The following is a 57,671-nucleotide window of genomic DNA, read 5'->3' on the forward strand; positions in this document are numbered from 1 at the left end:
CTTCGGGCTCGGCCTTGCCGGTCAGACGATCAAGCTGACCGGCGACGCGAGCATGCAGATCGACATCGACGACGATCAGCGCGGCCAGGTATTCGCCCTGCAGGACACCGTCTTCAACATCACCTTCGTGCTCGCGATCGCGGTGACCGCGCTGGTGATCCCGGCCGACGGCCGCTCGATCGGCGTGGTGCTCGCTGGCGCGGCCGTCTACGCCCTCGGGATCCTGGCGATCGCGCTCAATTCTCGTCGAGCCAGGGCGGCCGGCTGAGCGCGGCCGGTTCCTGGGCCAGCACCGCGCGGTGGTCGACCGCGAACAGCGGGATGTCCGGCAGCGGGTCCGCCGCGGGCGCGGCGGGCACCGCGTTCACCACCGTGTCCGCGCGCTCGACCCACGGCAGTGGTTCCTGCTCGGCGCTCTCGGGCGCGCCGGTGACCTGATGCGACCAGGTGCCGTCGCGGGCCGGGTCGGTGAAGAAGTTGTCGAGGACGCCGTCGTCGTCCAGGTCGAGGGCGGCGACGTCGGCGACGCCGTCGCGATCGGAGTCCCACAGGGCGTCGTCGGTGCTGGTGTCACCGTCGAAGTCGAGCCATAGCGCGTCGGCGAAGCCGGTTTCGGCCAGGGCCAGCTCGGCCTGCCCCGACCAGTGGTGCACGATGCCGTCGCCGGTTCCGAAGACGTACTCGATGTCGTTCACATAGGGATTGGACGCGCCGGGACCCGGATCGGTTCCGGTAAATTCAGAACTACATCGGTGGTATTTGTTTGTTCGTTCGGATACCCATTCGAGGGAGCACATGCGCACAACGCTGGTACCGCACGGTTCGACCGCACTCGGCGCCTTGCTGGCCGTCGTGCTCGCAGCCCCCGCGCTCGCGACTCCCTTCCCCTGGGCACCGCCACCCGTGAATATCTGCGGCGAAACGGGATTCGACCCGCTCAACCGGCTGCCCGACCCCGCCGCGCCACCACCGCCGATCATCGCGCCCAGCATCGACATCCCGGTCATCGTGCCGGAGCTGACGCCGGTGCCGCTGCCCGATCCGCCGCACGACAACACCCGCGTCGCGCAGGCGCCGCTGCCGTCGGACCCGTGCCGCAACCCGTGCCCTGAGGTCAGGGACACGCCCGAACCCGACGACGGGATCGACGAGTCCGGCGACGCGTCAACGGGTTCGGGGTCTGGGTCGGGCTCCGGGTCGGCGATCTCGTTGCCGCGCATCCGGATCAAGCCCGAGATCGAGCCCATCCCGATCCCGGTGCCGGGTGGTGAGGGCGAGCCCGCACAGGAACCGCCCGCACCCGTCGTGCGACCGGTCGAACCGGGACCGGCGCAGCCCGCAGTCGCGGCACCGATGGTGGAATCGGTGCGCCTGGTCGAGCAGGTGACCGGGCACGGGTCGAACAACCGGACCGACATGCGCTGGCAGGTCGACGGCACCGACCTCGGCCTGTTCTGGGAGACCGAACCGGGCAGGGTGGCCATGGTGTTCGGCGATACCTTCGGCGAGGGCTGGACCTATGGCGGCGCGGGCGCCGACAGCGCCGACTGGCGTTCCAATGTGCTCGCCTACAGCACCGACCGGAACCTCGACGACGGCCTGGTCATCGATTCGATGGTGCAGGACAGCCCCTGTCACGCCGCCGAACTGCTCGGCAGCCGCAAGATCAGGAACTGGGAGACCACCACCATCCCCACCTCGGGGTTCGCCATCGGCAAGCGCCAGTTCCTGAGCTACATGTCGGTCAACCACTGGTCGCGGGTGCCGGGCATGTGGCTGACGAACTACGGCGGCCTGGCGTATTCCGACGACGGCGGGCAGACCTGGACCAAGGATCAGCACGCACGCTGGGAGAACATGTTCGGCGTCGGCCGGTTCCAGGTGGCCGCGATGGTGCCGCACGGCGACTACGTCTACATGTTCGGCACGCCCAACGGGCGGATCGGCGTGATCGGCCTGGCCAGGGTGCGCAAGGACGACGTCCTCAACAAGACGGCCTATCAGTACTGGGTGGACGGCAATTGGGCGCCCGCCGCGGAGAATTCGGCGACACCGCTGGTGATGGGCATGGCCAGCGAACTGTCGGTGCGGTTCGACGCGGAGAGCGGGCAGTGGCAGATGGTCTACCTGGACCCGGCCGCGAACCAGATCGTGCTGCGCACCGCGGCGCACCCGCAGGGGCGGTGGACCTCGACGGTGCCGCTGGTCTCCACCGCGGACTATCCCAAGGCCTACGGCGGGTTCATCCATCCCTGGTCGACCGCGCGTGACCTGTACTTCACGATGTCGGCGTGGGACAGCTACAACGTGTACCTGATGCACGCCCGGCTGAATCCGCCGCGCTGATCAGCGCGCGGGCACGAACCGTAGTCGCTCGCCGGGTCTGGCCTGGGCCACCCGGTCCACATCCGCGTCGAGCACCACGGCGATGACCGGGTACCCACCGGTGATCGGGTGATCGGCGAGGAAGACGACCGGCTGACCACTCGGCGGCACCTGGACCGAGCCGAGCGCGACGCCCTCCGCGGGTAACTCGCGGGTGATCGAGCGGACCAGCGGCGGGCCGTCGGCGCGATCCAGGCGCGCGCCGATGCGATCGGTATCGGTGGAGACCACCCACGAACCGTGGAACAGCTCACCGGGATCGGCGAACCAGTCCGCGCGCGGGCCGGGCAGCGCCCGCACGGTCAGGACCTCGGGCGGCACCGGCACGGGCGCGAACTCGACGGTCGGCAGGGTGCGCGGGGGCGGGCCGATCGGGAGCTGCGTGCCGACCCGCAGCGGCTCGGGGCCGATGCCGGACATGGTGTCGCGGCTGCGCGACCCGAGCACCTTGGGCACGTCGATGCCGCCGCGCACGGCCACATAGCTGCGCAGGCCGGACAGGGCCAGACCGAGCCGCAGCACCTGGCCCTCCGCCAGTTCGAGCACGCTGGCATGCCCGACCGGCGTGCCGTCGACGGTCGCCGGGGCGACGGCGCCGGTGACCGCGACGGTGAGATGGACGTCGGCGCGCAGGGCCAGGCCGCCGAGCAGCACCTCGATGGCGGCCAGATCCTCCGGATTGCCGACCAGTCGGTTCGCCAGGCGCAGCGAGGCCCGGTCGGCCGCCCCCGCCTGACCCACCCCCGAGTCGAACCAGCCGGGTCGCCCCAGGTCCTGGACCGTCGCGAGCGGCCCCACCCGCTCGATGAAGATCAGCATGCGATCACTCCCCGATTCGCTGTCGAGGCGGCGCATCGTTGAGCAGCCCTGGTAGTTATTCCGCGGTCGCCGTGTCGACGAACCGTACCGCCGTCCCCGCCCGCACCAGCGCGGGCGGATCGCGGTCCACCACCCACATCCGCAGATCGGTACTGCCGATCAACTGCCATCCGCCCGGCGTGCCCCGCGGATACACCGCCGAGTAGCCGCCCGCCAAGGCGACGGCGCCGGGTGGGATCGCGGTGCGGGCCTGGGCCCGGCGTGGCACCGACAGCCTGCCGTCGGGCGAGGTCAGGTAGCCGAAGCCGGGCGCGAAACCGACGAACGCGCACCGCCAGACGGTCCCGGTGTGCGCCGCGATCACCTCGGGCACCGACAGCCCGAGCAGATCGGCGACCTCGGGCAGATCGGCGCCGTCGTAGCGCACCGGAATGTCCACCACATCGTCGGGAATCGCGCTGTCCGGCACTGTTCCACGGGAAACATCGGGCGAATCCGGCTGCGGCGGTTCCTGATCCAGCCGGTCGAGCAGGGCGACCAGCTCGCGCCGCACCTGGACGCCGTAGCTCACCGAATGCATCGTCACCAGCACGGTTTCCGCGGCGGGCAGCACGTCCTGGACACCCGCGATGGCGTGTACGCGCAGGGCCGAGGCGAGGCGCTGCACCGGGCGTGGGTCGTCGAGGGTGATGAGCATCGCACGATCGCCCGCGGGGCGGATGCGCGCGTTCCAGTCGCCAGCCGAGTCCCTCGTTGCCTCGTCCATCCTGCCTCCCACCCTCAGCCGAACGGCTCCACCGGTATTCCGGCGTCGTCGAGCGCCCGTCGAATCCGGCGGGCCATCTCCACGGCGGCGGGGGAATCGCCGTGCACGCACACACTCGCCACGGACACGGCGACCGTACCGGGACCGTCTACGGTACGCGCGGTCCCCGACAGCGCAAGAGAAACCGCCTGCGCCACGGCATCATCGGGCGGCAGCACCGCGCCGGCAACTCCGCGCGGCGCCAGCGTGCCCGTCGCGGTGTAGGCGCGATCGGCGAAGCCCTCACCGACGAACCGCACGCTGACCCGGTCGGCTGCCCGTTCCAGCTCGGTGCCCGCCGGGCCGAGCAGGGCCAGCCCGGCGTCGGCCTCGGCCACCGCCGCCAGCACCGCGTCGGCGAGCAACCGGTCCCGGGCCGCCGCGTGATACAGCGCGCCGTGCGGCTTGACGTAGCGCACCCGGTCACCGGCCGCGCGGGCGAAGGCCGCCAGCGCGCCGATCTGGTACAGGACCTCGTCGCGCAGGTCGGCCGGGGCGATCGCGATGTCACGGCGGCCGAAGCCGGCCAGGTCGCGATAACCGACGTGCGCGCCGATCCGCACGCCCTTGGCGACCGCGAGTTCGCAGGTCCGCCGCATGATCGACGGGTCGCCCGCGTGGAAACCGCAGGCGATGTTGGCGCTGGTGACGATGTCGAGCATCGCGGCGTCGTCGCCCATCCGCCAGGGGCCGAAGCCCTCGCCCAGGTCACTGTTCAGGTCCAGCGGCATGTGCTGCCCTCCGGTCTCCGCGTGTCACTCCCAGGTGGGTGCTTCGGACGGCGTCCGCACCCCGGTGATTCGAGCATGAACGACTCCGTTCCGGCGATCGTCACCGGGGCGAAGTTTCCGCACCGCCCCATTGTGACGCCGCCCCAACACGCCGCGGACCATGGCCGCCGCGCCCGCGGCCAAGTACGCTCGGACCATCATGGCCACGTATTTCGATCCGAAGTCCTGGTCACTGTCGGGCGCTGTCGACATCGGCAAACGCCTCCTCGACCCGTCATGGATCGATCAGTGGCTCGGCTTCACCACCTCCTGGGCCGACCCCGTCGCCGACCTGGGCTCGGGCACCGTGACCGCGCTCATGCCCGACGTGCTGATGACCGTGCTCAGCGAGGGCATCCTCAGCCGATTCGGCGGCCAGGAAGTCAGCGCCACCCTGCTCGGGCACGACCTCACCGCCACCCTCGACGTGTTCAAGGTGCGCAGGCGCGGCGCCCATTTCCAGAGCAAGACGGTGCTGTCGAACCTGGTCTGGGACTCGCATCCGTTCGACACCGTCACCGTCATCGCGCACGGCGTCCGGCTGATTCCCGGTGTGCCGACCAAGATCCGGGTCCAGCAGCTCGACATCGAGGGCACCATCGACCTCGCCGCCCTGGTCGAGTGGGTGGACGCGCAGAACCTCGACTGGCGGGTGCACCTGGACGAACGCGCCCGCATCGTCGCCACCCACCGCACCCGCAAGATGCGCGCCCTGGTCGACGCGCAGGTCTACGACAACCTGCTCACCATCGACATCCGCAAGGCCAGCTGGCACGGCATCCGGCTGCCGAAGCGCGCGGTGCCCGCGCCGGCGCTGCTGCTCGACGACCTGCCCAACCGGGCGAGCATCTCCTACGCGCACCGGCGCGGCGACAAGGTGCGCTTCCGGATCGAACTGCCCGAGACCACCGGTTCGTTCGACCTGGCGCAGATCCGCGCCGCCATCGTCGCCGGGACGACGCTGATCGTCTTCTGATCAGGCGTTCTCGGCGGCCCACCACTCGAGCAGCGCGGCCTCGGCTTCCTCGCGGGTCATCGGGCCCCGGTCCAGCCGCAGGTCCTTGAGGTATTTCCACGCCTTGCCGACCTGCGGGCCCGGCGGCAGGCCGAGCAGCTCCATGATCGAGTTGCCGTCCAGATCGGGCCGCACCCGCGCCAGATCCTCCTGCTCCCTGAGCGTGGCGATGCGCTCCTCCAGCTCGTCGTAGGTGGCGCGCAGGGCCGCGGCGCGGCGCTTGTTGCGGGTGGTGCAGTCGGCGCGGACCAGCTTGTGCAGGCGCTCGAGCAGGTCGTCGGCGTCGGTGACGTAGCGGCGCACGGCCGAGTCGGTCCACTGTCCCTTGCCGTACCCGTGGAAGCGCAGGTGCAGGAACACCAGGCGCGCAACCTCTTCGGTGAACGCCTTCGGATACTTCAAGGCGCGCATGCGCTTGCGCACCATCTTCGCGCCGACCACCTCGTGGTGGTGGAAGCTCACGCCGCCGCCGGGCTCGTTGCGCTTGGTGTCGGGCTTGCCGATGTCGTGCAGCAGCGCGGCCCAGCGCAGCACCAGGTCGGGATCGCCCTCCTCCTGGTCGATCGCCTGCGAGAGCACGGTCAGCGAGTGCTGGTAGACGTCCTTGTGCTGGTGATGCTCGTCGATCTCGAGCTTCATCGCGGGCACCTCGGGCAGCACCCGCTGCGCCAGGCCGGTGTCGCACATGAGGTTGATGCCGTCGATCGGGTGCGCGGCGCCGATCAGCTTGTCGAGCTCGGTGCGCACCCGTTCCGCGGTGATCCGGTCGATCTGCTCGGCCATCTCCACGATCGCGGCGCGCACCCGCGGCGCCACGTCGAAGCCGAGCTGGGCGACGAAACGCGCGGCGCGCAGCATCCGCAGCGGATCGTCGTCGAACGAATCCTGCGGCGCGGCAGGAGTATCGAGCACGCCCTCGAGCAGGGCGTCGAGACCGCCGAGCGGATCGACGAATTCGAGCGAGCCGTCGGCGGCGATCTTCACCGCCATCGCGTTGACCGTGAAATCGCGGCGGACCAGGTCGCCCTCGAGCGAGTCACCGAAGGTGACCTCGGGATTGCGCGAGACCCGGTCGTAGGTGTCGGCGCGGAAGGTGGTGATCTCGAGCTGCTGATCGTCCTTGGCCGCGCTCACCGTGCCGAAGGCCAGACCGCCGGTATCCCACAGATGATCGGCCCAGCCGCGCATCAGCTCCTGGACGACCTCGGGCCTGGCGTCGGTGGTGAAGTCCAGATCGTTGCCGAGCCGCCCGAGCACCGCGTCCCGGACCGAGCCGCCCACCAGATAGAGGGAGTGCCCGCGCTCGGCGAACATCTCGCCCAGCGGCGTCAGCACATCCGATAGCTGTCCCAGTGTCACCGCCGCCGCGGCCAGCAGCCGCGCGCGCCGATCGGCCACAGCATCAGGGACAACGTTGGGGGAAACCACGAAAAGCCAGCCTACTGGGCTCGTCCGCCTCCCCGTCATTCAGCGGGCCGTTCAGGAGCTCGACCGTTGGCAGTCGGGCTTACGTCGAGTGAGCAGCGACTGGGAGGCGGTTGGGGAGTTACCCATGTCCTTGCGTGATCGGTGGGCTGCGGAAAGGCGTCCGGTACTCCAGGCAGAACGACACCTATAAGCTGGCTGGGTGTCTCCTCCGGCCGATCGCGCGAACAGTCGACGCCGCCAGCCGCGGCGGCGCGGTTCGGCGAGCAATGCCGGCAAGCCACGGATGCGCACGGTGCGCGAGACCTCCGCGGGTGGCCTGGTCGTCGACGGGCTCGACGGCCCGCGTGAGCAGCGCTCCGCCGCGCTGATCGGGCGTACCGATCGCCGGGGCAGGCTGCTGTGGTCGCTGCCCAAAGGGCATATCGAAGCGGGCGAGACCTCCGAGCAGACCGCCATCCGCGAGGTCGCCGAGGAGACCGGGATCAACGGTGAAGTGGTCGCCGAACTGGGCAGTATCGATTATTGGTTCGTGACCGAGGGCAGACGGGTACACAAGACCGTGCACCATTTCCTGCTGCGCTCGCTCGGCGGTGAACTGTCCGACGCCGACGTGGAAGTCACCCAGGTTGCGTGGGTTCCGTTGAGCGAGTTGGATTCCCGATTGGCCTACGCCGACGAACGCCGGCTGGCCGAAGTGGCGAATCGAATGATCGACCGGATGGAGACCGGCAAGCGATGACGGGTGGACTGTTCCGGCTGATCACGGCGGTCCTGACCATCTTGGGTTCGGTGACGCTTCTGCCTTCGGTCGCGCACGCGCAGCCGAACGGGTCGGGCACGAGCACACCGAAGTTCCTCAAGCTGACGCTGGACGCCGTCGCGCCGGGCACGGTCACGACGAGCAGCGATCCGATGCTGACGGTGTCGGGCACGGTCACCAATATCGGCGACCGCGTGGTCGACGACGTGAGCGTGCGAATCCAGCGGGCCGCGCCGGTGCAGTCCCCGAGCGGGCTGCGCAGTTCGCTGCGGCTCGATCAGGTGAACTACGAGGTCACCGGGCCGTTCCAGGATGTCGCCGAGCGGTTGAGTCCCGGTCAGCGCAAGCAGTTCTCGGTGCGCATCGCGTTGCGCGCCGGCGGTGAGGGCGCCTCGCTGGGGCTGACCGATCCCGGGGTGTATCCGCTGCTGCTCAATGTCAACGGGGAACCCGCCTACGGCACCCAGGCCCGGCTCGACGACGCCCGCTTCCTGCTGCCCGTGCTCGGCCTGCCCGGCGCGGGCGGCGACGCCACCGGCGCGGCGAGCGAGCCGGTGCCACCGCCCGCGGACGCGTCGCCGGTGGCCACCACGCTGATCTGGCCGCTGGCCGACCGGCCGCGCATGGTCGCGGGCAAACCGGGCTCGGTCAACGGGCAGCCGGAGCTGCTCGACGACGAGCTGGCCGTCTCCGTCGGCAAGGGCGGACGGCTCGAGCAGCTGGTCTCGGCGCTGGAATCGGTCGCGCCCGGTCCCGGCCGGGAGCGCGGCGTCGCCGGCTCGGTGTGCATCGCCATCGACCCGGACCTGGTCTCCACCGTGCAGACGATGACGCACGGCTACCGCGTACTGGCCAGTCCGTCCGATCCGGGCGGCGCAACCAGGGAGGGCACCGGCGCGGCGAGCGCGCAGGCCTGGCTCGACCGGTTGCGCGCGCTGGCCGGGTCGATGTGCACGGTGGCCTTGCCGTTCGCGCAGGTCGACGTGTCGGCGCTGGCCGCCGTCGACGACCCCGGCCTGTCCGCGCGCGCGCTCACCGCGCCCGCCGACGTGGTCGACGCGATCCTGGGCACCCGTTCGCTGCGCGGGGTCAGCCTGCCCGACTCCGGCAGCATCGACGACCCGGCCGGGCAGCTGCTGCGCGGCCACGGCTACGGGACGGCGGTGCTGGCGAGCACGGCGGTCTCGTCCGACGGCGCGGCGAGCGCTACCGAGAACGCGCTGACCTCGGCGCCGGTGACGTTGGAGCCGGGTGTAGTCGTCGGCGGCGAGCAGGCGGCGCCGGATGTCGTGCGGGTGCCGACGGTGAGCGTGGAACCGCCCGCCGGCGCGCCTGCGGGCACCGATCCCGCGCTGCGCGTCACCACCTTCGACATCTGGTCGGCGACCGCGCTGGCCGCCGTCGGCTCGAATCCGCCGACGCCGTCGTTCACCCCGTCGAAGGTGCGCTTCGACGTCACCAACGACTCCCGCGCCGCCCGGTTGCAGGACGCGCTCGGCGCGATCGCGTGGTCGGCGCTGAACCCGTCGCCGGAGCGGCCGCGCTCGCAGCTGCTGATGCCGCCGCAGCAGTGGGGCGCCAACCGGGAAGAGGGCATCGCGCTGCTCAAGCAGGTCGAACTGCTGACCCGCAACAATCTCGCCAGCCCGCGCGGATTCGCCGAGCTGGTCGCCCAGGCGCCCGATCCGCACCCCTACACGCTGGAGTATCTGCCGCGCGCGGCCCAGGACGCGGCGCCGGAGCGGTTCGTGCCGCCGGTCCACGCCCAGGGCGCCCGGATCACCGAGCTGATGCGCGCGCTGGTCGAGCTGCCGGAATCCGAGCTCACCCCGCACGCCTTCCTGACCCCGGCCCGCGAGGACCTGCTGCGCGCGCTCAGCCTGTCCGATCGCAGGGCCGACGACGACACACTGGCCGATCTGCACGCCCAGCGCCGCATCGATCAGGTCACCAAGGAACTCGACACCATGTTCTCCTCGGTGTCGGTGCTGCCGCCGGGTGGGGTGTACACGCTGGCGTCGGAGCAGAGCCCGTTGCTGCTGGTCGCCCGCAACGAACTGCCGGTCGCCATCCGGGTGCAGTTCCGGATCGAGGCGCCGGCCGAGACGAACATCACCGATATCGGCGAACAGCTGCTTCCGCCATCGGGTACCCGGTCGTTCCAGATTCCGACCGAGGTGAGCGACAGCCGTAAGCTGGTGATTCCGATCTCCCTTACCACGCCGGACGGTGTAGCGCTAGGGGAGCCGACGTCGGTCTCGGTACGCTCGAACGCCTACGGGCAGGCCTTGGCCATAATTACGGCATGTGCCGGAATATTGCTGTTGCTGTTGGCCGGGCGCCGGCTCCTGCGCCGGTTCCGCGGGCAGCCCGATCCCGCCGACGAGGGGTTCGAACGGCAGTGAACGCCCGCGCCTGAGACGCGGGCGGGGGAACATGGCAGACAAGGACGAGAGTGGCACGGGTGAGCGAAACGCTCACCGGACCGGCGGGATTCGCGGGTTGCGCCGGGTACAGGAGGCATGATGGGCGACGATGATTCCGCTCATCGGCACGACAACGACGATCGCCGCGACGGACCGGAACGCCCGGCCCCGGTCGCGCCGTGGGAGCGTGGCATGACGGGCGGGGAGCACGAGGGGAACGTCGCCGCGCCGCGTCCCGGGGCGCCGGAAGGACGGCCGTATCGGCCCGCCGACCCCGGCTTCGAACCGCGTCAGCCCGGATATCGTCCCGCCGACCAGCCGCCGCCCGGATTTCGGCCCGTGCCCACCGATCGGGCGGGCGACCCGTCGCGCGCGGCCTACGGCGATCAGCCGGACGGTCCGTCCGGCGAGGGTGTACCCCGGGTTCAGCTGCCCGGACAGCCCGGTGAGTTCCCGCAGCAGCGGCCCGGACCGGGCGGTCGTCCGGGTGGTCCGCCGCAGCGCCCCGGGCCGCCCGCGGGTCGGTCGGGTGAGTTCCCGCAACAGCAGCGACCCGGTCAGCCGCTGCGTCCGGCGGCCGGGCAGTCGGGGGAGTTCCCGCTGCAACAACGGCCGGGTCAGGCGCCGCGCCCCGGGCGCTCTGGAGATTTCCCGCCCGCGCACCCCGGTGCCGACGAGTTCCGGGGACAGCGACCGCTACCCGGCTCGGGTGGTTTGCCGGCTGAGCCCCGCGCGGGCCACCCCGGCGCTCGCGCCGACGAGTTCCGGCCGCAGCGCCCCGGACCGAGTTCGGGAGAGTTCCCGCAGCAGCGCCCCGGTCAACCGCCGCGTCCCGTAGGGGGTCAGTCGGGCGAGTTCCCCCGGCAGCAGCGACCAGGCCAGGCCGCGCGCCCGGGAGCCGGTGCCGATGAGTTCCCGCCACAGCGACCTGGCCAGGGCTCGCGCCCACAGGCGGGTGCCGACGAGTTCCCCCAGCAACGACCCGGCAGGGCTCCGCGCCCCGTAGCCGGTCCCGGCGGACAGTCGGGCGAGTTCCCCCAGCAGCAGCGACCCGGCCAGGCCCCGCGCCCGGAAGCTGGTGCCGACGAGTTCTCGCCACAGCGACTCGGCCAGGGTTCGCGCCCAGCGGCCGGCGCCGACCAGTTCCCGCAGCAGCGTCCGGGCCAACCGCCGCGGCCCGTAGCCGGACCCGGCGGTCAGTCGGGCGAGTTCCCCCGGCAGCAGCGGCCGGGCCAGGCTCCGCGGCCCGAGGCTGGTGCTGATGAGTTCCCGCAGCAGCGACCCGGCCAGGGTTCGCGCCCGGGGGCTGGTGCCGACGACTTCTCCGTGCAGCAACGACCAGGTCGTCCGCAGCGCCCCGGTGAACTCCCGGCTGAGCCGCGTTCGGGTCGCCCTGGCGTGCGATCCGACGACCTCCGGCCGCAGCGGCCCGGGCAGGGGCCGGGCTCGGGAGAGTTCCCGCAGCAGCGGCCCGTGCCGCACGGGTCGGCGTCCGGGGCGATTCCGCGCCAGGCACGTCCCGATCTCGACGCGGGCGCACGTCCCCAGCGGCCGCAGGAGGGTTCGGTGCCGCCCGGTTCGGGTGGGCGCCCTGGTGTTCCGCGCGGGTCGCAGTCCGGGGCGATTCCGCGGCAGGGCAGGCCCGAACAGCCGGGCGGAGACGCCGGGCGACGCAACGCACCGCAGCGCCCCTCCTATCCGGGCATGCCGGGCACCCCGGTCGGCGCGCAGGCCGACGCCGATCGCCGTGGTCGGCGCACGGCCGTCGTCGACGACGCGTCCGCCGCCAAGACCCAGCGGATCGCACGCCCCGCGCGGGTGTCGACCGAGAAGCAGGCGACCCCGCAGAGCGCCAACGCGAAACTGCTCAAGGACTCCGGCTCGATCGCCATCGCGACGCTGGTCAGCCGCGTCACCGGCTTCGCCAAGCAACTGTTGCTGCTGACCGTGCTCGGCCCGGCCATCGCCAGTGCGTTCATCTCGGCGAACCTGATCCCGAACATGGTCGCCGAGCTGGTCCTCGGCGCCGTGCTGACCGCCATCGTCGTGCCGACCCTGGTCCGCGCCGAACACGAGGACGCCGACAACGGCGCCGCGTTCGTCCGCAGACTGGTCACCGCCGCCTTCGCGGTGCTGTTCGCCGCGACCGTGCTGACACTGGCCGCGACCCCGATCCTGGCCAGCCACGTGCTGGTGGCCAGCGACGGCAAGGTGAACACCCACCTCACCACCGCGCTGACCTACCTGCTGGCGCCGGCGATCCTCTTCTACGGCATGTCCGCCCTGTTCACCGCGATCCTCAACACGCGCCAAGCGTTCAAACCGGGCGCGTGGGCGCCGGTGCTCAACAATGTCGTCGTGCTGGCCGTGCTGGCCGTCTACGCGTTGACCCCCGGCGAGATCACCCTCGATCCGGTGCGGATGAGCGACCCGAAACTGTTGGTCCTCGGCATCGGCATCACGGTCGGTGTGGCCACCCAGGCACTGAGCCTGCTGCCCGCGATCCGCAGGCACGGCATCAATCTGCGGCCGCTGTGGGGTGTCGACGCGCGCCTCAAGCAGTTCGGCAAGATGGGCGCGGCGATCATCCTGTACGTGCTGATCAGCCAGATCGGCCTGGTCGTCGCGAACAACATCGCGTCCTCGGCCGACGAGGCCGGTCCCGCGATCTTCGCCAACGCGTGGGCATTGCTCCAGCTGCCGTACGGCGTGCTCGGCGTCACCCTGCTCACCGCGATCATGCCGAGGCTCAGCCGCAACGCCGCCGCCGACGACACCCCCGCCGTGGTCGACGACCTGTCCGTGGCCACCCGCCTCACGATGATCGCGCTGATCCCGGTGGTCACCTTCCTGACCCTCGCGGGTCCGGAGATCGGCCAGGCGCTCTACGGCTACGCCCGCTTCTCCGGCGACGCCGAACGCCTCGGCAGCGCGGTGAGCTGGTCGGCGTTCTCGCTGATCCCGTACTCCCTGGTGCTGATCCATCTGCGCGTGTTCTACGCGCGCGAGCAGGCGTGGACGCCCACCTGGATCATCCTCGGCATCACCACGATCAAGATCCTGTTCTCGGCGCTGGCCCCGGTGCTGGCCCGCGACAGCGACGACGTGGTGATCATCCTCGGCGTCGCGACCGGCCTCGGTTTCACCGCGGGCGCGATCATCGGCGGCCTGCTGTTGCACCGCAGCCTCGGTGACCTGCGGATGGCCAATGTCGGCCGCACGGTGACCCGGGTGCTGCTCGCGTCCGTGGCCGGTGGCGCCGTGATGCTGATCGTCGACACGGTGACCGGCCTGGACCGGGTCTCCGGCGGCGCCGGCTCGCTGCTGCGCGTCGTCATCGACTCGGTGGTCATGTTCTCGGTCGCCTTCGGCCTCATGCGCCTGGCCGGCATCCCCGAGGTCGTGGCGATCACCGTGGCCGTCTCGCGCAAGCTGGGCATCACCCCGCCCGCGCCGGATCTCGGCCTGGACGAGACCCCCGCCGAGGACATCTACGCGACCACGATCCTGCGCAGGCCCGACACCTACGCGTTCCCGTCGTATGGGCCGTCGATGGACACCCAGACGATGGTGCTACCGGTGATCCGGCCCGGCGCTGTTGACATCACCGGTCAGGCACAGTTCCCGTACGCTGTTCGGCATACCGACATGGGTGGCGATGACGCCAGCACGCGGAAGATTCCGCGAGATCAGGCCGAAGGAGGACCGAGGGTGAGCGATGACGCGGTGGGCGGCGTCCCGGCCGCTGATTCTGCGGCGCGCGCAGCAGGAGGAATGTCCACCGATGTCGATCCTGCCGCGTCCGGCGCGACAGGATCCGAGCAGGCCGACACGCCCGACGAGGCCGAATCGCCGCATAACAGCTCGGCAGAGGACCGGGGACCGGCGGACGACGCGCGCGCGATGCCGCCGCACGATCCGACGCACGACACCGGCATGTTGCCGATCCCGCCGCAGGTCCCGCCTGCCGCGGCGGCGAACCGCGCCCAGCGTGGCCCCAAGCTGATCCCCGGCGCGTCCGTCGCCGGCGGCCGCTACCGTCTGCTCGCCGGTCACGGCGGCGCGCGTGGCCTGAAGTTCTGGCAGGCGCTCGACATCAAGCTCGACCGCGAGGTGGCGCTGACCTTCGTCGACGCCGACCAGAAGTCGGGGGAGAACTCCGGGCACGACGGCCCGCAGGCGATCCTGTCGCGCACGCTGCGCCTCGGCCGGATCAACTCGCCCGGCCTGGCCAGGGTCCTGGACGTGGTCCGCGGCAGCTCCGGCGGCATCGTCGTGGCCGAGTGGACGCCCGGTCGCTCGCTGCGCGAGATGGCCGAGACGGTGCCGTCGCCGATCGGCGCGGCCAGGGCCATCAGGGCACTCGCCTCGGCGGCCGAACTGGCCCATCGTGGCGGCGGCTCGCTGTCGATCGATCATCCGGACCGGATCCGGATCAGCGCCTCCGGTGACGCCGTCCTGGCGTTCCCGGGCACCCTCGGCGATTCCGACGCCCAGGGCGACGTGCGTGGCCTCGGTGCCATGCTCTACGCCCTGATCACCGCGCGCTGGCCCATCCGGGTCGGCGGCGTCACCGGGACCGCGGCCACCATCGGCGGCCTGCACCTGGCCGACTTCGGCCCCGACGGCACCCCCGTCGAACCGCGGCAGATCCGGCCGGAGGTCCCGTTCGAGATCTCGGCCGTCGCGGTCCGTTCGCTGGAGTCGAACAAGGGCGTGCGCACCGCGGCGACGGTGCAGCACGTGCTCGAGCAGGCCTCGGTCGTCGACCAGAAGACCGATTTCATCCCGGTCCTGCGGCTGGGTCAGCGGGCGGTCGCGGGCGGACCCGATTCGCTCGCCGACCCGGAACTGCTCGCCGCCGAGCGGGAACGCTCGCAGCGGATGATGTGGATCATGGTCGGCCTCGGCGTCCTCGCGGCGCTGGTCGTCGGCATTCTCATCTGGTGGATGGTCAGCATCTTCGCGCCCGGCGCGTCGGACAAGCCGCTGGACGAGCAGATCAACATCGGACTCACGTCGAGTGTCGCGCCGCCGAGCGCGGCCCCGCCCGCCGGGCAGACCCCGGCCGCGCCGCCGACCAGCGTGCCGGTGCCCGTCACCGGTGCCGCGGTGTTCTCCCCGGAGGGCACCCCGGACGGCGCGGCGTCGGCGGGCGCGGTGCTCGACCAGAACCCGGCGACGGTCTGGCGCACCGACCAGTACTTCCAGCAGTTCCCCGCCCTCAAGAAGGGCGTGGGCCTGCTGGCCACCCTGCCGACGTCGGCCAAGCTCACCAACGTCTCGATCACCTCGCCCAGCGCGGGCAGCACCGTCGAGATCCGCACCTCGCCGACCGAGACCCCCACGCTCGACCAGACCCAGCTGATCGGCTCGGCCAAGCTGGTCGACGGGGTCACCGACATCGCCGTGCAGACCGACCAGGCCGCTCGTTTCGTGCTCGTATGGATCACCGGACTCGCGAATTCGGGCGGTCAGTTCCAGACCGCGATCGCCGACGTCCGTTTCGACGCCGCGCCCTAGTCGGCGCCGAACTCCGCCCACCGCTATCGACGCAGGTGGCCGCCGTCTTCTGCGCGTAGATCGGTCGTTCATCGAACTGCGGTCCGGTTGGTGCGCAATTGTTATCGACGATATGATCGGGCCGCGCTCTCCGCAGGGAGCTACCCAGGATTTGTCGACGTCGATCCTGGACGCCGCAGTAGTCAGGTGATGGATCGGCCTCGTTCGCCGACGTGAAGTCGCCGAATGAGCGCTGTCCAAGGGGTCAGGTGTCGCCGGAAGTCAACGAGCAGGTACGCGGGGGGAGAACGCGGCAGGTCGCCGCACACCGCGATCGCTCGTTCGTGCTCGAGAACGGCAGCGACAAGGAACTGCTGGCCGCCCATGTCCGGGGTGAGCCGCACGCCTTCGCCGAGCTGCTGCGCAGGCACAAGGACCATCTGTGGCAGACCGCGCTGCGCACCTCCTACAGCCGCGAGGACGCCGCCGATTCGCTCCAGGACGCGCTGCTGTCCGCGCATCGCACCGCGAGCTCGTTCCGGGCCGAGGCCGAGGTACGCAGCTGGCTGCACGCCATCGTCGTCAACGCCTGTCTGGACCGGATCCGCCGGAACAAGACCCGCCGCGCGATCTCCATCACACCCGAGACCATGCCCGAGGCGATCGAGCCGCGCGACGAGTTCGCCGAGTACGAACTGTCGACCGTCGTCGGCGAGGCGCTGTTCACACTGCCGGAGGATCAGCGGCTCGCCCTGGTCATGGTCGAAATGGAAGGCCGCAGCGTGGCCGAAACCGCCGCCGCACTCGGCGTGGCGGAGGGCACTATCAAGAGCCGATGCTCCCGAGCGCGCGTACGTTTGCAAGAACGTTTGGAATTTTTCCGGGATCCGGGGAACCGGATCTAGCCCGGATGCGTCATTAACAGTGACGAACAAGTCAGCGATGTAAATCCTGCGATCCGATATCGACAGAACAGGGGAGGTGCGAGGGTGTCTCGATCCGTGCCGCAGCCTCCGTTCCCGTCGGAACTGCTGGCCGATCTGCATGGCGACAACCTCGCGGCCGAACTGCGCGAGCAACTCCTGCCACAGGTCAGCGCCGACCCAGACGCGCTGCACTACCTGAACCAGCTCGACGAGGTGAACACGCACCTCCGCGCACTCGGCGCCGACGACCGGATCATGCACCGCATGCCCGACGACATCGCCGACCGTATGTTCCGATTCGTCGCCGATCTGGACGCCGACACGGGCGACGGACCGACAGACCGCTTGACAACAATCTCCCCGCCGGACGGACCGACCGATCGGCTGACGACCATCCCGCAGGCCCAGCCGGACGGCCCCACCGACCGGCTGTCGACGATGTCGATCCCGCTGCCCCCACCGCGGCCACCCGTCGACGCGCCGGTCTCGCTGGCGCGGTACCGATCCCGGCGCCGCGCGGGCTGGCTCGCCGCGGCGGCCGCCTCCGTCGCCGTCATCGCGGGTGTCGGCGCGGTCGTCACCACGATCGACACCACCGACGGCACCCCGACCGCAGCACCGTTCACCGAACCGGACACCGCGGGTGACGAGCTCACCACCGCCGCGGCGCTCAGCGCGCTCGGCAAGCGCGAGGTGACCGGCCCGCTGGCCGACGAGGCGGCGCTGGCCCGCTGTGTCCAGGCCAACGGCGTCGACCGCACGGTGCTCGGTGCGTCGAGCATCACCTTCCGCGGTACCGACGCGGTGCTCGTGCTCGTCATCGGGCCCAAGCCGCCGACCATCACCGCGCTGGTCGTCGGCGCGGGCTGCACCACCGGGGCGCCCGAACAGCTAGCCCTGCGCGATATCGGCTGACACGGTGCTTCCCGGGCAGTCCCGCAACCCCGGGAACAACACCGTTTAGGCTGTTGTTGACCGACACGTCCCCAGCTTGTCTTTTCGGAAGGGCCCCATGAGCACGCCAGTTCGCGACCTGATCATCGTCGGCTCAGGACCCGCCGGTTACACGGCAGCCGTCTACGCCGCCCGCGCGGAACTGCAGCCGCTGGTCTTCGAAGGCACCCAGTTCGGTGGCGCCCTGATGACCACCACCGAGGTCGAGAACTTCCCCGGCTTCCGCGAGGGCATCATGGGCCCCGACCTGATGGAGCAGATGCGTGAGCAGGCCAAGCGTTTCGGCGCCGACCTGCGCACCGAGGACGTCGACGCGATCGACCTGTCCGGCCCCATCAAGAAGGTGACCGTCGGCGACGAGACCTTCGAGGCCTACGCCATCATCCTCGCGATGGGCTCGGCCGCCCGCTACCTGAACGTGCCGGGCGAGCAGGACCTGCTCGGCCGCGGCGTGAGCGCCTGCGCCACCTGCGACGGCTTCTTCTTCAAGGGCCAGGACATCGTGGTGGTCGGCGGCGGCGACTCGGCCATGGAGGAAGCGACCTTCCTCACCAAGTTCGCGGCCAGCGTCACCGTGGTGCACCGCCGCGAGGAGTTCCGCGCCTCGCGGATCATGCTCGAGCGCGCGAAGGCCAACGAGAAGATCAAGTTCCGGCTCAACGCCGAAGTGGTGAAGGTCAACGGCGAGACGAGCGTCACCAGCCTGACCCTGCGCGACACCCGCACTGGCGAGGAGTCCGAGCTCGCCGCGACCGGCCTGTTCGTCGCCATCGGCCACGACCCGCGCAGCGAACTGGTCAAGGGCCAGGTCGCGCTCGACGGCGAGGGCTACGTGCAGGTCACCGAGCCGGGTACCGCCACCGACGTGGCAGGCGTGTTCGCCGCGGGCGACCTGGTCGACCACACCTACCGCCAGGCGATCACCGCCGCGGGCACCGGCTGCCGCGCCGCTATCGACGCCGAGCGCTGGCTCGCCGAGCAGGGTGACATCACCGCCAACACCCTCGAGAACGCCGACGGTCCGGCAGCGGTGTCCACCAACTGATTTCGAGCACTTCGAGTTCCACCCCAGCAAGGAGTACAGCCATGGCCGAGAGCGCCAACACCATCACCGTCACCGACCAGTCCTTCGCCGATGACGTTCTGCTCAGCGAGAAGCCGGTGCTGGTCGACTTCTGGGCCGACTGGTGCGGTCCGTGCAAGATGGTCGCCCCCGTGCTGGAGGAGATCGCCGGCACCCACGCCGACAAGCTGACCATCGCCAAGCTCGACACCGAGGCCAACCCCGGCGCGGCGCGCGATTACCAGATCCTGTCCCTCCCGACGATGATCCTGTTCCAGGGCGGCAAGCCGGTGAAGCAGATCGTCGGCGCCAAGGGCAAGGCGGCACTGCTGCGCGAACTCGACGGTCTCATCTGACCAGCGGTCTGATAAAGCACCTCCTACCGGCCGACGCGCCGTAGGATGCCTGGACCCGGGATTCCCGTAATACGGCCCGGGTCTGAGACAATCGAGGCGACGCTCCGGCCGAAGGAAAGGGCTCTCAAGCATGCACCGACTTCGTCACGGCGATTCAGGACCAGCCGTAGCAGAGGTTCGGAGCACCCTCGCAAGCCTGGGCTTCCTGCATCCCCAGCACGGCGATTACTGGAAGGACACCGACGCGGAGTTCGACCGGCCGCTGGACTCGGCGGTGCGCGCGTTCCAGCAGCAACGCGGTCTGCTCGTCGACGGTGTGGTCGGTCCGGCCACCTACCGCGCGCTGAAGGAAGCCTCCTACCGCCTGGGTGCCCGCACACTGATCTACCAGCTGTCCGCGCCGCTCTACGGTGACGATGTCGCGACCCTGCAGCGCAAGCTGCAGGACCTCGGCTTCTACGTGCACCGGGTCGACGGCTACTTCGGCCCGCACACCCACGACGGTCTCAGCGCCTTCCAGCGCGAGATCGGCCTGTCCGCCGACGGCATCTGCGGTCCCGACACGCTGCGCTCGCTGGATCTGCTCGGCGCGCGCGTCACCGGCGGCAACCCGCATCGCATCGCCGAGGAAGAGGTCGTGCACCGGGCGGGTCCGCAGCTCACCGGCAAGCGCATCGTCATCGATCCCGGGTTCGGCGGCGCCGACAAGGGTTTCGCGGTGCCGACCGAGTTCGGTGACGTCTTCGAGTCGGAGATCCTCTGGGATCTGGCCTCACGGCTCGAGGGCCGGATGGCCGCCACCGGCATGGAGACGTTCCTGTCCCGGCCGTGGGGCGCCAACCCCACCGATGTCGAACGGGCCGATACGTCCAACGCCTTCGACGCCGACCTGATGATCTCGCTGCGCTGCGCCACCAGCGACAACCCGTCCGCGAAGGGTGTGGCCGGGTTCTACTTCGGCAACTCGCACGGCTCCGTCTCGATGATCGGCCAGGTGCTGGCCGGCTTCATCCAGCGCGAGGTCGTCGCCCGCACCTCGGTGCAGGACTGCCGGACCCATCAGCGCACCTGGGACCTGCTGCGGCTCACCAAGATGCCGACCGTGCAGGTCGACCTCGGCTACCTCACCAACGAGTACGACGCCTCAGTGCTCACCAACCCGCGCATGCGTGACGTGATCGCCGAAGCCATCCTCATCTCGGTGAAGCGGCTGTACCTGCTCGGCCAGGACGACCAGCCCACCGGCACCTACACCTTCGCCGAGCTGCTCGCCGAAGAGCTGGCCGCCGCGGACGCGGGCAACGTGCCCGCCCCGCGCGTCTGACAGACCCCCGAAACGACCAACGGCCCTGCGGTTTCCGCAGGGCCGTTGTCGTCTGTCCGCCTCAGTGCGCGCCGACGCGGGTGGGCGGCACCATCGACGCCGCCGCGAGAAGCTGGTCCAGGGCGCGCTCGACGTCTTCCTTCCAGCCGTGGTCGGAGTCGAGCTCCAGCCGCAGGCGGGGGAAACGATGATGCGGGGCCACCACTTCGAAACCGACGTCGGCCAGGAAATCGGCGTCGATCATGCAGGTTTCGGGGGTGCACTGGGTCGCCGCCGCCGGATCGCGCAGCGGTGCCGCGATCCGTTCCATCAGCCGCATGGACGAGCCGAGGCCACGGTCGGCCAGCGAACTGGTCGAGGGCCCGTTGCGAATGCCGAACGCCTCGATCGCGCGCACGCCACGACGCACCAGATCGGCCACCACGCCCTGAATCAGCCGGTGGGCTACATCGGCCTCCTCATAGGGGAATTCGGCCTGCAGCGTGGTCAGCAGGACCGCGTCCGGGCTCACGGGGGAGGTGGGGAACAGGGTCGACCGGGGGACCGCACTCGGGGGCGAGTACAGCGCGCAGCCGGCGATGTTGTTGTCGACATGCGCCAGCTGACCGCACGAGCCCCACTCGAGCATCACGGTCGAGAGCCAGGCCTCCTTCTCGAAGACCGGATCGCTGAAAGCATGGGAGTCGGCAGCGACGGCTGGATCGAGCTCCCAGAACACACACCGCCGGGTGTGCGCCGGGAGCTGATCGAGTCGATCGAGGGTCAATGCCGTGACGCTGGTCGACACCGCTCTGCTCAGCCTCCAGCTGTCCGATTCATCCACGCTCACGCCACATCACTATCCACAGTAATGCCGCCTCTTTCAATTATGTAGAAAGAATGGGAGTGCCCCGTCACAGTGACGTTTCAGGGCCGGATTGCTCCATCAGCGCCACAATGCGCTCGAGGTCTTCGACGGAACCGAACTCGACAACGATCTTGCCTTTACGCTTTCCGAGGCTGACCGTGACCCGGGTGTCGTAGGAGCCCGACAGCCGTTCGGCCACTTCTTGCAGACCCGGCATGTGGATCGGCTTACGCTTCGGCGCCGGGGGAGCGACCTCCGAAGGGTTGCGGTTCGCCAGCGTCACCGCTTCCTCGGTGGCCCGGACCGACAATCCCTCGGCGACGATCCGCGCCGCCAACACTTCCTGCGCGTCGGCTCCGGCATCCAAGCCGAGCAGCGCCCTGGCATGTCCGGCCGAGAGCACCCCGGCCGCCACCCGACGCTGCACGGGGATCGGCAGCTTCAGCAGTCGGATCATATTCGTCACCACCGGCCGCGAACGGCCGATTCGCGAGGCCAATTCCTCGTGGGTGACATCGAATTCCTCGAGCAGCTGCTGATAGGCGGCCGCCTCTTCGAGCGGGTTCAGCTGCACGCGGTGGATGTTCTCCAGCAGCGCGTCGCGCAGCATCGAACCGTCGGCGGTGTCGCGGATGATCGCCGGGATCGTCGCGAGGCCGGCTTCCTGGCACGCGCGCCACCGGCGCTCGCCCATGACCAACTGGAACTTGTCGACGCCCGGCTCGACCCGCCGCACCACGATCGGCTGCATCAGGCCGAACTCGCGGATGGAGTGCACCAGCTCCGCCAGCGCCTCCTCCTCGAAGACCTGACGCGGCTGCTTGGGGTTCGGCTCGATCTGCTCGGCGGGCACCTCGCGGTAGACCGCGCCGCCGGGGGAGACGAGCTCTTCCTCCTCCGGTTCCGGTTCGGCATCCGGGACGCGATGCAGGAACGCCTCGGCCGGCTGCGGGCCGATCGGATTGATCCCGATCACGCTCGCCGCGGCACTACTGAGACCCGGCGCCGTCGCCGCCGGACCCGTCGGGATCAGTGCGGCCAAGCCGCGCCCGAGACCGCCCTTTTTCGCCTGACTCATCGGCTACCGATCCCTTCCTCGTTCCAACACACCACTACGACGCGTCCTGGCGCAGTTGGGCGCGGGCGGCGAGCTCGCGCCCCGCGTCCAGGTAGCTCATCGCACCGCGGGAGCCTGGATCATAATCGAGCACGGTCATTCCGTAGCCCGGCGCCTCCGAGACCTTCACGCTGCGCGGGATCATCGACTTGAGGACGACGTCGCCGAAGTGGTTGCGCACTTCCTCGGCCACCTGGTCGGCCAGCTTGGTGCGACCGTCGTACATCGTCAGCAGCACGGTCGAGACGTGGAGTTCCGGGTTGAGGTGCGCCTGCACCAGCCCGATATTGCGGAGCAGCTGACCGACGCCCTCCAGTGCGTAGTACTCGCACTGAATCGGGATCAGCACTTCCTTGGCCGCGACGAGCGCGTTCACCGTGAGCAGGCCGAGGGAGGGCGGGCAGTCGATCAGGACGTAGTCGATGTCGTATCCGGCGAGGGCCGCCTCGTGGATGGCGGTCTTCAACCGCCCCTCGCGCGCGACCATCGAGACGAGTTCGATCTCGGCGCCGGCGAGGTCGATCGTCGCCGGGATGCACAGCAGCCGCTCGCCATGCGGGCTCTGCTGAATCGCGTCCTTGACCGACACCTCGCCGATGAGCAGTTCGTAGCTCGACGGCACCCCGGAGTGATGCGCGACGCCCAGCGCCGTACTCGCATTGCCCTGCGGATCGAGATCGACGACGAGAACCGTCATGCCCTGGTGCGCTAGCGCCGCAGCGAGATTGACCGTCGTCGTGGTCTTACCCACGCCGCCCTTCTGGTTCGCGATGGTGATGATCCGTTGCTCGCGGGGTTTCGGCACAGTGACCTTTCCTGGATGCAGAATCTGGCTGGCGCGTTGCGCTTCCGCCGCGATCGGGGTCTCGGCCGGGGAGATGTGCCCGAAAGGAGTGTTCCCGAACGTCTCCGCGTCGAAGTTGCTGGAATCCAGCATCCCCGGGACCCGCGACGCTGTTTCCCGTGAAACATTCGCCGGACCGCTCGACATAGACAGCTCCTAACCCGAGAAACTTCAGATCACGTTCTCCCGACCGAGCGTCGGCGCCGTGTCATCACAAACAAGATCGGCGGCGTCCGGCCACTGCCACGGTGGCTCCCGGCGCGCACGCCCGACTGTGAACAGCTTGCCAGCACTGCGACAGATAGGAAAGCTGAATCGCGGCACGCCGAGAAGGACACACCCAAGTTCGCGCAAATCGGTTTTCGAATCGATGTTTCACGGGAAACACAGGGGAGTGGTGGGCCGAAATCGGATGCCCGATCAGCCCTTCCAGCCCACCGCGCGACCTTGGGCGCGCCCGTCCGAACCGTCCGCGCGGTGATCACTCGCCGGGTACATGTCCGCGGCGAGGCACCGACTTTCGCGGCTCCCGCAGCACTGCCTTTCCCACTCCCGTGGCGGCGGGATTCCCCGCTTCCGCGGCACTGCCTTTCCCCGCTCCCGTGGCGGCGGGATTCCCCGCTCCCGAGTCAGCGGCGTGGCACGACACCTGGCCGGTGTGCCAGCGCCTCACCGCAGCCCCTCGGCGCTAACTGCGGTGAGTCACTTACTACCCCCGGCGCAGAGAGATCGGCACGATAGCGCCGGCGGTTGCGGCTGGCCTCGCGGCACCTGACCGAACCGCATCGCAGCGCGAGATCACGCGGGGCGACCTCGTCACGTACCACGTCGAGACGCCCGAATGTCCGGCCACCGCACTGGAACCGACGACGGTCCCCGCCGCCGAGCTTTCGACCCGCATCCACGCCGAGCCCCGTGGGCAAGCTCGGCGACGCTCTGCGCAGCGCTGGCGTACGCGTCCGAAATCCGTCGACGCCACCGGACAACCAGAACAGGCCAAGTCCTGAAACCTCGACGCGATCTTCCGAATACCGACCGCCAACGGTCCGTCCAACCGAAGGATCCGTCCGCCTTCAGACAGGCCAGGCACGGTGATCACCCTCGCAGACCGAACCGACACCGTCACCGGCTCGCGGATCCGACCACCACGGCGAGACTCATTGCGCGACGGCCGTGCTCGATGATCCCAGCCACGTCCTCGGAACCGACCGCCGGATGTCACCACGAGACGTCCTCGACCGCCTCGTCCGCCACCAAGCGGAAGCCCGTTCAGCGACGGCAGGCACATGCCTCCTCCCGGCCCAGGTCCCGTGCACTCTCCTTGCCACCACAGCGGCACTGCTCGACGGCGGAGTGGCGAACCAGCCGTCCATGCCGCAGTGGCGAACCAGCCGTTCGCACCGAAGTGGCGAGCCAGCCACCCACGCCAGAGCGCCGAGTCCGTCGCCGCCGCGAAACGGCGAGGCACCCGTTCACGCCGGAGCGGCAAGTCAGCCGGCCACACCAGAGCGCCGAGCCACCCGGCCCACGCCGGAGCGGCGAGCCAGCCACCCACGCCGGAACGCCGAGCCAGCCGCCGCGGCGAAACGGCGAGCCACCCGTTCACGCCGGAGCGGCAAGTCAGCCGGCCACGCCGGAACGCCGAGCCAGCCGCCGCGGCGAAGTGGCGAACCACCCGTTCGCGGCTGAGCGGCAGTCAGCCGTCCACGCCAGAGCGGCGAGCCAGCCGCCCGCGCCAGAGCGGCGAGCCGCGCGCCGTCACCACCTGACTGGTCGACCGGCTGACCGCACTGCTGGGGACTGCGCCCACCTACTGCTCGACTCCTCGATCAACCACAGTCCGCGTGGCCGACCGCGAGTCGTGCGGTCCGCCGGCGACGATCGTCCACCGCGACTTCCAGGGGTCGACCATTACCCGGCGGCGGGGGAGTAGATCACCGTCCTCGACCTTGCCGACGCGCATCATCATCACCCCGCGATCGACGGACTCCGCCTCATGAACTTCCCCTCGGTCGATCTCGCCCGTCGCTCCCGGACCGCACGGATCGGCTCGCCGCCCTCGGCTTCGCGACATGCTTCACGGGCACCCCGCGATCGACGGGCTCCGTCCCGCGATCTCGCAGTCGGCCGATCGCGCCCTCCGCTCCGGAGACGGGAAGATCGATGCGTGGCAGCACCCGACCGCTAGGCCGAGAAGCGATTCGCCGTCAGATCCCGGGCAGCGATTGCCCCGCGCCCCGCCGAGCCGAGCCGTCCGTGCCGCCGCACCATTGCCACCGCCGGAGGATTGCCACTGCCGAGCTGTCCGTGCCACCGAGCTACGCCGCCCTGAAGCTGAGCCGTCCGTGCCACCGAGCTACGCCGCTCTGGCGCCGAGCCACCCGCGCTGCCGCACAACTGCCACCGCCGAGCCGTTCGCGCCGCCGAGCGATGCTCACCCGTACCAAGAATTCCCGAGCGGGATCGAGTCGCGTGAGCGGATTGATCGCTGAGACGATCTGACCAAAGCATCCGCTGGGTGATTGCTCGAGTCGACCGGCGAGAATCAGGCGCCGCCGTGTTCCACGTGAAACAGTTCAGCAGGGGCGGTTTGCGGCACGCCGCCGCAACCATCGAATTTCGACCCGATCCGACCCTAGGCAACGACCCTCAGCCGATTTCGTCACGTTACGAAACGTGAATCAGCGCTTCCGCGACTTCTTCTCCGCACCCGCGACTTTTCGCCCACCCCGACGGGTCGGGCGCTCGGCGCGGGGGAGCAGTTCGGCACTGATCACCAGAGTCGGCACCTCCACGATCCCGGCGCCGCATCCGACCACCCGGAGATCGGTGGCGCCGTCGCGGATCAGTTCGGCACCGTCACGCTCGAGTTCCTCGGCAGCGCTCGTGCCCTTGAGTGCGAGCATCCGACCGTGGTCGCGAAGGAGGGGGAGGGACCAGTGCGCGAGCTTCGCGAGCGGCGCGACCGCGCGCGAGGTGACGACATCCGCGCCGCCGGCCTCCTTGATGACGCCGGACTGCTCGGCGCGCCCACGAACCACGGTGACATTCTTGAGCCCGACCTCCTCCGTGAACTCACCCAGAAACACGGTGCGCCGAAGCAGCGGCTCGACGAGGGTGATGCGGAGGTCCGGCCGGGCGATGGCCAAGGGGATGCCGGGGAGTCCGGCGCCGCTGCCGACATCGACGACGGACGCGCCCTCTTCGATCAGCTCGCCGACCACGGCGCAGTTGAGGATGTGGCGCTCCCAGAGGCGGGGGACTTCGCGCGGGCCGATGAGGCCGCGCTCCACGCCGGCGGTGGCCAGCGCCGCGCAGTAGCGGCGGGCGAGGTCCAGGCGGTCGCCGAACACCCGCGCGGCAGCGGCGGGCGGTTCCAGCTCGGCGGACAGCGCACCCAGTTCGAGTTCCACGTGAAACATCCTTCCGAGTGGTGGTCGATCGCAATAGGGCATGAATAAGGCCCCCGGTCCGAGACCGGAGGCCCTATCACACCAAACGTGGTCGCGGCGGAATCAGCCTACTCGGGCACTACCACCACATGACGATTCGGCTCGACACCTTCGCTCTCGCTCGCCACGCCGTCGATATCGGCGACGGCGTCGTGGACGATCTTGCGCTCGAACGGGGTCATCGCCGACAGCGCCTCGGGCTTGCCCGACTCGAGCACCCGCTTCGCCGCGGCGACGCCGAGCTCGCTCAGATCGGTGCGACGCTGCGCGCGCCAGCCGGCCACATCGAGCATCAGGCGGCTGCGAACACCGGTCGCCTGCTGCACCGCCAGGCGGGTCAGCTCCTGCAGCGCGTCGAGAACTTCGCCGTTGCGTCCGACGAGCTTGGTCAGATCGCGGCCGCCATCAATGCTCACGACGGCGCGGTCACCCTCGACATCGAGGTCGATATCGCCGTCGAAGTCGAGCACATCCAGCAGCTGCTCGAGGTAGTCGCCCGCGATCTCGCCCTCTTCGATCAACGCTTCTTCGGCGTCGTTCACGACGTCAACAGTCGTCGCCACAGTGGCGTCCCCTCCGTCGGTCTCGGTCTCAACAGTCATTGGATTCCTCTATCCGATCGCCACTCAGCGCTTACGCTTCTGGTTCGCGCGGCCGCGGTTACCCGGCCGCTTCTGGCCGCCCGGCCTGCGCTGGCCGCCACCCTGCTTGGCGGTCTGCTTGGCGGTGCCGTTGGTCGAGGCGGTGCCGTTGGTCGACGACTCGTCGGTCGCGGCGTCCTGCGGTCGCTTGCGGACGTCGACCGGCTTGGCGCCGGGCTTCGGTGCGTTCTGCGCCCGCTGCTCCAGCTTCTTCGCCTTCTTCTCTTCCTCTTCCTTCTCCATGCGGCCGAACACCAGGTGCTGCTGACCGTAGGTCCAGATGTTGTTCGCCACCCAGTAGATCAGGATGCCGATCATCAGGAAGGGGCCACCGACGAGCACGCCGAGCGGGAAGACCCACAGCGACAGCTTGTTCATGATGGCGGCCTGCGGGTTCGCGGCGGCTTCCGGCGTCTGACGCTCGACGGAGGCGCGGGCGTTGAAGTGCGTCGCCAGACCGGCGATCACCATCAGCGGGATCGCGACGAGGGCGATGGTGAGCTTGGTCGGGGTGCCGCCCCACTCGGCGAAGGCTTCCAGCTCGCTCTGCGGCATCGTGATGAACGACGCGATCGGCGCACCGAAGATGCGGGCGCTCAGGAACGACTGGACGTCGGCCGCGGAGAAGATGTAGTTCGGGGTGTGCGCGTTGTCGTACGCGGACATCCCCAGCTGACCGAAGCCGTGGCCGGTGCGGTTGAACGAACGGAGCACGTGGAAGAGACCGAGGAACACGGGTACCTGCACGAGCACCGGCAGACAGCCCATCAGGGGGTTGAAGCCGTGTTCCTTCTGCAGTTTCTGCATCTCCCGCGCCATGGTCTCGCGGTCGTTCTTGTACTTCTTCTGCAGCTCCTTGATCTGGGGCTGCAGCTCCTGCATCTGCTTGGTGGTGCGCACCTGCTTCACGAACGGCTTGTAGAGCACGAGCCGTAGCGTGAAGACCAGGAAGACGATGGCGAGGCTCCAGGCGAGCCCGCTGTCGGCTCCGAACACGAAGCCGAAGGCTTTGTGCCAGAACCACAGAATCGCGGATACCGGCCAATAGATGATGTCGAGCACGGCTCTAGGTACTCCCGTCGTTCGTATCGCCGATCAGCGCGGGCGATGACTTTGTGCAGGCATTCGACCCGCGCTCTGGCACGGGATCCCACCCTCCAGGGTGCCAGGGCGCGCATTTCGCGAGGCGCACGACCGTCAGTGCCGATCCGACGAACAGCCCGCGCGTGCGCAGGGCGGTCACCGCGTATTCACTGCAGGTGGGAGTGAACCGGCAGATCGGCATCCGGGTGGGGGAGACATAGGTCCGGTACAGCTCGATCAGGAAGATCAGCGTGTTCGCGGGTAGCCGGGTGAGGGTCCTCATCGCCGCTCACCGGCCGGGGTGCGACCGAGCGCGGGCTCCGGTGCACTACGCAAACCGAGCTTGCGTAGTCCGGTGCGCAGCTGGCGCAGCAACTCGGCGGAGTCGGCGGTGGCCGCACCGGGCAGCGCCCGGATCACGACATCGGTACCGGCCGGCAGTTCGTCGACGATCTGGGCGCACATATGACGCAGGCGGCGGGCCACCCGGTGGCGAACCACCGCGTTACCCACCGCCTTGCTCACAATCAGCCCGAACCGCGGACCGCCTACCCGGATCAGGGAATCGACGTCGGCGACATCGTCGTACGTGTGCGTGAACGCGTGTACGACGAGATCTCGCCTCCCGATTCGCTGACCGCGGCGCACCGTGCGGGAGAATTCGGCACGGTGGTGCAACCGATACGGCTCAGGCAACACCCGAGCGTCCGACTACGCGCGATCAGGCAGTCAGTTCGGCACGGCCCTTACGGCGACGCGCCGAAACGATGGCGCGACCCGCACGGGTGCGCATCCGGAGGCGGAAGCCGTGCACGCGCGCCCGACGACGGTTGTTCGGCTGGAACGTCCGCTTGCCCTTGGCCACGGTCAACACTCCTCGAGTTGGTGGGCACCGTTCGGCGCCCGAAGTCTGTTCAATGATTCGGATGTCTGCGCAGCGGACCGCGGTCTACACGCAGAAAGCCTTGGCGATCGACGTGCAGCACACAGCCGCCACCGCGCCAAGGGGTGACTGTACGAGGGTACTGATACCGCTACGCAGGGTCAAACTCGGCCCCCAAAGCACGTGCGCCAGGCACAATGTCCAGATTACCGGACCCCGGCGCGGCACCTCGTGCTGGGCCGACCTGGGGCGACACGCCCGGGGAGCACTGACGCATCGGCCGACTTTTCGTGAGTTCGTCCACACCTCTGGCCTTCTGCGGCGGCTACCGCTAACCTCTGTAGCCGGGGGATTGCTGAAGAACCGCAGGTCCAGCCCCATTCACTGCCACACGCTGGCAGATTCCCTCTATCCCCAGGTTTGTCCACATCTGTGGATAATTGTGTGGAAAGACGGCCGGAGTGGCATATTCGTAGGGCCGACGGTGCCCGCGCCGCAGTCCGGATTCTGGGACCGCACGGCGTTCGAACCGGCTTCGGTTGTACGCAGGATCACTGGATTCCACCTGTTCACAGGTGGTTACCTGCGTGCGCCCGGCCGTGGGCCCCAACAAACCGGTCCGGGGAGGACGCTGTATGGACGACGAGCAGAATGTGCTGGCCACAGTATGGCCAGAGGTGGTTGCCGAGCTCACCACCGGCTCGGCCGACGGCGCCATCCCCGCGGTCAGTCGCGCGCAGCAGGCCTGGCTGAAGCTGGTCAAACCGCTCACCGTCGCCCAGGGCTTCGCGTTGCTGTCGGTTCCGTCCTCGCTGGCGCAGGAGGCGATCGAGCGCGATCTGCGCGAGCCGATCCTGCGCTCGCTGGGTCGCCGGCTCGGTCCGCAGGTCGAGGGATTGGGTGTGCGCATCGCCGCGCCGAGCCCGGCCGCGGGGGAGCGGGCGGGCAGCTCGCCCCGGCACGCCAGGATGACCAGCCGACCGGAGCGCCCGCGCGAGCAGGTGCGCCCGCCGACCGGCTACCCCGGCCCCGATTTCAGTGTTCCCGACTACGCCGCGCGCGGTGAGTACGGCCGCCCCCGCTACGGCGCGGGCGAGTACCCCGCGGGCAACGGTGAGTACGGCGGCGACTATCCGGGTGGCCAGGAGTATCCGCCCACCGGGGAGTACGGCAGCGGCTACGGCGGCCGCGAGTACCCCGCGCAGCCGGGTGAGTACGGCGGCGAGCGGCCCGACTACGCCGGTCATCGCGAGTACCAGGCCGAGCCGGAGTACCGGCAGCCCGAACCGGAGTACTCCGCGCAGCCGGACTACCAGCAGCAGCCCGAGTACCCGCAGCAAGCGGACTACGCGCCGACGCCGGAATACGGCCAGGCCCCGGAGTTCCAGCCCGAGCGCCCCGAGTTCCCCGGCACCGATTTCGAACCGACCGCGGTCTATCGGGTGCCCGACTTCGCCAACGGCGAGTTCGGCGGACGCGGGGAGTTCCCCGGCGGCCGCCCCGAACAGCGGCAGACCGAGTCCGCGCCACCCGCCCGGCGGGAGCAGTCCGGTCCGACCCGGCGTGAGCACATCCCGCCGGGCCAGGAATCGCTGTTCACCCCGGACCCGCCGCCGCAGCGCGCGCCGAGCCGGAGCCGTGGTCCGCAGCCGGAGGAGCCGATCGCCGCGCGGGCCGAGGAAGCCCCCGCCGAGGTCGCGCCGGAACCGCTTCGCCCGGGGACGCCCGGTGCCGAGCCCGCTGACGACGAGCCGGTGGTCGACGCCCGCAACAACTGGCCGACGTACTTCAACAAGTCGCCCGAGGCCCCGCCGCAGGCGTCGTCCTCGGCGAGCCTGAACGCCAAGTACACGTTCGAGACGTTCGTCATCGGCGCGTCCAACCGGTTCGCGCACGCCGCCGCGGTCGCCATCGCGGAAGCGCCGGCGCGGGCCTACAACCCGCTGTTCGTCTGGGGTGCTTCGGGTCTGGGCAAGACGCATCTGCTGCACGCGGCCGGGCACTACGCGCAGCGGCTGTTCCCCGGCATGCGGGTGAAGTACGTCTCCACCGAGGAGTTCACCAACGACTTCATCAACAGCCTGCGCGACGACCGCAAGGTCGCGTTCAAGCGGCGCTACCGCGAGACCGACATCCTGCTGGTCGACGACATCCAGTTCATCGAGGGCAAGGAAGGCATCCAGGAGGAGTTCTTCCACACCTTCAACACCCTGCACAACGCGAACAAGCAGATCGTCGTCTCCTCCGACCGCCCGCCCAAGCAGCTGGCGACGCTGGAGGAGCGGCTGCGGACCCGCTTCGAATGGGGCCTGATCACCGACGTGCAGCCGCCCGAACTGGAGACCCGCATCGCGATCCTCCGCAAGAAGGCGCGGATGGACCGGCTCGATGTGCCGCACGACGTGCTCGAGCTGATCGCCAGCCGGGTGGAGCGCAACATCCGTGAGCTCGAGGGCGCGCTGATCCGGGTGACGGCCTTCGCCTCGCTCAACGGCCAGCCGCTGGATCTCTCGCTGGCCGAGGTCGTGCTGCGCGATCTCATGCCCGACACCGCGGCGCTGGAGATCAACGCGGCGACGATCATGGCCGTCACCGCCGAGTACTTCAACACCACGCTGGAGGAACTGACCGGGCCCGGCAAGGCCAGGCCGCTCGCGCAGGCCCGCCAGATCGCGATGTACCTGTGCCGCGAGCTCACCGATCTGTCGCTGCCCAAGATCGGGCAGGCGTTCGGTCGCGACCACACGACGGTGATGTACGCGGAGAAGAAAGTGCGTAAGGAGATGACCGAGCGCCGCCGCGTCTACGACCAGGTGCAAGAACTCACAGCCCGGATCAAACAGCGCTCGCGCTGATTTCATCCACACCCTCGAACACCGCCCTGACCTGGGGCGGTGTTCTTTTTTGCCCTGTGGATTCCTCGAGGAATCCCTGTGGAGTCCTCGAGGAATCCTCGAGTAGTGCACCGGTTGGCGCACAGGGGCTGGGGAGCGAGCTGGGGGTGTTCACTCACAGGAAGTTGTCCACATCGTCCACAGCCGGATTCACTCACACCTCCACGGTCACTCCGACCTGCGACGTCGGCGGATCGGGCCTGTGGATTCCTCGAGGAATCCGTGTGGAGTCCTCGAGGAATCCACCTGGTTGCCACCACCCTGCCCCCGCGTGTGAACAACAGGGTGAATCCGGTGGAACAACTCGAGGACTACTCGAGGATGGAAATGGGACAACTTCGGGAGTCCACAGACGCCCCCGGTTCATCCTCGAGACACCCCACGGCCATCCCCATCCCGACGTGCGCTCTGACCTGCGGATTCGGTCGAAGTCCACAGATTCCACAGTGCCTACTACTACTTCAGTTCTCTTTCTTGAAGAGATCTCTTCAAAACAGGGTGTGTGGAAAGTCGGTCGGGGAGGCTCAGCTCGGTCGGTGCTCCACTCACAAGCGGCAAGGAGGAGAGGGGACGGGTAGGGAGGGCTCGATCGGCTGGGAGGGTCGATGCGGACTTCCCGCGATGCCCGGGTACCGTTTGGTTGTCGGCTTGTTGTGCGAGACTCAGTGCGCGGCCGACGCAGCACCTCAACTCCGCTGAACACCCCGCACACGGATTCGAAACTCGGAGAGGACAAATCGGGCGATGGAGCTTGCGAGCATGAAGTTTCGGGTCGCCCGAGAGGATTTCGCCGAGTCGGTGGCCTGGGTGGCGCGCAGCCTGCCCTCCCGTCCTCCCGTGCCTGTTCTGGGCGGTGTGCTGCTGGTCGCCGACGAGAACGGGCTGACCGTCTCCGGCTTCGACTACGAGGTCTCCGCGCAGATGCGGGTGGCCGCCGAGGTCGCCGGTCCCGGTCAGGTGCTGGTCTCGGGCCGGCTGCTCGCCGACATCACCAAGGCGCTGTCCAACAAGCCGGTCGATGTCTCCGTCGACGGCACGCGCGTGCTCATCGCCTGCGGTAGTGCCAAGTTCTCCCTGCCGACCATGCCGGTCGAGGACTATCCCCAGCTGCCCGAGGTACCGCAGCAGACCGGTGAGCTCGGTGTGGACGTGTTCGCCGAGGCGGTCGGCCAGGTCGCCGTCGCCGCGGGCCGCGACGACACGCTCCCCATGCTCACCGGCATCCGGGTCGAGATCGAGGGCAACGACGTGGTGCTGGCCGCCACCGACCGCTTCCGCCTGGCCGTGCGCCACCTGCAGTGGCAGCCCACCCGCCCCGACATCGAGACCGCCGTGCTCATCCCGGCGCGCACGCTGTCCGAGGCCGCCAAGACCCTCGGCGCCACCGACGCGCCCGTGCAGCTCTCGCTGGGCACCGGCGGCGGGGCCGACGGCCTGCTCGGCATCGTCAACGCGGGCAGGCGCACCACCACCCGCCTGCTCGACGCGGAATTCCCCAAGTTCCGCCAGTTGCTCCCCAAGGAGCACACCTCCATCGCCACGCTGCCCGTCGCGGCGCTGTCCGAGGCGATCAAGCGCGTCGCCCTGGTGGCCGAGCGCGGTGCCCAGGTGCGGCTGGAGTTCTCCACCGACGGCGTACTGCTGTCGGCGGGTGGGGACGACGCGGGCCGCGCCGAGGAATGGCTGGAGGCCGACTTCCGCGGTGAGCCGCTGACCATCGCCTTCAACCCCGGCTACCTGACCGAAGGTCTGTCGGCGCTGCACGCGGACCGGGTGACCTTCGGTTTCACCACCCCGAGCCGTCCCGCCGTGCTGCTGCCCGCCTCCGACGAGGAGCCCAAGGTGCTCGAGTCCGGTGCGTTCGCGGCGCTGGAGAGCCAGTACATCTACCTGCTGATGCCGGTCCGGCTGCCCGGCTGAGCCGGCCCGCCCGCGTAACCCGGCATGTTCATTCGTGCGCTGTCGGTCCGTGATTTCCGGTCGTGGGAACACGCCGAGCTCGAGTTGTCCCCAGGGCGCACGGTGCTGCTGGGGGCGAACGGCAACGGTAAGACCAATCTGCTCGAGGCGATCGGCTATCTCGCGACGCTGGGCTCGCATCGGGTCTCCGCCGACGCCCCCCTGATCCGGATGGGGGCAACGCAGGCGCGGATCGGGGCGACCGTGGTCAATACCGGCCGCGAACTGCGCGTCGATGTGGAGCTCAAGCAGGGCAGCGCCAACCGTGCCCAGATCAACCGGTCACCGGTGCGCCGGTCCAGGGAGATCCTCGGGATCCTGCAGACCGTGCTGTTCGCGCCGGAGGACCTGTCGCTGGTGCGCGGTGACCCGGGGGAGCGCAGACGGTTCCTCGACGAGTTGTGCACAGCCCGCCTGCCTCGGCTGGCCGGTGTGCGCGCGGACTACGACAAGGTGCTGCGCCAGCGCTCGGCCCTGTTGAAAACCGCTGGGCGCCATGTGCGTTCCCGCGCCGACCTGAGCACCCTCGACGTGTGGGACGGGCATCTGGCCGAACACGCGTCGGTGCTGCTGGCCCAGCGATTGCGCCTGGTCCACGACCTGTATCCGTATCTGGCGCAGGCCTATCGGTCGATCGCGCCCGAATCACGCCCCGCGGCAATCGCTTACCGATCGGGTTACCTGCCGCCCGAATTGCTCGACCCCGCCAGGGAGCCGGGGGCCGACGATGTGGCCCAGCTGCACGAGATCGTGCTGCGCGAGCTCGCCGCCGCAAGGACCCGTGAGCTCGAACGCGGTGTGTGCCTGGTCGGCCCGCATCGCGACGACCTGGACCTGCTGCTCGGCAGCGCGCCGGCCAAGGGCTTCGCCAGTCACGGCGAGTCCTGGTCGTTCGCGCTGGCGCTGCGGCTGGCCTCGTTCGAACTGCTGCGCGGCGCGGGCACCGAGCCGGTGCTGCTGCTCGACGACGTGTTCGCCGAACTGGATCGGCGCAGGCGGACCGCGCTGGCCGAGGTGGCCGCGGGGGCGGAGCAGGTGCTCATCACCGCCGCGGTGGCCGAGGACGTGCCGTCCGAGCTGGCCGCCGAACCACTGCGGGTGCAAACGACCGGCGAAGCCGACCGGCGCACCTCGCGGATCGTCACCGAGGTGGCCGAACAATCCGAAGATATGCACAGATAGCGATAGTTATCAACAGCATCCTGTGGAAAACCGGCAACATGCTGGACATATGCCGGATCGTCCCGGGCGTGCTGTCGGCGCCGCGGCGTAGACTCGGTCCGCACTCGGCCAGCATCGACACCGGAAGGCGGAACCGAGGTGAGCGAAGAGCCCGAACCGGAGCTGCGCGGGATCGACCTGGCCCGGCGCGCGCTGGAGGAGGCCAGGGCCGCGGCCAAGGCCAGCGGCAAGTCGGTCGGCCAGGGCCGGGCGTCCCCGGTCCGCAAGCTGCGCGCGGGCGGCCGCAGGCGCACCGGCTGGTCCGGCGCCGGCCCCGATCCGCGTGATCCCCAGCTGTTGTCGGCGCTGACCGGCTCGATCGCGAAGAGTCGTGGCTGGTCGGGCAAGGTGGCCGAGGGCATGGTCTTCGGTCGCTGGCCGAGCGTGGTCGGTGAGGACATCGCCGCGCACGCCACCCCGGTGACGTTGGAGGGCGGTGTGCTGAAGATCGCCGCCGAGTCCACCGCGTGGGCCACCCAGCTGCGCATGCTGCAGGGCCAGATCCTGGCCAAGATCAATGCCGCCGTCGGCCAGGGCGTGGTCACCTCGTTGCGGATCACCGGTCCCGCGGCGCCGAGCTGGCGCAAGGGCGAGCGGCACATCAAAGGTCGCGGCCCGCGCGACACCTACGGATAGCCGAGCGGTGACCGGGGTGAGTTGCCTTGCGGCGGCGCCGCTCCCAGGCCCGGAGTTTTGTACATGTGGACAAAACCTGTGGATAACTCCGGACGGCCGCGAAGCCGGGCGATCGCGTTTCACGTGGAACCGCCGAACGCAAGTCTCACGCCAGTTCTGCCGGGCGGAAATCTCCGGGAGGCGGAATCTTGTCACCGTAGACCGATTTCTTGCATTCACGGCGGCGTCAGGGGTGTCGTAGGTGCACTGTAAGTTGGGCTTACCAGTAGGATGGTGACGTAACCAGCGGCGAACCCTCGACGCGTGCTGTGCAGTCCGCGTGCTGCCCGATCGCTGCGACAGGGATCAGCAAGTAAGGAGAGCTACCGAGAAGTGGCTGCCAACGACTCCAACGCATCGGGCAACAAGCAGGGCTACGGTGCCTCCTCCATCACAGTCCTCGAAGGCCTCGAAGCGGTGCGCAAGCGCCCTGGCATGTACATCGGTTCCACCGGTGAGCGCGGCCTCCACCACCTCATCTGGGAGGTTGTGGACAACTCGGTCGACGAGGCGATGGCCGGCTACGCGACCCGGGTCGACGTGACCCTGCTGGAGGACGGCGGCGTCGAGGTCATCGACGACGGCCGCGGCATCCCCACCGCCATGCACGCGCAGGGCATTCCGACCGTCGAGGTCGTCATGACGCAGCTACACGCGGGCGGCAAGTTCGACTCCGACTCCTACGCCGTCTCCGGTGGTCTGCACGGCGTCGGCATCTCGGTCGTCAACGCGCTGTCCAGCAAGCTGGAAGCCGAGATCGACACCGACGGCTACCACTGGGCGCAGACCTACAAGGACGCGAAGCCGGGCAAGCTGATCCAGGGCGAACCGACCAAGCGCACCGGTACGACGATCCGCTTCTGGGCCGACCCGGAGATCTTCGAGACCACCACCTACAACTTCGAGACGGTCGCGCGCCGCCTGCAGGAGATGGCCTTCCTGAACAAGGGCCTGACCATCACCCTGACCGATCAGCGGGTCAGCGAGTCCGATGTCATCGACGAGGTCGTCAGCGATACCGCCGAGGCGCCCAAGCACGCCGAGGAAGGCGCCGACAAGCCGGTCGAGCACAAGGTCAAGACCCGGACCTACCACTACCCGGGCGGCCTGGTGGACTTCGTCCGCCACATCAACCGCACCAAGCAGGCCATCCACAACTCCGTCGTCGGCTTCACCGGCAAGGGCACCGGCCACGAGCTCGAGGTCGCGATGCAGTGGAACTCGGGCTACTCCGAGTCGGTCCACACCTTCGCCAACACGATCAACACCCACGAGGGCGGCACCCACGAAGAGGGCTTCCGCGCGGCGCTGACCACGGTGGTCAACAAGTACGCCAAGGAGAAGAAGCTCCTCAAGGAGAAGGACGGCAACCTCACCGGTGACGACATCCGCGAGGGCCTGGCCGCCATCGTGAGTGTCAAGGTCGGTGAGCCGCAGTTCGAGGGCCAGACCAAGACCAAGCTCGGCAACACCGAGGTCAAGTCGTTCGTGCAGCGTGCCTGCAACGAGCACCTGACGCACTGGTTCGAGGCCAACCCGGCCGACGCGAAGACCATCGTGCAGAAGGCGGTGTCCTCGGCGCAGGCCCGCGTGGCCGCGCGCAAGGCGCGTGAGCTGGTGCGCCGCAAGTCCGCCACCGACCTGGGCGGCCTGCCCGGCAAGCTGGCCGACTGCCGCTCCAAGGATCCGAGCAAGTGCGAGATCTACATCGTCGAGGGTGACTCCGCCGGTGGCTCGGCCAAGTCCGGCCGCGACTCGATGTACCAGGCGATCCTGCCGCTGCGCGGCAAGATCATCAACGTCGAGAAGGCCCGCATCGACCGCGTCCTCAAGAACAACGAGGTCCAGTCGATCATCACCGCGTTCGGCACCGGCATCCACGACGAGTTCGACATCGCGAAGCTGCGCTACAACAAGATCATCCTGATGGCCGACGCCGACGTCGACGGCCAGCACATCGCGACCCTGCTGCTCACGCTGCTGTTCCGGTTCATGCGCCCGCTGGTCGAGCACGGTCACGTGTTCCTGGCCCAGCCGCCGCTGTACAAGCTCAAGTGGATGCGCACCGAGCCGGAGTTCGCCTACTCCGACCGCGAGCGCGACGCGCTGCTCGAGGCCGGTCTGGCCGCGGGCAAGAAGATCAACAAGGACGACGGCGTCCAGCGCTACAAGGGTCTGGGCGAGATGAACGCCAAGGAGCTGTGGGAAACCACGATGGATCCGTCGGTGCGGGTGCTTCGTCAGGTGACGCTCGACGACGCGGCCGCGGCCGACGAGCTGTTCTCCGTGCTCATGGGCGAAGACGTGGAGGCACGTCGCAGCTTCATCACCCGCAATGCCAAGGACGTCCGCTTCCTGGACGTGTAACCGGTGCTGCGCCGTAAGCGCGCGCCCGTGAAGCATGTCAGGCCCTCGAAGGAGATTTGATGACTGAGACCACGCTGCCGCCCTCCGGTGGTGCGGGCGACCGGATCGAACCGGTCGACATCCAGACCGAAATGCAGAGCAGCTACATCGATTACGCGATGAGCGTGATCGTCGGCCGCGCGCTGCCCGATGTGCGCGACGGCCTCAAGCCGGTGCACCGGCGCGTGCTCTACGCGATGTACGACAACGGCTACCGGCCCGATCGCGGTTACGTGAAGTCGGCGCGTCCGGTCGCCGAGACCATGGGTAACTACCACCCGCACGGCGACTCGTCGATCTACGACACCCTCGTGCGCATGGCCCAGCCCTGGTCGCTGCGGTACCCGCTGGTCGACGGTCAGGGCAACTTCGGTTCCCGCGGCAACGACGGCGCGGCCGCCATGCGATACACCGAGTGCCGCCTGACGCCGCTCGCGATGGAGATGCTGCGCGACATCGACAGCGAGACCGTCGATTTCGTCCCCAACTACGACGGTCGCTCGCAGGAGCCGACCGTGCTGCCCGCCCGCGTGCCCGCGCTGCTGATGAACGGCAGCAACGGCATCGCGGTCGGCATGGCGACCAACATCCCGCCGCACAACCTCAACGAGCTGGCCGAGGCCATCTACTGGGCGCTGGAGAACCACGACGCCGACGAGGAGACCACCCTCGCCGCGTGCATGGAGCGGGTCAAGGGCCCGGACTTCCCGACGCACGGCCTGATCGTCGGCAGCCAGGGCATCCACGACGCCTACACCACCGGCCGCGGTTCGATCCGCATGCGCGGTGTGGTGGAGATCGAGGAGGGCAGCCGCGGGCAGACCCAGATCGTCATTACCGAGTTGCCGTACCAGGTGAACACCGACAACTTCATCAACTCGATCGCCGAGCAGGTCAAGGACGGCAAGATCGCGGGTATCTCCGATATCCACGACGAGTCCTCCGACCGGGTCGGCATGCGCATCGTGGTGACGGTCAAGCGCGACGCGGTCGCCAAGGTCGTGCTGAACAACCTGTACAAGCACACCCAGCTGCAGACCAGCTTCGGCGCGAACATGCTCTCGATCGTCGACGGCGTGCCGCGCACACTGCGGCTGGACCAGATGATCCGGCACTACACCGCGCATCAGCTCGAGGTCATCGTCCGGCGCACCCGCTACCTGCTGCGCAAGGCCGAGGAGCGGGCCCACATCCTGCGCGGCCTGGTCAAGGCGCTCGACCTGCTCGACGAGGTCATCGCGCTGATCCGCCGCTCGGCCAACACCGACACCGCGCGCACCGGCCTGATGCAGCTGCTCGAGATCGACGACATCCAGGCCACCGCGATCCTGGACATGCAGCTGCGCCGCCTGTCCGCCCTGGAGCGGCAGCGGATCATCGACGATCTGGCCAAGATCGAGCTCGAGATCGCCGACTACAAGGACATCCTGGAGAAGCCGGAGCGGCAGCGCGCGATCGTGCGCGATGAGCTGGCCGAGATCGTCGAGAAGTACGGCGACGATCGCCGGACCAGGATCATCGCCAACGACGGTGACGTCGCCGACGAGGATCTGATCGCCCGCGAGGACGTGGTCGTCACGATCACCGAGACCGGCTACGCCAAGCGCACCAAGACCGACCTGTACCGCTCGCAGAAGCGCGGCGGCAAGGGTGTGCAGGGCGCCGGCCTCAAGCAGGACGACATCGTCAAGCACTTCTTCGTGTCGTCCACCCACGACTGGCTGCTGTTCTTCACCAACAAGGGCCGGGTCTACCGGGCCAAGGCCTACGAGCTGCCCGAGGCCAACCGGACCGCGCGTGGTCAGCACGTGGCGAACCTGCTGGCCTTCCAGCCGGACGAGAAGATCGCCCAGATCATCCAGCTCAAGACCTACGAGGACGCGCCGTACCTGGTGCTGGCGACCCGCGCGGGCCTGGTGAAGAAGTCCAAGCTCACCGATTTCGACTCCAACCGGTCCGGCGGCATCGTCGCGGTGAACCTGCGCGACGACGACGAGCTGGTCGGCGCCGTGCTGTGCTCGGCCGACGACGACCTGCTGCTGGTCTCGGCGCACGGCCAGTCGATCCGGTTCTCCGCCACCGACGAGGCGCTGCGTCCGATGGGCCGCGCCACCTCCGGTGTGCAGGGCATGCGTTTCAACGCCGACGACGAATTGCTCTCGCTCAATGTGGTCCGCGAGGAGACCTACCTTTTGGTGGCGACCGCGGGTGGGTATGCGAAACGTACGGCGATCGAGGAGTACACCGCGCAGGGTCGTGGCGGAAAAGGCGTATTGACAATTCAGTACGACCCGAAACGTGGCAGCCTGGTCGGTGCGCTCATCGTCGACGACGAGGACGAGTTGTACGCGATCACTTCCAGTGGTGGCGTCATCCGCACCGCAGCCAAGCAAGTTCGGAAAGCTGGACGCCAGACCAAGGGCGTGCGATTGATGAACCTCGCGGATGGCGATACCTTGCTAGCGATCGCGCGCAACGCCGACGAGCCCGATCCCGATCAGCTCACCGGCGACGCGGCTTCGGAGCAATAACCCAAACAGCGGCGGCAACGAACGGATCTGAGGATTCCATTGACCACACCGAATCAGTCGAACGACGATCGGAACCAGACCAACGGCGTCACCGAGCGGATTGCCTCGTCTCCGATCCAGCCGCGGCCGATCCCACGCCAGGGCGGTCCGGCCGAAGGTGCGGCAGCGCCGGAATCCGGTGCCGCCGGGGGCGAATCGTTCGACCAGTCGACCGTGCGGATGGGGAACGAACCCACCCCGCCCGCCGGCAACGGGAAGGGCAAGTCGCCCTACCAGGACGGGTGGGCTCAGCTGCCGCAGCGCGAGCCGCAGTCGAACCTGTACCGGCCCGGTGAGGCGCCGAGCCAGGGGCGTCCGTCGTCCCCGAGCGCGGCGCCCGCCTCGACCGGTGGCCTGAAGGGCAGCGGCGCGTCCAATGCCCGCACCACCGCCGACCTGGCGGCCAAGGCGGCCCGCAAGGAAGCGGCGATGGTGAAGTCCGTCGGCATCGACGGGCCGACCCGCAGCATCGCCCGCCCCGAGCTGGTCAAGGACATGCCGGACCTGTCCGAGGTACGGCATCCGACGCCGGACGGTCACGTCGCGCCCGCGGCGCCGCCCGGTCTGCCGATGGCGCACATCCCGCCGCAGCCGGGGCCGAGCGCCCGGGCCGCGGCGGCGTCCGTCGGCGCGGTCTCGCCCGCCGTTCCGGTGGCCATCGCGGCCGCCGCGTCGGGTGAGCCGCTACGCGCGACGGTGCAGATCCGCCGGATCGATCCGTGGTCGACGCTGAAGATCACCCTGGTGATCAGCGTGGCGCTGTTCTTCGTGTGGATGCTGGCGGTCGGCCTGCTCTACATCGTGCTGGCCGGCATGGGCGTGTGGGACAACCTGGACAACTCGCTGGGCGAGATGCTGAACCAGGAGGGCAGCTCGTCGAGCCTGATCGATGCGGGCACGGTCTTCGGCTACGCGGGCGTCATCGGCCTGATCAACGTGGTGCTGTTCACCGCGCTGGCGACGGTCGGTGTCTTCATCTACAACCAGTGCTGCGATCTGGTCGGCGGCATCCAGGTGACCCTGGCTGATCCGGACTAGAACAGGCTCTGTCACGACGGCCGGTCAGCCCCATGAAAAGGGGCCTGACCGGCCGTTTTGGTTATCCCCGGCCGGGTAGGGTAACCTCGTTCCTCGTTGCGGTTCACTGCTCCGGCAGGGGGTCGAAACGAGTTCGGGCCTATAGCTCAGGCGGTTAGAGCGCTTCGCTGATAACGAAGAGGTCGGAGGTTCAAGTCCTCCTAGGCCCACTCCCGAACATCACAGTAGGGTGGGAATCATGAAGATTGTCCTCACGGTCGGTGTTGTGATCGCGGTTCTCATCGGTATCACCAAATTCCGCAAGCGCGATGACGCTGACCTCTGGCACGAGGTCACCACCCGCTGATTCGGGTTGCCAACTGGTTTCACCAAGCCAGCCAGGGGCCTTAGCTCAATTGGCAGAGCACTGCCTTTGCAAGGCAGGGGTTAGGGGTTCGATTCCCCTAGGCTCCACTTCTGTGAATTCCTCGGTTTTCGATTTTCTGCTCAGCGCGGCTCCGGTCGAGTCGGTGCCGACCGATATCGCCGCGATCGCGGCTCAGCATCGCGCCCGCGGCGCGGGCTTCCCCCGTTCGATCGACCGCGCCGTTGTCGCCGGATTCGACAGTGCCGGAACAGGTACCGCGTTTCTCGGCGGATATCAGGAAGCACTCGGCGCGCTGGTGCCCACGCTCGACGCCACCGGCTTGACCTCCATGTGCGCGACCGAGGCGAACGGGGCCAAGCCGTCGCAGCTGACGACCACGGTGACCGCCGACGGCGCCGTCACCGGCACCAAGTCCTTCGCCACCCTCGGCGAATTCGCCACCCGCTTCCTCGTGATCGCCAGGGCGGGCGAGCAGGCCGACGGTCGCGCCGCGTTGCGGGCGGTGCTGGTGCCCGCCGGTCCCGGCGTGGTGGTGACGCCGCTGCCCGCGCTGCCGTTCGCCCCGGAGATTCCGCACGCCACCGTCACTTTCGACGCCGCGCCCGGTGCACTGCTGCCCGGCGACGGCTACGCCGATTTCCTCAAGCCGTTCCGCACCGTCGAAGACCTGCATGTGGTCGCCGCTGTGCTCGGACAGCTCGTTCGGGTATCCCGGCAAGCCCACTGGCCCGCCGAGGCCGTAGAACAGCTGCTGGCCCTGTTTGCGGCGGTGCGTGGTGTGAGTACCGAGGATCCGGGCTCGGTGGGTGTGCACATCGCGCTGGGCGGGGTCTTCGAGCGGCTGACGCGCCTTCGCGCCGAGCTCGCGCCGCTCTGGGATCGGGTGGACCCGGAGATCAGGAGCCGCTGGGAGCGCGACGAGCCGTTGCTCGGGGTGGCGGGCAAGGTCAGGGCGCTGCGGCTGGCGACGGCCTGGCGCGCGGTGGCCGAGGACTGAGCGTCAGCGGGTGAACTTCCCGAGGCCGTTCTCGTCGAAGTAGTCGAGGGTGAGCGTCCCGTTGTCGAAGATCGCCGACGAGACGCTGCCGGGCGGTGCGTTCTCGCCGCTCGGCGCGAAGGCGAAGGTGTCGCCGTCCCAGTGCCGCAGCGGGTATCGCACCTGCGCCGGACCCATCGTCAGGACCAGGCCGCCGTCGGCCTCGGAGATCGTCGCCGGACCCCAGTACTCGTTGGCGTAGCTGCCCACGTAGGTCGGCAGCGGCTGGGCGGGCGCGGGATTCGCGGGCGGGGTCTTGCCGACGAGGTCGCCGACGGGATCGTTGATCGGGGCGATCGCGGCCTGGTAGATGGACCGCCAGTCCTCGCGGATCTCGCCGAACTGGACGAGGTCGCCGAACTCGGCGGTCAGCGCCTCCGGCACGCCGATCGGCGCGGCGTTGGTGAGTGCCACGATCGCGACGTCGGCGGACGGGATCGCCAGGAAGTTGGTGGCGGCGCCGAGCGCGAACGCCCCGGAGTGGCTGTAGGCGGTGCGGCCGGCGGAACTGGTCGAGGAGTTGAATCCGAAGCCGTAGAAGCCGGCTCGCGACTGGGGCGCCGAGGCGGGGGAGGAGATCACCTGCGGGGTGATCGCGGGCAGCAGCGCGTCCTCGGGGGCGATGGTCGTCCCGTTCGCGGTGCCGTGGCCGAGCATCATCGCCAGCCAGCGCGCCATGTCGTTCACCGAGGAGCTGACCCCGCCCGCGGGGGACTGCGGGTCGGGATCGCGGACGAACTTCGCGACCCATTGGCCGTCGACGTTCACGTGGGTGACCGCACGGTTCGGCCTGGCCTCGTAGTCGGCGAAGCGGGAACTGGTGGACGACATGCCGAGGGGGCCGTACACGGTGTCGGCGCAGAGCCGGTCCCACGGCACGCCCGCCGCGGCGGCGACCGCCTCGGCGCCTGCGGTCAGCCCGAAGTTGGTGTAGTGGTAGGTGATCCGGAACGGATCGAGGGGTTCGAGCCGGAGCTTGTCCAGGATCGCGGCCTGGTCGTAGCCGAGGTCCTCGAGCCGGTCGCCCGCGTGGTCGGGCAGGCCGCTGCGGTGCGCGAACAGATCACCGATGGTGAGCTGGGCGGTGGTGGCCGGATCGGCCAGCGCGAACGAGGGCAGCTTCGAGACCACCGGCGTCGTCCATTCGACCGTGCCCTTGCCGACCTGGTGGGCGACAACGGAGGCCGACACCGATTTCGACACCGAGGCCAGCTGGAAGACGGTGTCGGCGTCGATCTTGTCCTGGCCGCCCGCCTGCTTCACGCCGAAGCCCTTGGCATAGACGGTCTTCCCGCCGTGCACGACGGCGACGGCCATGCCGGGGATGTGGCTGCTGTCCATCAGCGAGGTGGCCAGGTCGTCGAGTTTCGCGACGGCCTTGTCGACCGCGTCGTCGGGGAGCGCGACGGCGGCGACCTGATTCGGGGGGAGCTGTTCGGTGCTGGTCGCGGTGGTGTTCTCGTCATCGGCGGCACTGCTGCAACCGACCACGACAGCCATCGACACGACGAGCGCGGTGATCGCACCTTTGCCGGGCACCATCCGCTGACGATAGACCCGGTTGCGGGGTGATCGCGGGAACGTGGCTGGACTGTGACGGTTTCGCGGACCGGGGGTACTCACCGGTAGCCGGAGCTGCGCCTTGCCGGAAAATGGGGAGCGGGCCTCGGCGAAGGGGGGGAGTTAGCCGAGGCCCGCGTAGGGTCGGCCCGGGGGGGAGGGGCCGACGTGAACGATCCTACGCGATGCGAGCCGAATTCGTGTACGCGCAACGAACCAGTTTCCGAGATTTTTCGGCGTTCTGGGCCTGGACCGTGCGCGGCGGCGGGTGTAGTGAACGGCGAATCTGTGGGTAGGTCACCCGACGGTTGTCTTACTTCGGTCGGAATGTGCTGGTGCACAACGAATTACGCGAAAAATTCGCTGAACATGTTCTTGTTGGTCCGCGATCGATGCCCCGGAGACCAGGGGCTTGTGATCCGGGAGACCGCAGGAAATTCGGTCCGATTCGCCGCGTGTCGCCGTAAATCGGCATGTCGAACAAGTCTGTACATCGGGCTGGCGGCCACCCGGAAAATGGGGGTGCGACTTGTCGGTGGGTCCCGCAATACTGGGGCAACAGCGTTGAACTACGACTTCAGGAGAATCATGCCCGACGCAATCGTCGCCGAGGGTCTGGTCAAACGGTACGGGCAGCTCACCGCCCTGGACGGGCTCGATCTGTCCGTTCCGGAAGGTACCGTCACCGCACTTCTCGGCCCCAACGGCGCGGGAAAGACCACGACTGTCCGCGTTCTCACCACCTTGCTGATCCCCGACGAGGGCCGTGCCACGGTCGCCGGGATCGACGTACTCAACAATCCACAGGCCCTGCGCTCCCGGATCGGCACCTCCGGGCAGTACGCGGCGGTCGACGAATACCTCACCGGCTTCGAGAACCTCGAGATGGTCGGCAGGCTCTACCACCTGGGCGTGCAGCGCAGTAAGGAACGCGCGCGCGAACTGCTCGAGCGCTTCCGGCTCACCGACGCGGCCGACCGCCCCGTGAAGGGCTACTCCGGCGGCATGCGCAGGCGCCTCGACCTCGCCGGCGCGCTGGTGGCGAATCCGCCGGTGCTGTTCCTGGACGAACCGACGACCGGGCTCGACCCGCGGGCCCGGCTCGACCTGTGGGATGTCATCGAGGAACTCGTCGCGGGCGGCACCACCTTGCTGCTCACCACCCAGTACATGGAGGAGGCCGACCGGCTGGCCGACTCGATCGCCGTCATCGACCACGGCCGGGTCATCGCCCGCGGCACCGCGGACGAGCTCAAGGCGCTCGTCGGCGGCGACCGGATCGAGCTCACCGTCGCCTCGCCCGACCAGCTGGCCCCGGCGCAGCAGGTGCTCGCCGGGCTGGCCGACGGCGAAATCCATCTCGAACCCGGTCTGCGCCGGATCACCGTCCCCGTGGCCGACGGGTCCCAGGACCTGGTCACCGCGATCGGCCGGCTCACCGAGCACAAGGTGCAGATCAACGATGTCGCGCTGCGACGGCCCTCGCTCGACGACGTCTTCCTCACCCTCACCGGGCACGAGGCGGAGGAACTCGTCAACGGCGACGCGGGGAAACAGACCGTCGGCGCCGAGGAAGGACACAACCGATGAGCATCACGCTCGACAAGGCCGAGGTGCAGGGCCCCACCTTCGGTGAACGGCTCTCGATGGTGGTCAGCGACAGCATGACCATCGCCAAGCGCAATGTCATCAAGATCAAGCGCGTGCCCGACGTGCTCATCTTCACGACGCTGTCGCCGATCATGTTCGTGCTGCTGTTCGCCTATGTCTTCGGCTCGGCGATCCAGATCGAGGGCGTGGAGGGCGGCTATCGCGAATTCCTGATCGCGGGCATCTTCGCGCAGACCGTCGTCTTCGGTGCCACGTTCACCGGCGCCGGTCTGGCCGAGGACATGCAGAAGGGCATCATCGACCGGTTCCGCTCGCTGCCGATGGCGCCGTCCGCGGTGCTGGTCGGCCGGACGATCAGCGACGTGGTGATCAATATCGTGAGCTTGGTCGTCATGTCGCTGACCGGCCTGGTCGTCGGCTGGCGGATCCGCGGGTCGTTCCTCGACGCGGTCCTGGCCTACGTGCTGATGCTGCTGTTCGCCTACGCGCTGTCCTGGATGATGGCGGTCGTCGGGCTGCTCGTGCGCGCGCCGGAGGTGTTCAACAACGCCAGCTTCATGGTGATCTTCCCGCTGACGTTCCTGTCGAACGCGTTCGTGCCGCTGGACGGCATGCCCGGCCCGCTGAAGGTGTTCGCCGAATGGAACCCGGTCTCGGCGCTGACCCAGGCCGTGCGCGACCTGTTCGGCAACACCAACCCGCTGGCCCCGCCGTCGGACGCCTGGCCGATGCAGAACCCGGTGATCACGACGCTGATCTGGATCGTCGTGATCCTGGTCGTCTTCGTGCCGCTGGCTCAGGTGCAGTACAAGAAGTCCGTGAGCCGCTGACGGTTCAGTGCGCGCCGGTCTCCGCTCCGGGGGCCGGCGCGGCGCCGTTGCGGGAGTAGCCGAGGCGCGGCGGCTCGGCGGCGGGCTCGGGAAGTTGCGGTCGCTTGCTGCGGGCGAGGAGGGCCAGGGCCGCCGCCCCGGCGATCCCGATGGAAGCGATGATCGGGTTACGAAGCTTCATGCGACCACTGTGGCACAGCTTCCCGGCTTCCCGCCGCCCCCGTGGCACCATAACTGCCGTGACCTCACCCAACCAGACGGCCGTGGCGACTCTGCACACCAACCACGGCGATATCAAGATCGCGCTCTTCGGCAACCACGCGCCCAAGACGGTGCGCAACTTCGTCGGTCTCGCCGACGGCAGCGCGCCCTACACCACCGAGAACGCCGGTGGCACGGACGCGGGCCCGTTCTACGACGGCGCGATCTTCCACCGGGTGATCCCGGGGTTCATGATCCAGGGTGGCGATCCGACCGGCACCGGTCGCGGTGGGCCCGGCTACGAGTTCGGTGACGAGTTCCATCCCGAGTTGCGCTTCAACCGCGGGTATCTGCTGGCGATGGCCAACGGGGGACCGGCGACCAATGGTTCGCAGTTCTTCATCACGGTCGGCGCGCAGCCGCATCTCAATCGCAAGCACACGATCTTCGGCGAGGTGGTCGATCCCGATTCGCGCAAGGTCGTCGACGCGATCGCGTCGGTGAAGACCGATCGCAACGATCGCCCGGCCGAGCCGGTCGTCATCTCCTCGGTGACCATCGCCTGACAGCTGTGCACAAAAGAACTCCCCGCCGCGCCGGAGCGCGACGGGGAGTTCGTTGCTTCACGTGAAACGTCGCGGTCAGTCGCTGACCGAGGCGAAGCCGTTGACGACGAGGGCGTCGTAGACGTCGTGGGGATTGGTGCCCAGATCCCAGCGGCCGAAGATCAGCAGCCGCTCCGAGCCCTCGTGCTGGACGTCGATCTCGAGCATCGCCGATTTCCGGCCGAGACGCCGGTAGGAGACCATCCGGATCCGATCGATCCGGTCCAACGGGTAGGTCTTGGGGCCGGTCAGCGTGCCGACGATCAGGCGCGGCGCCGGACCACCGACCATGGTCAGCCGGGGGCGCTGCCGGACACCGAGCGCCGCCATGGCCAGGACCGCGACCGCGGCCAGGCCGACGAGCAGCCTGCTCGGTCCGTCCTTGGCCAGCACCGCGGCGACGACCAGGATCAGGCCGCCGCCGGACACGGCGAGCAGACCGGCGGTGGGAGTTGTCCACGACGTGCTGCCGGCGGAATCCACAGCGTTCACGCGGCTTCGTCCCCCGTTGCTCCTCGAGTTGTCCACAGCTTCATCCACAGGTGTGCATGAATAACACCGGTGTAATCCGGTGCGCCGCGCTCGGTCAGCGCCATCGCATGGTCATGATCAGGCCGATGACCATCAGGCCGAACCCGATCAGGAAGTTCCAGGCGTTGAGATCGTTCATCCAGCCGATGTGCTCGGCGGCCAGGTAGTACACCAGCAGCCACACGAGCCCGGCCAGCATGAAGCCAAGCATGATCGCGACGTACCAAGCCGGCGACGGGCCCGCCTTGACCTTCACCGGGGTGCGGCTGGCAGGGCTCGGGGTGTAGTCGGCCTTCTTACGGACCTTGGACTTGGGCATGACGTCCTCGAATTCGGGATACAGGTAACTCCTAGGCTATCCCACCAGGTAATGGATGCGACGACCTACGGGGTCGCCACGTACCCTCGACGCATGCGTGTATTGGTCGTCGACAACTACGACAGCTTCGTGTTCAACCTGGTGCAGTACCTCGGCCAGCTTGGTGCCGAGGCCGTGGTCTGGCGCAACGACGACCAGCGCCTGGCCGACCTGGACACCCTGCTCACCCGGGGCGACACGGGCGGCACCTTCGATGGCGTGCTCGTCAGCCCCGGCCCCGGCAGCCCCGACCGCGCCGGCGCCAGCATTCCGCTGGTCCACGCGGCCGCCAAGCACCGCATGCCGTTGCTCGGCGTGTGCCTCGGGCACCAGGCGATCGGCGAGGCGTTCGGCGGAACGGTCGACCGCGCGCCCGAGCTGCTGCACGGCAAGACCAGCGAGGTCTTCCACATCGGCGCGGGCGTGCTGGCTGGGCTGCCCGACCCGTTCACCGCCACCAGGTACCACTCGCTGACCGTGCTCCCGGAGACCATGCCGGACGAGCTGGAGGTCGTCGGGCACACCGAGAGCGGCATCGTGATGGCCATGCGTCACCGCACCCTGCCCATCCACGGCGTGCAGTTCCACCCCGAGTCGGTGCTCACCCAGGGCGGCCACCGGATGCTGGCCAACTGGCTCGAGGTGTGCGGGCAGCGCCCCGCCGAGGCCCTGGTCTCGGCGCTCGAAGCGGAAGTCGCCGCGCTGGCGATCTCGTAACGCGATGGCACTGGGGAGCGACACCGCGCGGCCGTACGTGCTGCTGTCGGTGGCCGCGAGTCTGGACGGCTACATCGACGACGCGAGCGCGCAGCGGCTGCTGCTGTCCAACAGCGCCGACTTCGACCGGGTCGACCAGATCCGCGCCGAATCCGACGCCATCCTGATCGGCGCGCGGACGCTACGGACCGACAACCCCAGGCTGCTGGTCAACAGCGCGGTGCGCCGGGCCGACCGGGTGACGGCGGGCAAACCCGCATACCCGGTGAAGATCACCGTCACCGCGTCCGGCGAGCTCGATCCCGAACTGCGGTTCTGGCACACCGGCGGCGACAAGCTCGTCTACACCACCGACACCGGCGCGGCCCGGCTCGGCGACCGGCTCGCCGGGCTGGCCGATGTCGTCGCGCTCGGCCGGGAACTCGCGCTGTCCGCCCTCCTCGACGACCTGGGCGCGCGCGGGATCGGCCGGTTGATGGTCGAGGGCGGCACCGGGATGCACACCGGCTTCCTCGCGGCCGATCTGGCCGACGAGATCCGGCTCGCGATCGCCCCGATCCTGGTCGGCGACCCGGCCGCCCCGCGCTTCGTCGGCCCGGCCCAGTTCCCCGGCGGTGCACAGCGACGGCTCCGGCTGGCGGGTGTGGAACAACTTGGGGATGTCGCTGTGCTGAAGTACCTGGTCAGCCCCAGCGGCACGCCGCTGCACTAACCGGCCCTGTGGTTGAAATCATGTTCGCGACCTGGGGAATTTCCGCTGTCCACAGCTTGTCCGGCGAATCACTGCACACCTGAACATGACCGAATCCACATCGTGCGACAGTTGTGGATAACTCCCGACCGGCAGGGGAATCCGATGACCGCAGGCAGTGCCGAGAGCACCGACCACCGATTCATGCACAGGGCGATCGAACTCGCCAGGAACTGCCCACCCAGCCCGACGGCCTATTCGGTGGGCGCGGTGATCGTCGCCGACGGTGTGGAGATCTCGACCGGCTATTCCAGGGAGACCGACGAGAAGGTGCACGCCGAGGAGTCGGCGCTGAACAAGCTCGACCCGGACGACCCGCGACTGACCAGGGCGACGATCTACAGCACGCTCGAACCGTGCTCGACCCGCGCCACCGCGAGCAGGTCGCCGTGCACCGACCGCATCCTGGCCGCCGGCATCCCGACCGTCGTCATCGCCTGGCGTGAGCCGAGCCTGTTCGTCGCCGCGTGCGAGGGTGTGGACAAACTCCGCAGGCACGGCGTGCGTGTGGTGGAGCTGACCGACCTGGCCGCCGAGGCCATGTCGATGAACTCCCATCTCGATCTGAGCTGAGGCTCAGGGCCGCCCGTAGATGGCGGTCACGAACTCGCCGAGCTGATTGTCGTCGAGGTGCCGGGCCAGATCGGCCTCGCTGATCATGCCGACCAGTCGCTTGTTGTCGATCACCGGCATCCGCTTGACCCGATGGCCTTCCATCTGGTCGAGCACGTCCTCCACGTCGGCGTCCGCGCTGACCCACCGCGGGGTCGACTCGCACAGCTCGGCCGCGGTCGTGGTTTCGGGGGACAGGCCGAGCGCGATGCACTTCACGACGATGTCGCGATCGGTGATGATGCCGCACATGCGCTCGTCGTCGTCGGCGACGACGAGCGATCCGACACCGAGATCGGCCATCGCCGTCGCCGCGGTCGCCACGGTGTCACCGCGGGTGATCCACTGCGCGCCGGGCTTCATGATGTCCCTGGCCGTGGTCATAGGGGCTACCTCCTCGTTCAGCGGTGCTGGGTGGGATGAAGCAGCCTCATTCTGCGCCCGCCGCGTCGCGGCAGGTGGGTTCTCCACGCAATCGAGACCTCGCGATCTCAGCGCGGTAGCGGCGAAGCACCCACCTGCAGCACGACGTTGCCGGTGATGGTCACCGAGGAACCCGCGGCCGGACTCTGACCGACGATCTTGCCGGAGGCGCTGCCGTCCAGCGTGATCACCGTGGTCTGGCTGAGCTGACCGGTCCAGCCGAGCGCGCGCAGCTGTTCCTGCGCCTGCGTCGGGGTGAGTCCGGTCAGGTCGGGGACGGTGATCCGGTCACCGGCCGAGACCTGCACGGTGATGGTCGAGCCCTTCTCGGCGTTGCTGCCGCCGGTCGGGTTGGTGGAGAGCACCTGTCCCTTCGGCGCGCTCGACTTCACTTCCTGGATCTCGACCTTGAAACCGGCGCTGTCGACCAGGTTCGGCTGGGCGATCGAGATGTCCTGGCCGACCACGGTCGGCACCCGGACCTGCTCGGGGCCCGAGCCGATGGTGACCACGATCGGCTGGTCGATGTCGACCCGGACGCCCGCGCTCGGTTCCTGCGCGATCACCTTGTCGGTCTCGGCGGTGCTCGACGCCTTGCGCGGCGGGTTCGGGCTCAGGGTCAGCCCGATCGAATTCAGCTTCTGCTCGGCCTCGGCCTGGGTCAGCCCGGACAGCCGCGGCACCTGCACCTGGGTGGGTCCGGTCGACACCTGCATGGTGACGGTGCTGCCCTCGTCGATCCGCGAACCGCCGAGCGGCTGGGTCGCGATGACATTGCCGACGGCGACCTTGCCGTCCGCCTTCTGCTGGGTGGCGACGTGGAACCCGGCCTGCTGCAACGCGGTCTGGGCCTGCTGCGACGACTGACCCGACACATCGGGGACAGCCACCTGGTCGGCCTTGCTGCCCGGTCCGACCAGCACCCAGAACAATCCGAAGGCCACCGCGAGCGCGGCGGCGACGCCGAGCGCGATCAGTCCGGTGCGGTTGCGGCCCTCGGCGGGCGGCGCGATCGCGGCCTGCTCGGAGGTGTCGTCGCGGCGGTCACGGAACGACCGCGGGGCGGGCTCGTCCTCGTAATCCATGATGGTGGTGCGATCTTCGTCGTTCATCACCATCGGCGCGCTCGGCTTCTGCCCGCCGAGCACCCGGATCAGGTCGGCGCGCATCTCCGCGGCCGTCTGGTACCGGTTGGCCGGGTTCTTGGCCATCGCCTTGAGGATCACCGAGTCGAGTTCGCGCGGCACGCCGGGATTCACCGACGACGGCAGCGGCGGATCCTCCTTGACGTGCTGGTACGCGACCGCGACCGGCGAGTCACCGGTGAACGGCGGCTGCCCGGTGAGGATCTCGAACAGCACGCAGCCGACCGAGTACACGTCCGAGCGGGCGTCGACGGTCTCGCCGCGCGCCTGCTCCGGCGAGAGGTACTGCGCGGTGCCGATCACCGCGGCGGTCTGGGTCATCGGGTTGGAGCTGTCGGCGATCGCGCGCGCGATGCCGAAGTCCATCACCTTCACCGCGCCCGCGCGGTTGATCATGATGTTGGCGGGCTTCATGTCGCGGTGCACGATGCCGGCCTTGTGGCTGAAATCGAGCGCGGCGCACACGTCGGCCACGACTTCCATCGCCTTGCGCGGCGCCAGCGGACCCTTGCCGCGGACGATGTCGCGCAGGGTGTCGCCCTCGACGTACTCCATGACGATGTAGGGCAGCGGGCCGCCGTCGACGGTGGCCTCGCCGGTGTCGTACACCGCGACGATGGCCGGGTGATTCAGCGCGGCCGCGTTCTGCGCTTCCCGCTTGAACCGCAGGTAGAACGTGGGATCGCGGGCCAGATCGGCCCGCAGCACCTTGATCGCGACGTCACGCGAGAGACGCACGTCGCGAGCCTTGTGCACCTCCGACATGCCGCCGAACCCGATGATCTCGCCCAGCTCGTACCGCGAGGAGAGATTCTTCGGGGTCGTCATGGCTGTCCTTGTGGCGGAGTGTTGTCGACGGTGATGTTCGGGCCGAGGGCGTTCGGGGCGTCCGGGAACGGCAGGTCGAGCGTGGGCAGGCGGGGCCTGCCGTTGACCGTCGTCGTCCCGCCTGCCGGCGTGGTGGTGGTGGTCGGCTTGGTGGTCTTGGTCGTCGTCGGCGGCTTGGTGGTCGTCGTCGGCGGCTGCGTCGTGGTGGTCGGCGGCTCCGTCGTTGTCGTCGGCGCCTCGGTGGTGGTCGTCGGGCGCGGCGCCTCCGTCGTCGTCGGCGGGGCCTCGGTGGGCGGCACGATCGGCGGCGGGAACGACTTGGTGGTCACCGGCGGGGGCAGCGGTTTGGTCGTCTGCGTCGTGGTGGTCGTGGTGCCGGAGTCGCGATTCGGCTCACCGCCGAACAGCACCCAGAGCACGACGCCGCCGAGCAGCAGCGCGCCGACGCCCAGGGCGATCAGCCACTTCTGGTTGTTCTTGGCATTGCTGCTGCCTGCGATCGCCGCGGGCGCGGCGGCCTGCGTCGCCGGGCCGGTGTAGCCGCCACCCGGGGTGATCGGCTGCGGGGCCTGGTTGCCGAAGCGCATGGTCGCGCCGTCGTACTCGGCGCCGGCGGCCGCCGGGATCACCATGGTCGGGCCGGGCGGCAGCACCCTGGTCGCGCCGGTCATCGGGGGCGCGGCACCGGCGGGCGGCGGCGGCATGTGTCCCGCGCGCACCGCGGCGACGGCATCGGCGAACTCGCCACCGCTGCTGTAGCGCTGGGTCGGGTCCTTGGCCATCGTGATGGCGATCAGCTCGTGCACGTTCGCGGGCAGATCGGCGGGCATCGGCGGCGGCGCGTCGCGGACGTGCTTCATCGCGACGGTGATGGCGCCGTCACCGGTGAACGGGCGCACGCCGGCGAGGGCCTCGTAGCCGACGATGCCGAGCGAGTAGACGTCGCTGGCCGCGGTGGCGTCCTCGCCGACGGCCTGCTCGGGCGCGATGTACTGGGCGGTGCCCATCACCATGCCGGTCTTGGTCACCGGCGAGGCGTCGACCGCCTTGGCGATGCCGAAGTCGGTGATCTTCACCTGGCCGGTGGGCGTGACCAGGATGTTGCCCGGCTTCACGTCGCGGTGCACCACGCCCGCGGCGTGCGCCACCTCGAGCGCGCGACCGGTCTGCTCGAGCATGTCCAGGCCCTGGACGACCGAGAGCCTGCCCATCCGGTTCAGCACCGCGTTGAGCGGTTCGCCCTGCACGAGCTCCATCACCAGGTACGCGGTCTCGCCACCGGAGGGGTCGGTGGTCTCGCCGTAGTCGTAGATGCCGGCGATGCCCGGGTGGTTCAGCTGGGCAGTGGTGCGCGCCTCGGTCCGGAACCGCTGACGGAAGGTCGGGTCGGCGGAGAACTCGGTCTTGAGGACCTTGACCGCCACCCGGCGGTCGAGCCGGGTGTCCATCGCTTCCCACACCTGACCCATGCCGCCCGTGGCGATGAGCCGTTGCAGGCGGTAGCGGTCGGCGATCATGGCGCCGTTGTTCAGCATCGGGGCCCCCGTGTTGTCACTCGCACACTCATTTCGTTCAGCCCCCTGCCAGACCCGCGTCCAGCACCGACCTGGCGATCGGTGCCGCCACCGAGCCGCCGGTGGCCTGGAGCGCCCGGTCGCCGCCGTTCTCGACGATCACCGCGATGGCGATCTTCGGGTTCTGGGCGGGCGCGAAGGCCATATACCAGGCGTGTGGCGGGGTGTTACGGGGATTGCTGCCGTGTTCGGCCGTTCCGGTCTTGGACGCGATCTGGTACGGCGACCGGCCACCGCCCGCGGTATTGGCCTCCGAGGCGACCATCAGATTCGTCAGGGTCGACGCTACCTGGGGACTCACCGCTTGTCCGACCGAGACGGGCTTGGTCTTGCTGAGCTCCGACAGGTCCGGCGCCTGGGTCTGATCGACCAGGTACGGCTGCATCCTGGTGCCGCCGTTGGCGATCGTCGCCGCGACCACCGCGATGTCGAGCGGGGTCACCGCGACATCGCGCTGACCGATGCTGGACTGCCCGAGCGCCGCGTTGTCCGGGATCGGGCCGACGGTCGACTCCGCCACCGGGATCGGCACCCCGCGATGCGGGCCGATGCCGAACGCGGCGGCCTCGTCCTTGAGCGCGCTCGCGCCGACCTTCACGCCGAGCTCGACGAACGCGGTGTTGCAGGAGCGGCGGAACGCGTCGTAGAGGCTCGCGGTCGGCCCGTCACCACAGGTGCTGCCGCCGTAGTTCTCCAGCGTGGTGCTGGTGCCGGGCAGGGTGATGTTGGGCGCCGCGGTGAACTGGTCGTCGGGACCGGCGACGCCGTTGGACAGCGCGGCCGCGGTGACGATGGTCTTGAAGGTCGAGCCCGGCGGGTAGGTCTGCGAGACGGCGCGATTGAGCATCGGCTGGCTCGGATCGGTGCTGAGCCGCTCCCACGCAGCCCGGCCCGCGGCGCCGTCGTGGCCCGACAGCTCGTTGGGGTCGTAGCTGGGGGTCGAGACCATCGTGAGGATCTTGCCGGTGCTCGGCTCGATCGCGACCACCGCGCCGGTGTAGCCCTTCGAGGTCATCTGGTCGTAGGCGACCTGCTGCATCATCGGGTTGAGCGTGGTGAGCACATTGCCGCCGCGCGGATCGCGCCCGGCGAACATGTCGACGAGCCTGCGGCCGAACAGGCTCGAGTCGTTGCCCGACAGCAGCGGGTCCTCGGCCAGTTCGAGTCCGGTCTTGCCGTACTGCATCGAGTAGAAGCCGGTGACCGGCGCGTACGCGGGCGGGGTGCTCGGGTACTGGCGCAGGTACTTGTACCGGTCGTCGGTGGCGACCGAGCTCGCGAGCACGGTGCCGCCCGCGGAGATCTGCCCGCGCTGGCGCGAGTACTCGTCGAGCAGCACGCGCGAGTTGCGCGGATCGCTGCGCAGATCGTCGGCCTTGACCACCTGGAGGTAGGTGGCGTTCACGAGCAGCGCGACCACCATCACCATCACGGCGACGGCGACGCGACGTAGTGGAGTGTTCATTCGCTCGCCCTGCCTTCCGACCTGCGGAACATCTCGGTCGGCGCCTCGGCGATCGGCGCCGGGCCGCGCTTGCGCACCGGTGCGGGCGCGCGGGCGGCATCGGAGATCTTGATCAGCAGCCCGAGCAACGCGTAGTTCGCCAGCAGCGACGAACCGCCGTAGGAGATGAACGGCGTGGTCAGGCCGGTCAGCGGGATCAGCTTGGTGACACCGCCGACGACGACGAAGATCTGGATCGCGATCGTGAACGAGAGCCCGGCCGCGAGCAGCTTGCCGAAGCTGTCGCGCACGGCCAGCGCGGTCCGCAGCCCGCGCACGATGAAGATCAGGAACAGCATCAGCACCGCGGTGAGCCCGATCAGGCCGAGCTCCTCACCGATCGTGGTGACGATGAAGTCGGTCTTGGCGAAGGGCACCTGGTTGGGGCGGCCGCTGCCGAGCCCGGTGCCGGCCAGCCCGCCGGTCGCGAAACCGAACAGCGACTGCGAGATCTGGTAGCCGGTGTTGTGGTAGTCGTCGAACGGGTGCAGCCAGGTGTCGACGCGCACCCGCACGTGCCCGAAGAGCTGGTAGGCGAAGACGAAGCCGAGCACGAGCAGGCCGCCGCCGATGATCAGCCAGCCCACCCGCTCGGTGGCGATGTAGATCATCACCAGCACGGTGCCGAAGATGAGCAGCGAGGTGCCCAGGTCCTTCTCCAGGACGAGCACGCCGATGCAGACGATCCAGACGATCAGGACCGGGCCCATATCGCGCGGGCGCGGGAACTCCATGCCGAGGAAGTGCTTGCCCGCCGCGGTGAACAGATCGCGCTTGGCCACCAGGATGCCGGCGAAGAACACGATCAGCAGGATCTTCGCGAATTCGCCCGGCTGCACGCTGAATCCGGGCAGC

At 69.1% G+C, this 57,671-nt stretch carries 51 protein-coding genes and 2 tRNA genes (2 of these 53 cut by a window edge); 28 read left to right on the top strand and 25 right to left on the bottom strand.

Annotation, left to right across the window (positions count from 1 at the left end):
• Nucleotides 1–268: the end of an MFS transporter gene (locus tag AB0L91_RS11860; RefSeq protein ID WP_365011269.1), read on the top strand. 995 nt of this gene lie to the left of the window's left edge; the window shows 268 of its 1,263 coding nt (coding positions 996–1,263); its start codon lies off the left edge, out of view; it ends in the stop codon at nt 266–268.
• Here the strand turns inward: AB0L91_RS11860 and AB0L91_RS11865 are convergent.
• Nucleotides 237–695: a hypothetical protein gene (locus AB0L91_RS11865; protein WP_365009301.1), complete on the bottom strand. Its 459-nt coding sequence runs from the start codon at nt 693–695 to the stop codon at nt 237–239. The genes AB0L91_RS11860 and AB0L91_RS11865 overlap by 32 nt on opposite strands.
• A gap of 100 nt (nt 696–795) precedes the next feature.
• On the opposite strand from AB0L91_RS11865, the gene AB0L91_RS11870 reads away from it, so the two are divergent.
• Nucleotides 796–2,346, top strand: a complete 1,551-nt coding sequence (locus AB0L91_RS11870) for a DUF4185 domain-containing protein (RefSeq protein ID WP_365009304.1) — start codon at nt 796–798, stop codon at nt 2,344–2,346.
• Here the strand turns inward: AB0L91_RS11870 and AB0L91_RS11875 are convergent, their stop codons facing one another.
• Genes AB0L91_RS11875 through AB0L91_RS11885 form a run of 3 tightly spaced genes read right to left on the bottom strand, consistent with a single transcriptional unit; the run spans nt 2,347 to nt 4,740 of the window.
• A complete protein-coding gene (locus AB0L91_RS11875) occupies nt 2,347–3,204 on the bottom strand; it encodes a biotin-dependent carboxyltransferase family protein (RefSeq protein WP_357341888.1) in 858 nt (285 codons plus the stop codon). It abuts the gene before it with no gap.
• Between the two features lie 55 nt (nt 3,205–3,259).
• A complete protein-coding gene (locus AB0L91_RS11880; protein ID WP_357341886.1) occupies nt 3,260–3,970 on the bottom strand; it encodes an allophanate hydrolase subunit 1 in 711 nt (236 codons plus the stop codon).
• Between the two features lie 14 nt (nt 3,971–3,984).
• Nucleotides 3,985–4,740: a 5-oxoprolinase subunit PxpA gene (locus tag AB0L91_RS11885; RefSeq protein WP_365009308.1), complete on the bottom strand. Its 756-nt coding sequence runs from the start codon at nt 4,738–4,740 to the stop codon at nt 3,985–3,987.
• Between the two features lie 199 nt (nt 4,741–4,939).
• Here AB0L91_RS11885 and AB0L91_RS11890 point away from each other — a divergent pair, with 199 nt between their 5' ends.
• The gene (locus AB0L91_RS11890; RefSeq protein ID WP_365009310.1) at nt 4,940–5,755 is read left to right on the top strand and encodes a hypothetical protein; all 816 of its coding nucleotides are present in this window, start codon (nt 4,940–4,942) and stop codon (nt 5,753–5,755) included.
• On the opposite strand, the gene AB0L91_RS11895 is transcribed toward AB0L91_RS11890, so the two are convergent.
• On the bottom strand, nt 5,756–7,192 hold the full coding sequence (locus AB0L91_RS11895; protein ID WP_365009312.1) for a CCA tRNA nucleotidyltransferase: 1,437 nt from the start codon (nt 7,190–7,192) through the stop codon (nt 5,756–5,758). It abuts the gene before it with no gap.
• A gap of 313 nt (nt 7,193–7,505) precedes the next feature.
• Between AB0L91_RS11895 and AB0L91_RS11900 the strand changes: the two genes are divergently transcribed.
• The gene (locus AB0L91_RS11900) at nt 7,506–7,961 is read left to right on the top strand and encodes an NUDIX hydrolase (protein ID WP_280346635.1); all 456 of its coding nucleotides are present in this window, start codon (nt 7,506–7,508) and stop codon (nt 7,959–7,961) included.
• Nucleotides 7,958–10,387, top strand: a complete 2,430-nt coding sequence (locus tag AB0L91_RS11905) for a DUF6049 family protein (protein WP_365009314.1) — start codon at nt 7,958–7,960, stop codon at nt 10,385–10,387. Before AB0L91_RS11900 ends, AB0L91_RS11905 begins: the two co-directional genes overlap by 4 nt.
• A 72-nt stretch (nt 10,388–10,459) precedes the next feature.
• Here the strand turns inward: AB0L91_RS11905 and AB0L91_RS11910 are convergent, their stop codons facing one another.
• Entirely contained in the window at nt 10,460–11,014 is a 555-nt protein-coding gene (locus AB0L91_RS11910) for a hypothetical protein (protein WP_365009317.1), read from the bottom strand.
• Between the two features lie 90 nt (nt 11,015–11,104).
• Nucleotides 11,105–11,890: a hypothetical protein gene (locus tag AB0L91_RS11915; protein WP_365009319.1), complete on the bottom strand. Its 786-nt coding sequence runs from the start codon at nt 11,888–11,890 to the stop codon at nt 11,105–11,107.
• A 222-nt stretch (nt 11,891–12,112) separates the two neighbouring features.
• Between AB0L91_RS11915 and AB0L91_RS11920 the strand changes: the two genes are divergently transcribed.
• The 6 genes from AB0L91_RS11920 to AB0L91_RS11945 all read left to right on the top strand — a co-directional run bounded on the left by AB0L91_RS11920 (nt 12,113) and on the right by AB0L91_RS11945 (nt 20,533).
• Nucleotides 12,113–15,931 (top strand): murein biosynthesis integral membrane protein MurJ, encoded by a 3,819-nt coding sequence (locus tag AB0L91_RS11920; protein WP_365011270.1) that lies wholly within the window; start codon nt 12,113–12,115, stop codon nt 15,929–15,931.
• A 323-nt stretch (nt 15,932–16,254) separates the two neighbouring features.
• Entirely contained in the window at nt 16,255–16,815 is a 561-nt protein-coding gene (gene sigM, locus AB0L91_RS11925; protein WP_355275454.1) for an RNA polymerase sigma factor SigM, read from the top strand.
• Nucleotides 16,816–16,911: 96 nt separating this feature from the next.
• Nucleotides 16,912–17,751 carry a hypothetical protein gene (locus AB0L91_RS11930; RefSeq protein WP_365009321.1) on the top strand — a complete coding sequence of 280 codons (840 nt, stop codon included), beginning with the start codon at nt 16,912–16,914 and terminating at the stop codon, nt 17,749–17,751.
• Between the two features lie 97 nt (nt 17,752–17,848).
• Nucleotides 17,849–18,835 carry a thioredoxin-disulfide reductase gene (trxB, locus tag AB0L91_RS11935; protein ID WP_365009323.1) on the top strand — a complete coding sequence of 329 codons (987 nt, stop codon included), beginning with the start codon at nt 17,849–17,851 and terminating at the stop codon, nt 18,833–18,835.
• Nucleotides 18,836–18,876: 41 nt separating this feature from the next.
• Nucleotides 18,877–19,209 carry a thioredoxin gene (gene trxA, locus AB0L91_RS11940; protein ID WP_019050115.1) on the top strand — a complete coding sequence of 111 codons (333 nt, stop codon included), beginning with the start codon at nt 18,877–18,879 and terminating at the stop codon, nt 19,207–19,209.
• A gap of 130 nt (nt 19,210–19,339) precedes the next feature.
• The gene (locus AB0L91_RS11945; protein ID WP_355275328.1) at nt 19,340–20,533 is read left to right on the top strand and encodes an N-acetylmuramoyl-L-alanine amidase; all 1,194 of its coding nucleotides are present in this window, start codon (nt 19,340–19,342) and stop codon (nt 20,531–20,533) included.
• Nucleotides 20,534–20,594: 61 nt separating this feature from the next.
• Here the strand turns inward: AB0L91_RS11945 and AB0L91_RS11950 are convergent, their stop codons facing one another.
• From AB0L91_RS11950 to rpmH, 9 genes are all read right to left on the bottom strand, one after another.
• Nucleotides 20,595–21,320 carry a GNAT family N-acetyltransferase gene (locus AB0L91_RS11950; RefSeq protein ID WP_355275330.1) on the bottom strand — a complete coding sequence of 242 codons (726 nt, stop codon included), beginning with the start codon at nt 21,318–21,320 and terminating at the stop codon, nt 20,595–20,597.
• 106 nt (nt 21,321–21,426) lie between these two features.
• Nucleotides 21,427–22,458 carry a ParB/RepB/Spo0J family partition protein gene (locus AB0L91_RS11955; protein WP_365009326.1) on the bottom strand — a complete coding sequence of 344 codons (1,032 nt, stop codon included), beginning with the start codon at nt 22,456–22,458 and terminating at the stop codon, nt 21,427–21,429.
• A gap of 34 nt (nt 22,459–22,492) precedes the next feature.
• On the bottom strand, nt 22,493–23,488 hold the full coding sequence (locus AB0L91_RS11960) for a ParA family protein (RefSeq protein ID WP_365009328.1): 996 nt from the start codon (nt 23,486–23,488) through the stop codon (nt 22,493–22,495).
• A gap of 2,534 nt (nt 23,489–26,022) precedes the next feature.
• Complete coding sequence (gene rsmG / locus AB0L91_RS11965) at nt 26,023–26,763, bottom strand: 16S rRNA (guanine(527)-N(7))-methyltransferase RsmG (protein ID WP_365009330.1); 741 nt, start codon at nt 26,761–26,763, stop codon at nt 26,023–26,025.
• Nucleotides 26,764–26,861: 98 nt separating this feature from the next.
• On the bottom strand, nt 26,862–27,395 hold the full coding sequence (locus AB0L91_RS11970) for a protein jag (RefSeq protein ID WP_218722267.1): 534 nt from the start codon (nt 27,393–27,395) through the stop codon (nt 26,862–26,864).
• A 24-nt stretch (nt 27,396–27,419) separates the two neighbouring features.
• A complete protein-coding gene (gene yidC, locus AB0L91_RS11975; protein ID WP_365009331.1) occupies nt 27,420–28,496 on the bottom strand; it encodes a membrane protein insertase YidC in 1,077 nt (358 codons plus the stop codon).
• A 4-nt stretch (nt 28,497–28,500) separates the two neighbouring features.
• The gene (gene yidD / locus AB0L91_RS11980; RefSeq protein ID WP_355275339.1) at nt 28,501–28,800 is read right to left on the bottom strand and encodes a membrane protein insertion efficiency factor YidD; all 300 of its coding nucleotides are present in this window, start codon (nt 28,798–28,800) and stop codon (nt 28,501–28,503) included.
• The gene (rnpA, locus tag AB0L91_RS11985) at nt 28,797–29,216 is read right to left on the bottom strand and encodes a ribonuclease P protein component (protein WP_218722270.1); all 420 of its coding nucleotides are present in this window, start codon (nt 29,214–29,216) and stop codon (nt 28,797–28,799) included. Before rnpA ends, yidD begins: the two co-directional genes overlap by 4 nt.
• Before the next feature lie 22 nt (nt 29,217–29,238).
• The gene (rpmH, locus tag AB0L91_RS11990) at nt 29,239–29,382 is read right to left on the bottom strand and encodes a 50S ribosomal protein L34 (RefSeq protein WP_005516618.1); all 144 of its coding nucleotides are present in this window, start codon (nt 29,380–29,382) and stop codon (nt 29,239–29,241) included.
• A 653-nt stretch (nt 29,383–30,035) separates the two neighbouring features.
• On the opposite strand from rpmH, the gene dnaA reads away from it, so the two are divergent.
• The 11 genes from dnaA to AB0L91_RS12045 all read left to right on the top strand — a co-directional run bounded on the left by dnaA (nt 30,036) and on the right by AB0L91_RS12045 (nt 43,527).
• Nucleotides 30,036–32,255 carry a chromosomal replication initiator protein DnaA gene (dnaA, locus tag AB0L91_RS11995; RefSeq protein WP_365009334.1) on the top strand — a complete coding sequence of 740 codons (2,220 nt, stop codon included), beginning with the start codon at nt 30,036–30,038 and terminating at the stop codon, nt 32,253–32,255.
• A gap of 783 nt (nt 32,256–33,038) precedes the next feature.
• On the top strand, nt 33,039–34,214 hold the full coding sequence (dnaN, locus tag AB0L91_RS12000) for a DNA polymerase III subunit beta (RefSeq protein ID WP_355275345.1): 1,176 nt from the start codon (nt 33,039–33,041) through the stop codon (nt 34,212–34,214).
• Between the two features lie 24 nt (nt 34,215–34,238).
• The gene (gene recF, locus AB0L91_RS12005; protein WP_365009338.1) at nt 34,239–35,435 is read left to right on the top strand and encodes a DNA replication/repair protein RecF; all 1,197 of its coding nucleotides are present in this window, start codon (nt 34,239–34,241) and stop codon (nt 35,433–35,435) included.
• A 138-nt stretch (nt 35,436–35,573) separates the two neighbouring features.
• Complete coding sequence (locus AB0L91_RS12010) at nt 35,574–36,110, top strand: DUF721 family protein (protein ID WP_355275348.1); 537 nt, start codon at nt 35,574–35,576, stop codon at nt 36,108–36,110.
• Between the two features lie 372 nt (nt 36,111–36,482).
• The gene (gyrB, locus tag AB0L91_RS12015) at nt 36,483–38,516 is read left to right on the top strand and encodes a DNA topoisomerase (ATP-hydrolyzing) subunit B (RefSeq protein WP_365009340.1); all 2,034 of its coding nucleotides are present in this window, start codon (nt 36,483–36,485) and stop codon (nt 38,514–38,516) included.
• A gap of 59 nt (nt 38,517–38,575) precedes the next feature.
• On the top strand, nt 38,576–41,086 hold the full coding sequence (gene gyrA / locus AB0L91_RS12020; protein ID WP_365009343.1) for a DNA gyrase subunit A: 2,511 nt from the start codon (nt 38,576–38,578) through the stop codon (nt 41,084–41,086).
• A 39-nt stretch (nt 41,087–41,125) separates the two neighbouring features.
• Complete coding sequence (locus AB0L91_RS12025; protein ID WP_365009345.1) at nt 41,126–42,163, top strand: DUF3566 domain-containing protein; 1,038 nt, start codon at nt 41,126–41,128, stop codon at nt 42,161–42,163.
• A gap of 135 nt (nt 42,164–42,298) precedes the next feature.
• Nucleotides 42,299–42,372 (top strand) — tRNA-Ile (locus AB0L91_RS12030).
• Nucleotides 42,373–42,401: 29 nt separating this feature from the next.
• Nucleotides 42,402–42,509 (top strand): DLW-39 family protein, encoded by a 108-nt coding sequence (locus AB0L91_RS12035; protein WP_355275356.1) that lies wholly within the window; start codon nt 42,402–42,404, stop codon nt 42,507–42,509.
• Nucleotides 42,510–42,543: 34 nt separating this feature from the next.
• A tRNA-Ala gene (locus AB0L91_RS12040) sits at nt 42,544–42,616 on the top strand.
• A gap of 5 nt (nt 42,617–42,621) precedes the next feature.
• Nucleotides 42,622–43,527, top strand: a complete 906-nt coding sequence (locus tag AB0L91_RS12045; protein WP_365009347.1) for an acyl-CoA dehydrogenase family protein — start codon at nt 42,622–42,624, stop codon at nt 43,525–43,527.
• A 3-nt stretch (nt 43,528–43,530) separates the two neighbouring features.
• Here AB0L91_RS12045 and AB0L91_RS12050 read toward each other — a convergent pair whose 3' ends face one another.
• Nucleotides 43,531–45,108: a serine hydrolase gene (locus AB0L91_RS12050; RefSeq protein ID WP_365009348.1), complete on the bottom strand. Its 1,578-nt coding sequence runs from the start codon at nt 45,106–45,108 to the stop codon at nt 43,531–43,533.
• Nucleotides 45,109–45,714: 606 nt separating this feature from the next.
• Between AB0L91_RS12050 and AB0L91_RS12055 the strand changes: the two genes are divergently transcribed.
• Both AB0L91_RS12055 and AB0L91_RS12060 read left to right on the top strand, forming a co-directional pair.
• Entirely contained in the window at nt 45,715–46,716 is a 1,002-nt protein-coding gene (locus AB0L91_RS12055; protein ID WP_355275362.1) for an ATP-binding cassette domain-containing protein, read from the top strand.
• A 56-nt stretch (nt 46,717–46,772) separates the two neighbouring features.
• The gene (locus tag AB0L91_RS12060) at nt 46,773–47,567 is read left to right on the top strand and encodes an ABC transporter permease (RefSeq protein ID WP_355275456.1); all 795 of its coding nucleotides are present in this window, start codon (nt 46,773–46,775) and stop codon (nt 47,565–47,567) included.
• A 4-nt stretch (nt 47,568–47,571) separates the two neighbouring features.
• On the opposite strand, the gene AB0L91_RS12065 is transcribed toward AB0L91_RS12060, so the two are convergent.
• Nucleotides 47,572–47,748: a hypothetical protein gene (locus AB0L91_RS12065; RefSeq protein WP_355275364.1), complete on the bottom strand. Its 177-nt coding sequence runs from the start codon at nt 47,746–47,748 to the stop codon at nt 47,572–47,574.
• Between the two features lie 58 nt (nt 47,749–47,806).
• On the opposite strand from AB0L91_RS12065, the gene AB0L91_RS12070 reads away from it, so the two are divergent.
• Nucleotides 47,807–48,334, top strand: coding sequence for a peptidylprolyl isomerase (locus AB0L91_RS12070; protein ID WP_365009352.1), 528 nt, complete (start codon nt 47,807–47,809; stop codon nt 48,332–48,334).
• Nucleotides 48,335–48,409: 75 nt separating this feature from the next.
• Here the strand turns inward: AB0L91_RS12070 and AB0L91_RS12075 are convergent, their stop codons facing one another.
• Nucleotides 48,410–48,856 carry a PH domain-containing protein gene (locus tag AB0L91_RS12075; RefSeq protein ID WP_357344126.1) on the bottom strand — a complete coding sequence of 149 codons (447 nt, stop codon included), beginning with the start codon at nt 48,854–48,856 and terminating at the stop codon, nt 48,410–48,412.
• Between the two features lie 103 nt (nt 48,857–48,959).
• Nucleotides 48,960–49,223: a cell division protein CrgA gene (crgA, locus tag AB0L91_RS12080; RefSeq protein WP_218715976.1), complete on the bottom strand. Its 264-nt coding sequence runs from the start codon at nt 49,221–49,223 to the stop codon at nt 48,960–48,962.
• Nucleotides 49,224–49,316: 93 nt separating this feature from the next.
• On the opposite strand from crgA, the gene AB0L91_RS12085 reads away from it, so the two are divergent.
• The 3 genes from AB0L91_RS12085 to AB0L91_RS12095 all read left to right on the top strand — a co-directional run bounded on the left by AB0L91_RS12085 (nt 49,317) and on the right by AB0L91_RS12095 (nt 51,303).
• Nucleotides 49,317–49,979, top strand: coding sequence for an aminodeoxychorismate/anthranilate synthase component II (locus tag AB0L91_RS12085; protein ID WP_365009354.1), 663 nt, complete (start codon nt 49,317–49,319; stop codon nt 49,977–49,979).
• A 4-nt stretch (nt 49,980–49,983) separates the two neighbouring features.
• Nucleotides 49,984–50,691: a dihydrofolate reductase family protein gene (locus AB0L91_RS12090; protein WP_365009355.1), complete on the top strand. Its 708-nt coding sequence runs from the start codon at nt 49,984–49,986 to the stop codon at nt 50,689–50,691.
• Between the two features lie 144 nt (nt 50,692–50,835).
• A complete protein-coding gene (locus AB0L91_RS12095; protein ID WP_365009358.1) occupies nt 50,836–51,303 on the top strand; it encodes a deaminase in 468 nt (155 codons plus the stop codon).
• Between the two features lie 3 nt (nt 51,304–51,306).
• Here AB0L91_RS12095 and AB0L91_RS12100 read toward each other — a convergent pair whose 3' ends face one another.
• The 5 genes from AB0L91_RS12100 to AB0L91_RS12120 form a co-directional block, all read right to left on the bottom strand.
• Nucleotides 51,307–51,726: a CBS domain-containing protein gene (locus tag AB0L91_RS12100; protein ID WP_218715980.1), complete on the bottom strand. Its 420-nt coding sequence runs from the start codon at nt 51,724–51,726 to the stop codon at nt 51,307–51,309.
• A gap of 107 nt (nt 51,727–51,833) precedes the next feature.
• Complete coding sequence (gene pknB / locus AB0L91_RS12105; protein WP_365009361.1) at nt 51,834–53,738, bottom strand: Stk1 family PASTA domain-containing Ser/Thr kinase; 1,905 nt, start codon at nt 53,736–53,738, stop codon at nt 51,834–51,836.
• Nucleotides 53,735–55,273: a protein kinase gene (locus AB0L91_RS12110; protein ID WP_357341844.1), complete on the bottom strand. Its 1,539-nt coding sequence runs from the start codon at nt 55,271–55,273 to the stop codon at nt 53,735–53,737. Before AB0L91_RS12110 ends, pknB begins: the two co-directional genes overlap by 4 nt.
• 37 nt (nt 55,274–55,310) lie before the next feature.
• Complete coding sequence (locus AB0L91_RS12115; RefSeq protein WP_365009364.1) at nt 55,311–56,777, bottom strand: penicillin-binding protein 2; 1,467 nt, start codon at nt 56,775–56,777, stop codon at nt 55,311–55,313.
• Nucleotides 56,774–57,671, bottom strand: partial view of an FtsW/RodA/SpoVE family cell cycle protein gene (locus tag AB0L91_RS12120; RefSeq protein WP_365009366.1) — the 3' portion only. 575 nt of this gene lie beyond the right edge of the window; 898 of the gene's 1,473 nt are visible here — the last part of the coding sequence; its start codon lies beyond the right edge, outside the window — the gene reads right to left on this strand; the stop codon is at nt 56,774–56,776. Before AB0L91_RS12120 ends, AB0L91_RS12115 begins: the two co-directional genes overlap by 4 nt.

Origin of the sequence: Nocardia sp. NPDC051833 (assembly GCF_040681225.1) — a bacterium.
Classification (GTDB): domain Bacteria; phylum Actinomycetota; class Actinomycetes; order Mycobacteriales; family Mycobacteriaceae; genus Nocardia.

Bases quoted from the DNA above. Each gene is read 5' to 3' on its own strand.
- dnaN (WP_355275345.1), top strand. From the start codon at position 33,039: ATGGAGCTTGCGAGCATGAAGTTTCGGGTCGCCCGAGAGGATTTCGCC.
- dnaA (WP_365009334.1), top strand. From the start codon at position 30,036: ATGGACGACGAGCAGAATGTGCTGGCCACAGTATGGCCAGAGGTGGTT.
- AB0L91_RS11890 (WP_365009310.1), top strand. From the start codon at position 4,940: ATGGCCACGTATTTCGATCCGAAGTCCTGGTCACTGTCGGGCGCTGTC.
- AB0L91_RS12085 (WP_365009354.1), top strand. From the start codon at position 49,317: ATGCGTGTATTGGTCGTCGACAACTACGACAGCTTCGTGTTCAACCTG.
- AB0L91_RS11880 (WP_357341886.1), bottom strand. From the start codon at position 3,970: ATGGACGAGGCAACGAGGGACTCGGCTGGCGACTGGAACGCGCGCATC.
- AB0L91_RS12035 (WP_355275356.1), top strand. From the start codon at position 42,402: ATGAAGATTGTCCTCACGGTCGGTGTTGTGATCGCGGTTCTCATCGGT.
- AB0L91_RS11955 (WP_365009326.1), bottom strand. From the start codon at position 22,458: ATGAGTCAGGCGAAAAAGGGCGGTCTCGGGCGCGGCTTGGCCGCACTG.
- pknB (WP_365009361.1), bottom strand. From the start codon at position 53,738: ATGACGACCCCGAAGAATCTCTCCTCGCGGTACGAGCTGGGCGAGATC.
- recF (WP_365009338.1), top strand. From the start codon at position 34,239: ATGTTCATTCGTGCGCTGTCGGTCCGTGATTTCCGGTCGTGGGAACAC.
- rsmG (WP_365009330.1), bottom strand. From the start codon at position 26,763: ATGTTTCACGTGGAACTCGAACTGGGTGCGCTGTCCGCCGAGCTGGAA.
- AB0L91_RS12050 (WP_365009348.1), bottom strand. From the start codon at position 45,108: ATGGTGCCCGGCAAAGGTGCGATCACCGCGCTCGTCGTGTCGATGGCT.
- AB0L91_RS11905 (WP_365009314.1), top strand. From the start codon at position 7,958: ATGACGGGTGGACTGTTCCGGCTGATCACGGCGGTCCTGACCATCTTG.
- AB0L91_RS11920 (WP_365011270.1), top strand. From the start codon at position 12,113: ATGCCGGGCACCCCGGTCGGCGCGCAGGCCGACGCCGATCGCCGTGGT.
- gyrA (WP_365009343.1), top strand. From the start codon at position 38,576: ATGACTGAGACCACGCTGCCGCCCTCCGGTGGTGCGGGCGACCGGATC.
- AB0L91_RS11960 (WP_365009328.1), bottom strand. From the start codon at position 23,488: ATGTCGAGCGGTCCGGCGAATGTTTCACGGGAAACAGCGTCGCGGGTC.
- AB0L91_RS11900 (WP_280346635.1), top strand. From the start codon at position 7,506: ATGCGCACGGTGCGCGAGACCTCCGCGGGTGGCCTGGTCGTCGACGGG.
- AB0L91_RS12095 (WP_365009358.1), top strand. From the start codon at position 50,836: ATGACCGCAGGCAGTGCCGAGAGCACCGACCACCGATTCATGCACAGG.
- AB0L91_RS12090 (WP_365009355.1), top strand. From the start codon at position 49,984: ATGGCACTGGGGAGCGACACCGCGCGGCCGTACGTGCTGCTGTCGGTG.
- AB0L91_RS11945 (WP_355275328.1), top strand. From the start codon at position 19,340: ATGCACCGACTTCGTCACGGCGATTCAGGACCAGCCGTAGCAGAGGTT.
- AB0L91_RS12065 (WP_355275364.1), bottom strand. From the start codon at position 47,748: ATGAAGCTTCGTAACCCGATCATCGCTTCCATCGGGATCGCCGGGGCG.
- crgA (WP_218715976.1), bottom strand. From the start codon at position 49,223: ATGCCCAAGTCCAAGGTCCGTAAGAAGGCCGACTACACCCCGAGCCCT.
- yidD (WP_355275339.1), bottom strand. From the start codon at position 28,800: ATGAGGACCCTCACCCGGCTACCCGCGAACACGCTGATCTTCCTGATC.
- AB0L91_RS12060 (WP_355275456.1), top strand. From the start codon at position 46,773: ATGGTGGTCAGCGACAGCATGACCATCGCCAAGCGCAATGTCATCAAG.
- AB0L91_RS12110 (WP_357341844.1), bottom strand. From the start codon at position 55,273: ATGCTGAACAACGGCGCCATGATCGCCGACCGCTACCGCCTGCAACGG.
- AB0L91_RS12100 (WP_218715980.1), bottom strand. From the start codon at position 51,726: ATGACCACGGCCAGGGACATCATGAAGCCCGGCGCGCAGTGGATCACC.
- AB0L91_RS11885 (WP_365009308.1), bottom strand. From the start codon at position 4,740: ATGCCGCTGGACCTGAACAGTGACCTGGGCGAGGGCTTCGGCCCCTGG.
- AB0L91_RS11870 (WP_365009304.1), top strand. From the start codon at position 796: ATGCGCACAACGCTGGTACCGCACGGTTCGACCGCACTCGGCGCCTTG.
- AB0L91_RS11875 (WP_357341888.1), bottom strand. From the start codon at position 3,204: ATGCTGATCTTCATCGAGCGGGTGGGGCCGCTCGCGACGGTCCAGGAC.
- AB0L91_RS12115 (WP_365009364.1), bottom strand. From the start codon at position 56,777: ATGAACACTCCACTACGTCGCGTCGCCGTCGCCGTGATGGTGATGGTG.
- trxB (WP_365009323.1), top strand. From the start codon at position 17,849: ATGAGCACGCCAGTTCGCGACCTGATCATCGTCGGCTCAGGACCCGCC.
- trxA (WP_019050115.1), top strand. From the start codon at position 18,877: ATGGCCGAGAGCGCCAACACCATCACCGTCACCGACCAGTCCTTCGCC.
- AB0L91_RS12055 (WP_355275362.1), top strand. From the start codon at position 45,715: ATGCCCGACGCAATCGTCGCCGAGGGTCTGGTCAAACGGTACGGGCAG.
- AB0L91_RS11970 (WP_218722267.1), bottom strand. From the start codon at position 27,395: ATGACTGTTGAGACCGAGACCGACGGAGGGGACGCCACTGTGGCGACG.